Source organism: Polaromonas sp., assembly GCF_041689105.1.
GTDB lineage: Bacteria > Pseudomonadota > Gammaproteobacteria > Burkholderiales > Burkholderiaceae_C > Polaromonas.
Window position 1 is genome coordinate 1 of record NZ_JBDNGU010000112.1, and the last position, 48,975, is coordinate 48,975.

Sequence of the window (48,975 nt, forward strand, 5' to 3'; positions counted from 1 at the left end):
ACACCAACTCCTGCTCCCTCTCCCGCTTGCGGGGGTCGCACGCAGAGGACACCGACTCCTGCTCCCTCTCCCGCTTGCGGGGGTCGCACGCAGAGGACACCGACTCCTGCTCCCTCTCCCGCTTGCGGGGGTCGCACGCAGAGGACACCGACTCCTGCTCCCTCTCCCGCTTGCGGGGGTCGCACGCAGGGGACACCGACTCCTGCTCCCTCTCCCGCTTGCGGGAGAGGGTTGGGGTGAGGGTGTCGGCTGTCTTCATGACCAGGCTTACTTTCGCGGGCCGGACGGCACCCAGGCCCAGACAAATTCGCATTCGACCGGGTTCACGCCGGCCTCGTCGGTCACGGTAACCGGCACGGTCACCTCGCCCCTGTCACTGGCCTGCATGGCTGCACGTTGGTCGTCGCTCAGCGTCGCCACAGCCCTCAGCGATCCGGTGGCGCGTTTTTTGAACGCCATCTTCAGCTCCTTGGCCAGCGGTGTGCAGTCATCGCGCACATTCATGCCCACCAGCATGCCGGTGGCGGTTTCAGCCAGCAGATTCATCGCAGAGGCGTGAATGCCGCCAATGTGGTTTTGCACTTTTTTCTCGTTCCTGATGCCGATCTCCACCCTGCCGGTTGTCATCTGCAGGAAGTCCAGCCCCGCCGTGCCCGTGAAAGGCACAGCGCGGTGCATCACCACGCCGCGAAACCAGGTACGCGCAAAAGCCGGCAGGTCCGACAGGCGGTCCAACTGGCGTTCGAGGCGGTTGGGAGAATGAGGAGTGGTCATGAACTAATGAGTTATGCGAAGTGACGCGCGCGATTCCCAGCCAGCGGGCAGCGCAGAACCGGCTTTGCCGGGCTGCAGGTGCCGCCCCCTGCAAGGGGGGAAGGCACTACACGCAGTGAGTGTCCGACGGGGGTGTGCATTAATTCCGCACAGGTTTGCCGGTGCTCATCATTCCCATGATCCGCTCCTGCGTTTTGGGATGTTCGAGCAATGAGCAGAAGGCCTTGCGCTCCAGCGTCATCAGGTACTCTTCGTTGACCAGCGTGCCGGCATCGACGTCGCCGCCGCAAACCACGCTGGCAATCAGGCGGCCAATGTTGAAGTCGTGCGCGCTGATGAAACCGCCATCGCGCATGTTGACCAGCTGGCCGGTGATGGTGGCCAGGCCGTTGCGGCCCACCACCGGGAAGGGGCGCTTGTGCGGTGCGCGGTAGCCCGAGTTGAACAGTGCGCGTGCTTCATTGACCGCGACAAACAGCAACTCGTCCTTGTTCGGCACGATCACGTCGCTGTCCAGCAGGTAGCCGATCTTGCGGCTTTCAATCGCGCTGGTGCCGACCTTGGCCATGGCCGCAGCGGTGAAGCCTTCTGTCAGAAAAGGCAGGATGTCCTTGTTGGTCGAGGTGGCGGCATTTTCCGCAGCACGGCGGGCAATGTAGGTCAGCCCGCCTGCGCCGGGCACCAGGCCGACACCGACTTCGACCAGGCCGATGTAACTTTCCATGGCGGCCACGCGTTTGGCCGAATACACCGCCATCTCGCAGCCGCCGCCCAGCGCCAGACCGCGAACCGCCGACACCACGGGCACAGCCGAATAACGCAGCTTGAGCATGACACGCTGCATCTCGGCCTCTGCGCCTTCCACTGCGGACACACCGGCCATCATGAAGGCGGGCAACATGGCCTGCAGGTCGGCGCCGGCCGAAAACATCTCGTCGTTGGACCAGATCACCAGGCCCTTGTAGCTTGCTTCGGCCAGATCCACCGCCATGGCCAGGCCCTCCACCACGTCGGGGCTGATCGCGTGCATCTTGGTCTTGATGCTGGCGATCACCACGTCACCCGCCTCGCCATTCACGCCGTCCAGCGTCCAGAGGCGGATGGCGTCGTCTTCATGCAAGGTGGTGCCAGCTGTGGTGAACGAAGGCGCTTTCGAACCCAGCACGTCTTCAGGGAAAAACTGGCGCTGGTACACAGCCAGTTGCCGCTTCGGTACAAATTTTTTCGCCGACGCGCTCCAGGAGCCTTCGGGTGTATGCACACCGCCCGCATCGGCGACCGGGCCTTTGAACACCCAGTCGGGCAGCGGCGCCATGGACAGCGCCTTGCCCGCGTCAATGTCTTCCTTGATCCAGTTGGCCACCTGCAACCAGCCGGCTTGTTGCCACAGCTCGAACGGGCCTTGTTTGGCGCCAAAACCCCAACGCATCGCAAAGTCGATGTCGCGCGCAGTCTCGGCAATGCTTTCCAGATGCACCGCCGCATAGTGGAACTGGTCACGCAGGATGGCCCAGAGGAAACGCGGCTCGGCGCCTTCGGCTTCGCGCAGCAGCTTGAGCCGCTCACCGGCCGGCTTCTTGAGCATGCGGCCCACCACTTCATTGGCCTTGGCACCGCCGGGAACGTAGTCCATGCTTTCAGGATCAAGCCGAAGGATATCGCGGCCAACTTTCTTGTAGAACCCGGCACCGGTTTTCTGGCCCAGGCTTTTCGACTCCAGCAGTTTGGCCAGCACGGGCGGCGTGCCGTAGATGTCCGAGAACGGGTCTTCTGTTTTGCCGGGGCCGAGGTTGTCCTGCAGGGTCTTGATGACGTGCGCCATGGTGTCCAGACCCACGACGTCGGCGGTGCGGAAGGTGCCCGAGCTGGCGCGTCCCAGCTTCTTGCCGGTCAGGTCATCGACCACGTCGTAGCTCAGGCCAAAGGTCTCGGCCTCCTTGATGGTGGCCAGCATGCTGGCAATACCAACACGGTTGGCAATGAAATTGGGCGTGTCGTGCGCGCGTATCACCCCCTTGCCCAGGCCACTGGTCACAAAGGCTTCAAGGTCGTCGAGCACCCGCGGCTCGGTGGTCGGCGTGTTGATCAACTCGACCAGCGTCATGTAACGCGGCGGGTTGAAAAAGTGGATGCCGCAAAAACGCGGCTTGATCGCTTCAGGCAGTGCTTCGCTGAGCTTGGTGATGGACAGGCCCGAGGTGTTGCTGGCAACGATCGCGTTATCGGCAATGAAAGGCGCGATCTTGTGGTACAGGTCGGTCTTCCAGTCCATGCGCTCGGCAATCGCCTCGATGATCAGGTCGCACTCCTTGAGAACATCCATGTGTTCTTCATAGTTGGCCTGCTGGATCAGTGCCGCGTCTTCCGGCACGCCCAGCGGCGCGGGCTTGAGCTTTTTCAGGCCTTCGATGGCTTTGATCACAATGCCGTTCTTCGGGCCTTCTTTCGCCGGCAGGTCAAACAGCACCACCGGAATCTTGAGATTGACCAGGTGGGCGGCGATCTGCGCACCCATCACACCGGCGCCGAGGACAGCGACTTTTTTGACTTGAAATCTAGACATTTTTTTCTCCCGTTACCTCTCCCTATGGGAGAGGGTTAGGGTGAGGGGTTCTTTGCAGGCTACCCTCACCCCCGCCCTCTCCCAGAGGGAGAGGGAGTTAAATCATTGAATGCGGACCCAGGTCTGGGTCCGCCCGAACGGGCCGATCGAGCCGCGGACCTCAAGTTTTTTGCCGCCCTCTACGGGTGTCATGCGCAGCGTGTAGTCGCGGCCGTTTTCGGGGTCCAGGATTTTTCCGCCCTCCCACACATCCTTGCCTTCATTTTTTTTGGCCCCACGAATCAGCTCCAGACCGGTCAGGAGTTTGCCCTTGCGCTCATCGCTGCATTCCTCGCACACCGCGTCCGCCTTGACGTCCTTGCCCAGGCGCTTTTCAAGCTTGCCGCTGAACACGCCGCCGGTCTCGACAATCCGGATCTCGGCTTTCGCTTCGCCGGTCTTGTCGTCCACGTTGCGCCACAGGCCCACAGGGGTCATCTGTGCAAAACCGGAGACGCAAGATGCTCCCAAAATAATAGCTGTCAGCGCACGATACATAAGGACTCCAGGGCTAAAAAGCTTGAGATCTCTGAAACAACAGGCATCAGGCCAGCGCGGCGTCGGTGTCCATCAGCACCTTGCTGCCGCTGCGGGCGGTACGCATCAGCGTCGCGGTCTCGGGGAAGAGCTTGGCGAAGTAAAACCGCGCGGTCTGCAGCTTGGCCAGGTAGAAGGGGTCAGCATTGCCGGCGGCGATTTCGCGCAGTGCAACCTGCGCCATGCGGGCCCAGAAGTAACCAAACACCAGGTGGCCGGCCACACGCAGGTAATCGACAGCCGCCGCACCGACCTCGTCGGGATTCTGGAAGCCCTTGAAACCAAGCTCGGTGGTGAACTTGGTCATCTGCTCGGCCAGGACAGCCAGCGGGTTGATGAACTCGGCCATCTTCTCGTTGACGCCTTCCTCGGCAATCAGCGCGCCAATGATCTTGCCGAACTTCTTGAGCGTCGCGCCGTTGTTGCCCAATACCTTGCGGCCCAGCAGGTCCAGCGACTGGATGGTGTTGGTGCCCTCATAAATCATGTTGATGCGGTTGTCGCGCACAAACTGCTCCATGCCCCATTCCTTGATGAAGCCATGGCCGCCAAATACCTGCATGCAGGCATTGGTGGCAATGTGGCCGTTGTCGGTCAGGAAGGCCTTGACGATGGGGGTCAGCAGGGACAACACCTCACCGCTGTCCTTGCGCACTTTTTCATCAGGGTGATAGTGCTCCTTGTCCAGCAGCACCGCGCAGTAAATCGCCAACGCCCGGCCGCCCTCGGCGTAAGCCTTGGCCGTCAGCAGCATCTTGCGCACATCGGGGTGCACGATGATCGGGTCGGCCGGTTTGTCTTTGGCCTTGACCCCTGACAACGAACGCATCTGGATGCGATCCTTGGCATAAGCCAGCGCGTTCTGGTACGCCACTTCGGTCAGGCCCAAGGACTGGTTGCCCACGCCCAGGCGTGCGGCATTCATCATCACAAACATGCCTTGCATGCCCTTGTTGGGCTGGCCCACCAGCGTGCCTATCGCGCCGTCGATGACGATCTGCGCCGTGGCATTGCCGTGGATGCCCATCTTGTGCTCCAGACCGCCGCAATAAATGCCATTACGCTCGCCGGGTGTGCCGTCCGGTTTGACCATGAACTTGGGCACGATAAACAGGCTGACGCCCTTGATGCCGGGAGGCGCGTCGGTGATGCGGGCCAGCACGAGGTGGATGATGTTGTCAGCCATGTCGTGCTCACCGGCGCTGATGAAAATCTTGTTGCCGGTGATCTTGTAGGTGCCGTCGGGCTGCGGTTCAGCCTTGGTTCGCATCAGGCCCAGATCCGTGCCGCAATGGGGCTCGGTCAGGCACATGGTGCCGGTCCATTCGCCGGTGGTCATTTTTTGCAGGTAGGTTTTTTTCTGCTCATCGGTGCCATGGGCGTGCAACGCGGCATGGGCGCCGTGGGTCAGCCCGGGGTACATGGTCCAGGCCTGGTTGGCGCTGTTGAGCATCTCGTAGAAACACTGGTTGACCACCAGTGGCAAGCCCTGGCCACCAAAATCGGTGTCGCCGCTCAGGGCGGGCCAGCCGCCTTCGACGTACTTCTTGTAGGCTTCCTTGAAGCCTTTGGGCGTGGTCACGGCGTGGGTCACCGGGTCCAGCGTGCAGCCTTCTTCGTCACCGCTGATGTTCAGCGGAAGAACCACCTCGCTGGCGAACTTGCCCCCTTCTTCGAGGATGGCGTTCATGGTCTCTGCGTCGGCGTCAGCGTATTTGGCGATCGGCTTGAGTTCGTCGGTGACCTTGAGCACTTCGTGCATCACAAATTGCATGTCGCGCAGCGGTGGGGAGTATTGGGGCATGAGATCGTCCTTTTGAAGGGGATTAGATGGAAGATGAAGAAGAAGAAATGATCGATGGCACCGGCAAGGCGTCGCTGCCGTAACGCGCCAGAATGCTCTGGAAGGCCTGCAGCGTGCGCTCCATGGAGCCGGGTGTCTTGAGAAAGCGCGCTTCGTAATGCAGGGCCAGGATCAGGCCGTGGATTTCAAAGGCGATCTGGCGCTCGTCGGCGTCCTGGCGCAAATGGCCGGCCTCTTTGGCCAGCACCACGGCACGGTACATGGCGGCCAGCCAGGTTTGCACCGAGCTGGCCAGTGCGTCGCGCACCGGGCCGGGCCGGTCGTCAAACTCGACCGCGCCGCTGATGAAGATGCATCCGGACTGGAGTTCGACCGCGACACGTTTCATCCAGTTGCCAAACAGCGCCTGCACTCGCGGCAGGCCCTTGGCTTCCTTGAGGGCGGGGTAAAACACCTCCTCCTCGAAACGCGAAAAATATTCGCGGACTACGGAAATCTGCAGCTCTTCGCGCGAGCCGAAGTGGGCAAAAACGCCCGATTTGCTCATGTGCATGACTTCAGCGAGCGCGCCTATGCTCAGGCCTTCAAGGCCGATCTGCGTCGCCAGACCAAGGGCGGCATCCACAATGGCCGCCTTGGTCTGCTGGCCTTTTTGCATGCCCGACGGGCCCGCTCGTCCGCCATCCCGCTGTCCGGCGGGGCGGGCTGTCTTGGTGGGTAGTGTGGTTACAGACATGAAGTGGCGCTTAAAAAAGAACGACCGTTCTATTTTGCCGCAAAACCTCGTCTGCCCAACAAAACCGGGCAAAAAACCCGGTTTATAGAGCCCGGCGCCTAAGCCAATCGAGGGTAAACCTGAATACTGTTCAAGCGAGTTTTTGCCTGATCGCCGCTGAAAGCGCCAGCGGATCGAACGGTTTGGTGAGGTGCAGATCGAAGCCAGCGGCCAGTGCTTTTTGCCGATCGTCTTCCTGGCCCCAGCCAGTGGCTGCGATCAACAGCGGTCGGCTTCCCCAGGGCTGGGCGCGGACGTGGCGAGCCACCTCATACCCGTTGCGGCCTGGCATGCCGATATCGAGCACCAGCACGTCGGGCTGCAGCTGCCCGGCCAGCGCCATCGCCTGCAGTCCGTCGTTGGCTGTATATACAGTATGGCCGTCCAGGCGCAGCAACTCGGCTAGAACGTCCACCGCATCGCGGTTGTCGTCGGCCAGCAGCAGCGTGAGGGCATGGGTCGGCGGCGTTGCCAGGCCTGCCGCCTGCGCTGCGCCCAGCTCCGGCGCCTGCGCGCGCGCCGGCAGGGTCACCACAAAACGGCTGCCCCGGCCCGGGCCTTCGCTGCAGGCCGAGACCGTCCCGCCGTGGAGTTCCACCAAGCCCTTGACCAGGGCCAGGCCAATACCCAGCCCGCCCTCGGAGCGGTCCAGTGCCGACTGCTCCTGGGAAAACATGGTGAAAATCTTGCCGATGGTGGCCCCACTCAGGCCGATGCCGCTGTCCGTGACGCTGAACACCACGGCCTCCCCCTCAAGCTGAACGTCGAGCGCGATGCGTCCGCCCACGTCGGTGTATTTCGACGCATTGTTCAGCAGGTTGGAGAGGATTTGTGCCACCCGAACCGGGTCGGCCACCAGCTGCAGCCCGGCACTGGCAACGGTGGCGTCCAGGGCCTGTCGCTTGGCATCGGCCAGCGGCCTGGCGGTCTCCATGGCGGTTTCAACCAGATCATCGACCGATATGCGCTCTTTTTTGAGCACCAGCCGTCGCCGCGTGATGCGGGCAATGTCGATCAGATCGTCCAGCAAGTGCGCCATGTGTGCCACCTGGCGACCGATCACAGCGATGGCGCGCTCCCGCGCCTGAGTGGTCACGGCAGGCGAGGCCAGCAACTGAACCGCCGTGCGGATCGGCGCCAGAGGGTTGCGCAACTCATGCGCGAGCGTCGCGAGAAACTCGTCCTTCTGTCGGTCCGCCTCCTGCAGTATCTGGGCTGCGGCGCGGGACTCCTCGATGTCGGTGGTGGTGCCGAACCAGCGCAACACCCGGCCGCCGGCATCGAGTTGGGGTACGGCGCGGGCGTTGAACCAGCGGTAGCCCCCGTCCGCACCGCGCAAACGGTAGTCCACCTGCCAGGCCTCGTTGCCGCTGCGCACGCGTTCCCAGGTCTGCCGCGCCACCGTGCGGTCGTCCGGATGCAGAAATGCCGTCCAGCCATGACCCAACGCACTCTCGGCCGTCTGGCCGGTGTAGACCTGCCACTGCGAGTTGAAGCGCTCCAGAGAACCATCAGTCGCAGCTTCCCAGGCAATCGCGGGAATGCTGTTGGAAAAAGCCATCAAGGCCTGCTGGGTGCGCTGGAGCTCGGTCACGTCGTGGCCCTGCACAAAAACACCGGTGACAGCACCAGCCGCATCCCGCAGCGGCTGATACACGAAGTCCAGCCAGGCTTCACTGGGCGGGGCTTCACGCTCGCGGTTGATCATCACCCTGACGGCTCGCCCCACATAAGGCTCGCCCGTGGCATAGGCCTGGTCCAACAAGGTGACAAAGCCCTGGTCCACCGCTTCGGGCAAAGCCTCGGCCAGCGGTTTGCCGATCACCTCGCGAAAGCCAGTCAGCTGCAGATAGGCCTGGTTGGCTATTTCAAAAACATGGTCGGCTCCGCGCATGATCGCGATGAACCCCGGTGCCTGGCTGAACAGCGACTGCAGCCGCTCCTGTTCGGCGCTCTGGTGCCGCTCGGCCAGCACCATGGCGGTGGTTTCGGTACAGGCACAAAAAAACCCGGCCACGCTGCCATTGTCACCAAGCACGGGTGAGTAGGAAAAGGTGAACCACGTGTCTTCGTCATAACCATGGCGGCGCATCCACAGCGGCAGGTTTTCCATGAAGAAGGATTCGCCGGCCTCCACGCGCTGGACCAGCGGCACGAGATCTGCACGGATCTCGTGCCAGATATCCAGAAACGGTTGGCCCAACCCGTCCGGATGCTTGGCGCCCATGATCTGGGCATAGGCATCGTTGTACAAGGTGTACAGCGACGGACCCCAGGCCACGAACATTGGAAAGGCCGAGCCCAGCATCAGGCTCACCACCGAGCGCAGGGGTTGCGGCCAGTGTTGCGGCAGGCCCAGCGGCGAGCCGGACCAGTCCTTCTCGCGCATCAAATGCGCCACAGGCGTGTTGCCTGGAAAAATTGGCAGGTCCGGTGCGGCGCTCATCCGCCGCAGTTTACCTGCCCGGGGCCCTACAGCTTGAACGGCACCACCACCTGGCGCTGCTCGCCCAGGCCTTCGATGCCCAGGGTCATGACATCGCCCTTTTTCAGGTACAGCGGCGGCTTCATGCCCAGGCCCACACCGGGCGGCGTACCGGTGGTAATCACGTCGCCGGGCAGCAGCGTCATGAACTGGCTGCAATAGCTGACAATTTTGGCGATGCTGAAGATCATGGTCCGGGTGTGGCCGGTCTGCATGCGCTTGCCATTGAGGTCCAGCCACATCGACAGCTTTTGCGGGTTGGGCACCTCGTCGCGCGTGACCAGCCAGGGGCCCAGCGGGCCAAAAGTGTCGCAGCCCTTGCCCTTGTCCCAGGTGCCACCGCGCTCGATCTGGAACTCACGCTCGCTGACATCGTTGATGGTGCAATAACCCGCGACAAAATTGAGCGCGTCCTTTTGCGACACATACCGCGCACGGGTGCCGATCACCACGCCGAGTTCGACCTCCCAGTCGGACTTGACCGACCCCTTGGGCAGCATGACCGGATCGTTTGGGCCCTGGATGCAACTGGTGGCCTTCATGAAAACCACCGGCTCGGGCGGAATCGGCAAGCCCGATTCAGCGGCGTGGTCGGCATAGTTCAGGCCGATGGCGATGAACTTGCCGACACCGGCCACCGGGCTGCCCAAACGCGGCGAGCTCTTGACCATCGGCAGCGTGGCGGTTTTCAGTCGCCGCAATTTGGCCAGCGCGACATCACCGAGCTGGTCCGGGCCAATGTCTGCGATGACCTTGCTCAGGTCGCGCAGCTTGCCTTCTGCATCAATGAGGCCGGGCTTTTCCTTGCCGGGGTTGCCGTAACGAACGAGTTTCATGGTTTTCCTTCTGGTTAAACAAATAGATCAATACGTGGACCGACCACCGGACAGATCAAAGACCGCGCCAGTCGAAAACGAACATTCCTCGGTGCACAGCCAGCCCACCATGGCGGCCACCTCTTCGGGCGTGCCGAATCGCCCCATGGGGATTTTCGACAGCATGAAGGCAATGTGTTCGGGCGACATCTGATCGAAGATCGCGGTCTTGACGGCGGCTGGCGTCACGCAGTTGACCCGCACGCCGGTGTCGGCAAGTTCCTTGCCCAGTGACTTGGTCAGCGCAATCACCGCCGCTTTGCTGGCGCTGTAGGCGCTGGCGTTGGGATTGCCGTCCTTGCCGGCCACCGAGGCGATGTTGACAATGCGGCCGTAGTTGTTGGCGCGCAGATGCGGCGCCCATTCGCGGCAGCACAGATACAGACCGTTGAGATTGACATCGATCACCTGACGCCACTCGTCTACCGGGTAGTCCCAGAGCTTGACGTTGGGCCCGGTGACGCCGGCGCTGTTGACCAGCGCGTCCACCCGTGGCGCCATCAGCAGCGTCGCCTTGACAGCCGCCTGCACCGAGTCATGCTGCGACACGTCCACCGCCACAGCCGACGCCTTCGGTCCCAATGCAGTGGCCGCCTTTGTTGCAGCCACGTTGTCGCGGTCCCACAAGGTGACGCTGCCGCCAGACGCCATCAGGCGCTGCGCAATTGCATACCCGAGTCCTGTAGCGCCGCCGGTGACCACCGCATGCCGGCCTTTGAAGTCGAGCTGGTTCATATGGTCATGCCGCCGTCAATGTTGTAGGACTGGCCTGTGACAAAGGCCGATTCGTCGCTGGCCAGAAACACCACCAGCGGCGCAATTTCATGCGCCTTGGCGAGCCGGCCCATGGGCTGGCGCGCGACAAAGTTTTTGCGCGCTTCGACCGGGTCTTCAAACACGTTGATGCGGTCCTGCAGCGAGGGTGTGTCCACCGTGCCAGGGCAGATGCAATTGGAGCGCACGCCCTGCGTCACAAAGTCGGCCGCCACGCTTTTGGTCAGGCCGATGACAGCCGCTTTGGACGCGCCGTAGACAAACCGGTTGGGCAGCCCCTTGATGCTGACCACGCTGGCCATGCTGATGATGCTCCCGCCGCCCTTGCCGCCGTTGTTGGTCAACATGCGCGGCAGCGCCGCCTGGATGGTCCAGAACTGCGAGCGCACATTGAGGTCAAAGGCAAAGTCCCACTCGTCGTCGGTGGCCTGCAGGATCGAGCCGGCATGCACAAAACCGGCGCAATTAAACAGCACGTGAAGCGCCGGCATGCCGGCGATCAACGACTGGATGGCCGCCTTGTCGAGCACATCGAGCCGCACCGCGTGCACATTGGGCACCCCGTCATAAGCGTCCAGCAGCTTCTGGTTGACGTCGGTGGCCCAGACCTGGGCGCCTTCGGCCGCCATCGCCAATGCGCTGGCCCTGCCTATGCCCTGGCCGGCGGCGGTGACCAGCGCGGTTTTTCCTTGAAGTCTCATGGGTGTTTCCTTGTTGATGGGACAAGCCGGGCCGGCAGGACAACCCGCACAGGGTTTTGCCGGATATTGGCGCCGAGGGATTCATGGGATTATTAATTGGCCTTACCACTTGTCCAATTCTGGCTAACCCTTAATCCCTACTCCTTTCCGCCGTGCCCTTGCAAACCGTCGAACCCCAACGCCTGTATCGCCAGATTGCCGGGCAACTGCGTGCGCTGATCCTGTCGGGCGAATTTGTGGTGGGCACGCGCCTGCCCGCAGAACGGGACCTTGCACGGCAATTGGGGGTCAGCCGGCCCTCGGTACGTGAAGCCCTGATTGCGATGGAAGTCGAGGGTTGGGTCGAGGTGCGCACAGGGTCCGGGGTGTATGTGCTGGACCGCAGCAGCCAGGCGGCTGCGGCCGCTGCCAGCCAGCCGCAGATCGCCGCGGACGAATGGGGACCGTTGGAGCTGATACGCGCGCGCCGGGTGATTGAAGGCGAAATTGCCTCGATCGCGGCGCTGCAGGCCAAACGCAAACACATCAGCGCGATGTGCAAGGCGCTGGAAGTCATGAAAAAAGACGCCGGGCGCGGCGTGTTGCCGCTGGAAGGAGATAGAGCCTTCCACACCGCGATTGTCGAATCGTCGGACAACGTCGTGCTGATCGAAACCGTGCAGCGCTTCTGGGACTCGCGGCGCGGACCGCTGTTTGAGCGCCTCGGCGGCTACTTTGAAAACCTGGAGTCCTGGAGCGCCGCCATCAGTGAACACGAGGCGATCCTGCAAGCGGTGCGCAATCACGACGCCGCAGCCGCCCGTCTGGCCATGCATGCCCACATGGACAACTCGCACACCCGTTTCAGCGTGAGCTGGCGCCAGGCGCGGCAACTCAAAGAGCCCTTCGCCAGTCTGGCGAACGCCGGATGACCCATGAACTGCGGTGCACGGCTGGCATGTGCATCGTTTCCCTTTGAAAGCCAGTAAACCACCCCAAGAGGAGACACCATGAAAGCACTGACAAGAAAGCAATTTGCTCTTAAAACAATAGCTGCTTGCGCAATACTGGCGGGGGCTATAGCCCCTTTTGGCATTGCAAATGCGCAGACCAAACTGAAATGGGCACACGTCTATGAAACCTCCGAGCCCTACCACAAGTGGTCGGTCTGGGCCGGCGAGGAGTTCAAGAAACGCACCAACGGCAAATACGAAATCCAGGTTTTTCCAGCTTCCAGCCTGGGCAAGGAAAGCGACATCAACCAGGGCCTGCAGCTGGGCACGGTGGACATCATCCTGACCGGCGCCTCCTTTGCCTCCAACTCCTACCCCCGCCTGGCCGTCAGTTACTACCCCTTCACCTTCCGCGATGCCGACCATGTGATCGCCTACGGCAAGAGTGACGTCTTCAAGGAACTGACCGAAGGCTACAAAAAAGCCACGGGCAACACGGTGACTGCCCTGACCTATTACGGTGCGCGCCACGCCACCAGCAACAAGCTGTTCAAGAACTGCGACGAGATGAAGGGCATCAAGATGCGCGTGCCCGACTCGCCGGCCTACACCGCGCTACCACGCGCCTGCGGCGCCAACCCGACGCCGATTGCCTTTGCCGAGGTCTACCTGGCACTGCAGAACGGCACCGTGGACGCGCAGGAGAACCCGCTGCCGACCATTGAAGCCAAGAAGTTTTTTGAGGTGCAAAAACACATCATCCTGACCGGCCACATCGCCGATGCGCTGTTGACCGTGGTGGCTCCCAGCCTGATGGGCAAGCTGACGCCGGCCGAGCAGAAGATCCTGTCTGATGTGACGCAGGAAGCGGCCGTGAACGCCACCAACGACATCCGCAAGCGCGAAGGCGAGTTGGTGGAAGAGTTCAAGAAGAAAGGTATCAATGTGGTCACGGTGGACCGCAACGACTTCCAGCAACGCGTGCTCAAGGCCATCACCTTCGAGTCCATGAAGCTGGACAAGAAGGACTGGGACCGCGTCGTAAGTATCAAATAACCCCCCGAAGCGGCTCACTGGCGTGAGCCGACTCCCCCCAGGGGGCGACACCCGTGGCCCGGCAAAGCCGGTTCCACGGTGTCCCTGGGTTAACAGGCACTTGCAGGCACATCCTTATGACCCCATCCATTGACGACATGGCCCCGGTAATGGGCGACGACGGCGAGTTCCACGCGCAGGACGAAACGGTGGACCTTTCCGGCACGACGCTCGAAGGCTGGGTGGCGCTGGGCTTCTTCTGGATCCTGGGACTCACGGTTTTCTACCAGTTCTTCACGCGTTATGTCATGAACGACTCGGCCGCCTGGACCGAGGAGATCGCGCGTTACCTGCTGATCGCGGTGGTCTTCACGGGCGCCACCATCGGCGTGGTGAAAAACAACCACATCCAGGTCGATTTCTTCTACAAGTTCATGCCCAGGCGCCTGGGGCGCGCAATGGCCACCACGGTTGACCTGATGCGCATCGGCTTTTTTGCAGCCGCCACCGTGCTGACGGGCATGATGATGCTCAAACTGGGCAGCAACTCGCGCATGACCATGGTCGATCTGCCGATGAACTGGGTGTATGGCATCTGCATGCTGGGTTTTGCCGCCATGGCTTTCCGATCGGTCCAGGTCGCCCTGTTTCACCGCCGCCGCGGCTACTCCGTCCTGGAGCGTCCCGAGTCCTCGATGGACGACCAATAAGCAAGCCCACTTCATGCTCAAAATCATTTTTCTCCTGCTCATGAGCGGCGGCATCCCCGTCGCCATCGCCATGGCCGGCTCTTCGCTGATCTACATCTGGTGGACCGGCAACCTGCCCAGTTTTGTGGTGATCCACCGGATGGTCAGCGGCATCGACAGCTTTCCGCTGCTGGCGGTGCCCTTTTTCATCCTGGCTGGCAACCTGATGAACAACGCCGGCATCACCAACCGCATCTACAACTACGCACTGGCGCTGGTCGGATGGATGAAAGGAGGCCTGGGACACGTCAACGTGGTCGGCTCGGTGGTGTTTGCCGGCATGAGCGGCACGGCCATTGCCGACGCCGCCGGTCTGGGCACCATCGAGATCAAGGCCATGACGGACCATGGCTACAGCAAGGAATTTGCAGTCGGCGTGACGGCGGCCTCGGCCACGCTGGGGCCCATCATTCCCCCCAGCCTGCCGTTTGTGATCTACGGCATGATGGCCAACGTGAGCGTGGGCGCGCTGTTCCTGGCCGGTATCCTGCCCGGCGCGCTGCTGGCCCTCCTGATGATGCTGACGGTGGCTTACTTCGCCCACAAGAACGGCTGGGGCGGCGACATCCAGTTCGAGTGGCCACGCGTCATCAAGGCTTTGTCCGAGACCCTGGTCGTCGCCGGTTGGCCGCTGATGCTGTGGCTGCTGATCGTCAAGGCCGGGTTTCCAGCGCAGATCACGGTGTTCGCCGGGCTGATCGTCCTGTTCGCAGCAGACCGGTTCTTCAGGTTCCAGGCGGTGCTGCCCATCATGACACCCGTGCTGCTGATAGGCGGCATGACGACGGGTATCTTTACGCCCACCGAAGGCGCGATTGCCGCCTGCCTCTGGGCCATGGTGCTGGGTTTTGCCTGGTACCGCACGCTGAACTGGAAGATGTTCGTCAAGGTCTCGCTGGACACGGTCGAAACGACGGCCACCGTGCTGTTCATCGTTGCGGCCGCCAGCATCTTCGGCTGGATGCTGACTGCCACCGGTGTCACGGCCGCGATCTCGGAGTGGGTGCTGGGTTTCACCAAGGAACCCTGGGTGTTCCTGCTGCTGGCCAACCTGTTGATGCTGTTTGTCGGCTGCTTCCTGGAGCCGACGGCGGCCATCACGATCCTGGTGCCCATCCTGGTGCCGATCTGCCAGCAGCTGGGCATAGACCTCGTGCATTTCGGGCTGGTCATGGTGCTCAACTTGATGATAGGCCTGCTGCATCCACCCATGGGCATGGTGCTATTCGTGCTGGCGCGGGTGGCCAAGCTGTCCGTGGAGCGAACCACCATCGCCATCCTGCCCTGGCTGGTGCCGCTGCTGGGTTCGTTGGCGATCATCACTTACTTTCCCACGCTGGTTCTGTGGTTGCCGAAGATGTTTTACTGAGACATGGTGGACAAGAGCAACACACCTGTACCGAGGCGGAAGGCGTTGATTTGCTTTACGCCGATCAGACCTGGTGGGGCGCATGCCGCCGCAGCGCCCAACTGCGCGGCTGTCCTCCGGCCTGCGGCCTCCTCCTTGATGCCGCTGCGCCGAGCGCCGCACCGACATGATCCTGGCGGCTGGCCGTGTTTCCGGGCCACGCCAACCAACTCGATAGCCAGCCCGGGAGGCCGGAGCGGATAGCGCAGCGAAATCAAGGAGGAGCAGCGGCCTTGGTACTGCGAACCGGAAGTATCGAAACATGAAAGCGTGTCTTCACACCCAATGCCGCGTTGCAACCCTTGCGAAGGCGACCTGCCTTCGCTTCGGATTGCGCCTTGCCTTGAGCGCGAATCCACCACTTTCATTTTGTTCCGCTATTCCCAGTTCTCAGTACCGCCACGCGGGGGACATTCGCGGAGCTATCCGCTCCGGCTCCCAGGCCAGCACTGAATTAACCATCTCCCGGAATTAGAAAACTCACAACACAACTGACATCAACCCCATGACCCCTTTCATCAGACTCCACAAAGACGACGACGTTGTCATCGCACGAACCCAACTCATAGGCGGCACCTCGATTGAAAGCATCACCACCAGAGGCCTGATTCCGCCCGGACATAAAGTGGCGGCACGCGCTTTGAACACGGGCGATGCCGTCAGGCGCTACAACCAGATCATCGGTTTTGCCAGCAAGCCGATTGCGCCCGGCGAGCATGTACACACGCACAACCTGGACATGGGCCCGGACAAGGGGGACTTCGCGCGCGACTATGCCTTCGGCGCCGACGTCAAGCCCGCGCCGGCGCGGCGTGAAGCCAGCTTCATGGGCATCAAACGCGCCGACGGCCGCGTGGCGACACGCAACTACATCGGCGTATTGACCAGCGTGAACTGCTCCGCCACCGCAGCGCGGGCCATTGCCGACCACTTCTCGCGCCAGACCAACCCCTTGGCCCTGGCGGCCTTTCCGAATGTCGACGGCGTGGTCGCGCTCACGCACGGCACCGGCTGCGGCATGGACGACAAGGGCATGGGCATGCAGATCCTGGAGCGCACCCTCACCGGTTATGCCACCCACGCCAACTTCGCGGCGGTGCTGGTGGTCGGGCTGGGCTGCGAAGCCAACCAGATCAACGCCTGGCTGGCGACCGGCAACCTCAGCGAAGGCGACAACTTCCGCGTCTTCAACATCCAGGACACCGGCGGCACGCGCAAGACGGTGGACAAAGGCATCGGGCTGATTAACGAGATGCTGCCCCGCGCCAATGCAGTGCAGCGCGAGCCCTGCAGCGCGTCCCACATCACCATCGGCCTGCAATGCGGCGGCTCGGACGGCTACTCGGGCATCAGCGCCAACCCGGCCCTGGGCGCGGCGGTTGACCTGCTGGTGGCGCATGGCGGCACGGCCATCCTGTCGGAAACGCCCGAGGTGTATGGCGCCGAACATTTGCTGACGCGCCGCGCGGTGCGGCGCGAAGTCGGTGAAAAACTGGTCGAGCGCATCAAGTGGTGGGAGCACTACACCGAAATCAACGGCGGCGAAATGAACAACAATCCCTCGCCGGGCAACAAGGCCGGCGGCCTCACCACCATTCTTGAAAAATCGCTGGGCGCGGTAGCCAAGGGCGGCACCAGCAACCTTGAAGCAGTGTACGAATACGCCCAGCCGGTGGACACACATGGCTTTGTCTACATGGACACCCCGGGCTACGACCCGGTCAGCGCCACCGGGCAGGTGGCGGGCGGTGCCAACCTGATCTGCTTTACCACCGGCCGCGGCTCGGCCTATGGCTGCGCGCCCTCGCCTTCGCTGAAACTGGCCACCAACTCGGCGTTGTGGCGCAAGCAGGAAGAAGACATGGACATCAACTGCGGCGAGATCATCGACGGCGCCAGCACCGTGGCCGAGATGGGGCAACGCATCTTCGAGCTGGTGCTGGCGACGGCCTCCGGCGAAAAAAGCAAAAGCGAAGCGCACGGCTACGGGCAAAACGAATTTGTGCCCTGGCAGGTCGGCGCAGTGATGTAGGTACCTGTACGCTCCACATGTGCGTCATTGCAGGCTTGACCCGCAATCCATGCCACACGAACTCCCGCCGCGAGCGAATGCGCATGGATCCCGGATCGAGTCCGGGATGACCGCCAACGGTCGCGGCCTGTCATGAATGATGAAACACGCAATACCATGCAAAAAACACTTGAAGCCCACGCCCTGCAAGCGCAAGTAGCTACTGTTTTGATAGCGGCTGGCAGCGCCGTCGAAGAGGCGGCCAGCGTCGCTGCAAACCTGGTGATGGCCAACCTGAGCGGCCACGACTCGCACGGCGTCGGCATGTTGCCGCGTTACGTCGAGGCGGTGCTCGAAGGCGGGCTCAAACCCAACACCGGTATCAAGGTAGTGCTGGACACTGGCTCGCTGCTCACGCTGGACGGCCAGCGCGGCTACGGCCAGATCGTCGGCGAGCAGGCCATGGTCCTGGGCATGGCGCGCGCCAAAACCCACGGCAGCTGCATCATGACGCTGGCCAATGCCCACCACCTCGGGCGCATCGGGCATTTCGCCGAGATGGCGGTGGCCCAGGGCCTGGTCTCGCTGCATTTTGTCAACGTGTTGTCGCGCCCGGTGGTCGCGCCTTTTGGCGGCGCCGACGGGCGTTATGGCACCAACCCCTGCTGCATCGGTGTACCTCTCGCAGGACGCGACCCATTTGTGCTTGACTTTGCCACCAGCCGGGTGGCACAGGGAAAAATGCGCGTCGCCCACAACGAAGGCCGGCGCGTGGAGCCCGGCACGCTGATTGACGAGTTGGGCCGGCCCACGACCGACCCCGGGGTGGTGGTGGTGCCGCAAAGCAATGGCCTGTTTGGCGCGTTGCTGGCCTTTGGCGAACACAAGGGTTACGGCATGGCCGTGGCCTGTGAGCTGCTCGGAGGCGCGCTGACCGGCAGCGGCACCTGGCACAAACCGACCGACCCGGCCGTGCGCGCGGTGGTCAACGGCATGCTGACCATCCTGATCGATCCGGTCAGGCTGGGCACACAAGCGGCGTTTGAGCAGGAAGCGCTGGCGTTTGTGGACTGGCTCCGGGCCGGGCCGGTGGCACCGGGCTTTGAAGCGGTACAGATTGCCGGTGACCCGGAGCGCGCCTGCCGGATGCAGCGCGAACGGGAAGGCATCGCCGTTGATGCCCAGACCTGGAAAGAAATCGTGGCGGCAGGCGCCAGAGTAGGCGTGAGCTTGCCCGACCGGGACGGTTTAACCCAAAACTAGGCATCAAATCGGGCTCTGGCCCTTGTGGAGCGGTCTCTGACAGCGCCTGTTTTGATAGCGTCGAGGCTCAGCCCAGCAGCCTGCCCAGGCTGGCGTCGAGGTGTTCGGTTGGCAGGCGCTTGAAGCCCGAACGTGAAAAACGCTGCAGCCGGCCCATCATGAAAGCCACGACGACCGAGGCTTGGACCTGCGCCTGCACCGTGGGCATGGCCGCGCCGTCAGACACAGCGTCCTCGCGCAGGTTTTGCTTGAGGCTGGCTTCGAGCTTGTCGAAGAACTGATTCATGCGCTCCTGCAGGCGTTCGTTTTCAAACACCAGTGCGTCGCCAGCCATGACGCGGGTCATGCCGGGGTTTTTTTCAGCGAACTGCAGCAGCATGACGACCAGCTTGCGGGTGCGCACCGCCGGATCAGTCTCGCGCTCGGCAATCTGGTTGACCAGCGTGAACACGGTCTGCTCGATGAACTCGATCAGCCCCTCAAACATCTGCGCCTTGCTCGCGAAGTGGCGGTACAGCGCCGCTTCGCTGACATCCAGCCTTGACGCCAGCGCCGAGGTCGTGATGCGCTCTGAGCCGGGCTGCTCAAGCATGGTCGCCAGTGCCTGCAGGATCTGCACGCGGCGCTCACCCGGCTTGGGCCGCTTGCGCGGCGCGGAGGCTGCAGGGGACTCGGGACTTACTTCGGACTCGAACTCAGACATAGGTGGCTTTGTAAGAGATGTTTCAAAAAGACCAGGCAACTGCTGTGGATTCTCGCACAGCTTAAAACGCGTTCCGCTGGGCGTGCGTGGGGTTTGACCCGATGCCTGCGGCAGCGCGCCCTGCTCAGGCCGTCAGTTGCATCAGCAGCCGTACACGCAGACCGGCCCCCCGGCCCCCTTCGGCCTTGCCGCCGGACTGGAGCGTCAGTTGCGCGTGGTGCAGGCGCGCGATCTCGTCGGCAATGGCCAGGCCCAGGCCGTTGCCCTCGCCTGCGGTGCCGGGCGCACGGTAAAACCGCTCCAGCGCGCGGGAACGCTGGTCGGGTGGAATGCCTGGCCCGTCATCCTCGACCTCAAGAAACACCTGGGCCTGCCCCGACGCCGGGTGGTCCTGCCGGCCGCAGCGCAAGGTGACGGTGCCGCCGGGCGGGGTGTATTTCACCGCGTTGTCCACCAGATTGCCCAGCAGCTCACGCAGCATCCATTCGTGGCCCGCCACCTGGGCGAAACCGGTCTCCAGCCCGAGATCAATATTTTTGGCGGCCGCAGCGTCCAGTGCAGGCCCAGCACGGACTCGCACAGGTCTTTCAGGTTCACCCGCTGCGGCGGCTGGCTGGCCATGCTGGAGGCATCAGCGCGCGACAGGGCGAGCAGCTGGTTGGCCAGCTGCGAGGTGCGCCGGGTGGCGCTGCGCAGGCCGATGATTTTTTCCGCCGACAGCGTGAGTTGACCGCCTGCGGCGGGTGCACCGGCGGCCTGGGCCCAGGCCTCCACCTGGGCCTGCAGCCCGGCCAGTGGCGTGCGCAACTGGTGGGCGGCATCGGGCACAAAGCGGCGCTGGCCTTCGGCCTGGTCGTTGACCAGCGCAAACAGGCGGTTCAGCGAGGTCACCAGCGGCTGGACTTCGGCCGGCGTGGTTTGCGGATCAATCGCGCTGAGGTCGCGTGGAGAGCGGCGCTCAACCGCTTCCTTGAGGGCCAGCAGAGGCCTGAGCGCGCGGGTCACCGCCCAGTTGACAGTCAAACCGGCCGCTAGCACCAGCATCAGGTTGGGCAGCAAGACCTTGAGCAGCACCGAGCAGACCCATTGCTGGCGGGCGTCAGAGCCGTCGGCCAGCTGCAGGATCAGGTCGCCGGCGACGGTTTTGACACGCTGCGCGACGATGCGGTAAGTCACGCCTTTGTCTTCCCTGTCGTGGAATTCCGGCTCGCGCGTGGCGGGCAGCAACAGCAGCCGGCGCTGCAGGCCGGAGCGCATCGCCTGTGGCAGTCCAGGGGCGCTGCCTGGGGGCGGACTCAGCGGCACGCTCCCGCCCTATTTGCTGGCCGCACCGCCGGTGCCAATGGGCGGGGTGCCGACCAGCTCCAGCCGGTCGCCAAAACCACGGATGGAGCGCAGCCCGACACCGTGCGGCTCCAGCTTGCCGCGCAGGCGCGAGATATAAACCTCGATGGCATTCGGCGTGATCTCCTTGTCCCAGCCGGTGAGCGCGGCAAGCAGCTTTTCCTTGCTGGCCGGCTTGGGCGCGTGCACCAGCAAATACTCCATCACCGTCCATTCGCGCGGGCCCAGCTCGATCAGCTGGCCGTTGGCGCTGGCCTGGCGATTGGCGGAGTCCAGCTTCAGCGGCCCAAAACCCAGGACGGCGCTGGTGGTCGCCTGGGAGCGGCGCAGCAGCGCACGCAGGCGGGCCAGCAGTTCGGGCAACTCAAAGGGCTTGGCCATGTAGTCGTCGGCGCCCAGATCAAGCCCCTGCACGCGGTCTTCCAGGGCATCACGGGCTGTCAGGATCAGCATCGGCATCGCCAGGCCGCGACCACGCAAGCGCCGCGTCAGCTCCAGGCCATCGATGCCGGGCAGGCCGATGTCGAAGATGGCAGCGTCAAAACTCTCGCCGGCCAGTACCTCCTCGGCACGCTCGGCGCTGCCGACCCAGTCCACCGCGTAACCGGCGCCACAAAGCCCCAGCTTGATGCCGCTGGCCAGCATGACGTCGTCTTCAACCAGTAAGAGTCGCATGGGGTGCCTTTGAGAAGCTTGCCTTGCTCCCTCTCCCTTTGGGAGAGGGTCAGGGTGAGGGTCTCTTGGTGCGCGGCCCCTCACCCCTGCCCTCTCCCAGAGGGAGAGGGAGAAAATATCAATGACTGCGGATCATGGTGCCGTAGGCCTGATCGGTCAGGATTTCAAGCAGCATGGCGTGCGGCACACGCCCGTCAATGATGTGCACCGCGTTCACGCCGCTTTTGGCCGCATCCAGCGCGCCTTCTATCTTGGGCAACATGCCACCCGAGATGGTGCCGTCGGCAAACAGCTCGTCAATCTCGCGCGCGCTCAGGTCGGTCAGCAACTCACCAGCCTTGTTCAGCACACCAGGCGTGTTGGTCAGCAGCACCAGCTTTTCAGCCTTGAGCACAATGGCCAGCTTGCCCGCCACCACATCGGCGTTGATGTTGTAACTTTCGTTTTGCTCACCAAAACCGATCGGGCTGATCACGGGGATGAAGGCGTCGTCCTGCAGCGCCTTGACCACGCTGGGGTCGATGCCAACGATATCGCCGACATAACCAATGTCGTGCTCTCTCGCAGGGTCGTCCTTGTCCACCATCTTGAGCTTCTGCGCGCGGATCAGCCCACCATCCCGCCCGGTCAGACCCACCGCCTTGCCACCCGCCTGGTTGATCAGGCCGACAATGTCCTGCTGCACCTGGCCAGCGAGCACCCACTCGACCACTTCCATGGTCTCTTCGTCGGTCACCCGCATGCCCTGGATGAACTGCCCTTTTTTGCCAAGCCGGTTCAGCGCCGCCTCGATCTGCGGCCCGCCGCCGTGCACCACCACCGGGTTCATGCCCACCAGCTTGAGCAGCACCACATCCTCGGCAAAGTCCGCCTGCAAGGCAGGGTCCGTCATGGCATTGCCGCCGTACTTGATGACCAGGGTTTTGCCGTGGAACTTGCGGATATAAGGCAGCGCCTGCGCCAGGATCTCGGCCTTGTCGCGCGGGCCTACGTGGGACAGGTCGGGGTCGGTGGTAGAGGAGGAGGAGGAGGTCGTCATAGCGGCTCGCCTTGGATAAAGCTTGGATAAAAAACAAACAACCGTGAATTGTGCCGCATGCACGCCACAGAGGCCTGAATACGTCAACTCGGCTGGTATCCCTGCACATGACGCTTGAGCATGGCCTTGATGGCTTCGACATCATTGGCCTGCGCGGCGAGCCAGAAGGCTTGCAATTCGGGGGCCAGCTCCGACCATGGCAGGCAGGGCTCATGGGCTTTCATGATGCGCGGGTGCACGGTGGGTTCCGGGTTGTCACCGATCAGCAGTTCTTCGTAGAGTTTTTCACCCGGCCGCAAGCCGGTGATCCTGATCGGGATATCCCCGGTGATCGATCCTTCCTCGCGCACAGTCAGACCTGAGAGCTCGATCACGCGGCGGGCCAGATCCAGTATTTTTACGGGCGCACCCATGTCGAGCACAAAAACATCTCCGCCCAAGGCCATGGCACCCGCCTGCAACACCAGTTGAGCTGCCTCGGGAATGGTCATGAAATAGCGAGTTACCTCGGCGTGGGTCACCGTCAGCGGACCGCCCTCAGCCAGTTGCCTGCGAAACAGCGGCACCACGCTGCCGCTGGAGTCAAGCACATTGCCAAAGCGCACCATCGTGAAACAGGTCTGGTTGGCATGCAGGCCATCGGTCCACTGGTTGTTGTCAAAAAATGCCGGCGCGCCGTCGCCCGCAAGCGCTTGCAGCACCAGCTCGGCCATGCGTTTGCTGGCGCCCATGACATTGGTGGGCCGCACCGCCTTGTCCGTCGAAATCAGGACAAACCGTCGTACTGAGTTCTCCAGCGCCGCACGCGCCATGTTGAGCGTGCCAAACACGTTGTTCACAATCCCTTCACCGGCATTGCCCTCCACCATGGGCACATGTTTGTAGGCTGCAGCGTGATAGACAATGGCGGGCTGGTACAGCTTGCACAAGGCTGACATACGCGCATGGCTGACGACACTTCCGAGCAGCGGTACCAGTTCAATGGGCTCTTGTGCCGAAAGCCCGCCGGCCGAACACAGGGCCTGAAGCTCCTGGTGAATCGCGTAAAGGCCAAACTCGCTATGGTCCACCAGCAGCAACTGGCGCGGCCGCTGCAAAACAATCTGGCGGCACAACTCGCTGCCGATACTGCCGCCCGCACCCGTGACCAGCACCACCTGACCCATCAGGTCGCGCGCGAGCAGCTCGGTGTCGGGCGGCACGGGTGTTCGGCCCAACAGATCTTCGACATCCAGCTCACGAAAATCACGCACTGTCACGCGTCCGCTGGCCAGGTCTCCCCAGGCCGGCAAGGTACGTATGTGCACCGGCAGGCCGCGCAAACTTTCGATAATGCTGTTGCGCCGCTCCCTCGACGCGCTGGGCAAGGCCAGCAAGATGTCGGTGACCTGATACCGGGCTACGACTGCGGGCACCTCACCCGGCCCACACACCGGCGTGCCATTGATGCTGCGCCGCATTTTTGATGCGTCGTCGTCAATAAAACCCATCAACTTGTACTGGCCGGTGATGCCAATGGCCGCGGCGGTCTGCACGCCGGCGTTGCCCGCGCCATAAATCAGCAAACGCCCCTCCACTTGGCGCGCCATCCGACCGGGGTCCGACAACCAGAACCGTGCCGACGCGCGGCTGACGCCGACCAGCACCAGAAACATGAGCGGCTGCAACAAACCAACGGTTCGCGGTATGCCGGGCCACTGCTGCCACTGCAACAGGGCAAAAAGCGACACCCCATACACCGCTATCGCCTGTGCCGTCGCCACCAAAGCGGCCAGTCCGGTGTACCTGAAAATCGCGCGGTAAAGCCCGAATTTGATGAATACCGGGATGGCCAGCGCCGGCGCCAGGGCGTACGCTACCCATTGCATGCCCGAAGGCCAGTGCGGCGTATCCAGCCGCAGCGAAAACGCCATCCACATCGACACCACCGCCATGACCGTATCCAGCACCATGACCAGCAGCCATTTGGTCCAGCGCGACCAGCCGAGGACCTGGCTACGCATGGGCGTTTGCCAACGAGAGTGGGCAGCAAAGACACTTCCCGCCTTTCCAAACTTGGACGCTGTCCAGGGTTTGCTTCCCTGATTTCATACTTTGATCAACCCATCTTCCCATTCATTGACGCTTCACCACTCCCGTCGCCGCCCGGCCCGTGACGCTGCGGACTGTGAAAGCGGTCAAACCAACAAGACCCGCGCCGACCCACGGGAAACATCACCGAAGCAGGCATCGTACAGGGATGCGCTGAACACGCCAGACACGGTCAGCGCAAGCAGCGGCAACGGGCCCGCCTTCAATGGGAAACGCCGTCACGCCGCAGCACTTTCACAAAAGTGAGCCAGACAATACGCATGTCAAACCACAGCGACTGCCGCTGCAGGTACTCGACATCGAGCTTCACCTTGTCGGGTATGGGCAATTCATCCCGTCCGTTGATCTGCGCCCAACCCGTGAGCCCAGGCACCAATGCATGCACGCCAAACCGCGTGCGTCGTTCAATCAGGTCGTACTGGTTAAAGAGCGCTGGCCGGGGGCCCACAAAGCTCATGTCGCCGACCAGGATGCTCCAGAGCTGAGGCAACTCGTCCAGGCTGCTCTGACGCAGGAAACTGCCCACCGGCGTCAAGTGCACCTTGGGGTCGGCCAGCAAGTGCGTGGCCAGTGCCGGCGTACCCACCCGCATGCTGCGGAATTTGGGCATTTTGAAAATCCGGTTGTTGCGCCCGACTCGGTCGGACCAATACAAGGCCGGTCCGGGAGACGTCAAGCGCACAAGCGCCGCCAACAGCAACACCGGCACGCCAAAAACCAGCGCAGCAGTCAACGCCAGCAGCAGATCAACGACCCGCTTCACGCCCATAACCCTTCACGGCCTGCTTCAAGCCCTGGTTCAGCGTGAGTGGCGGGCGCCAGCCTAACAGCCGCTGTGTTTTTTCAATGTCCAGCTGCAAAGACCCCCACAGGCGCCCGGCCACATCCTGCCTGCCCACGATCGCCGCCGCCAGCCGGAGACAAGGCGTCGGCACAGAGAGCAAACGCGCCGGGTGGCCCATGGCTTGCCCCGTGCGGCGCAACAGCTCCGGGGTGGAAACATCCTCGCCATCAGAGACCAGAAAGGTCTGATTGGTTGCAGCGGGATGCGTGATACAGAGCACGATCAGATCGACCAGGTTGTCGAGCGCCACCAGACTGCGCCGGTTATGAATAGCGCCCAGGGGCAACGGTATTCCGCGCTGTAGCAGGCGCATCATGGAGGCAAAGTTGGCTTTCACGCCAGGGCCATAAACAAGCGGGGGGCGGATAACAACAAGTTCCATGCCTGTCTGCAAAGCGATTTGATGCAATCCCTGCTCTGCCTCAAACTTGGACAGTCCATAAGGGTCCTGCGGCGCAGGCGTGTCGTCGGCACGGTAGGGCACGCCCGGTTGGGTTGCCTCACCGTTCACCTTGATCGAGCTCAGAAACACGAATCTGCGAACACCTGCTGCCGCCGCCTGCCTCGCGAGGTTCAAGGTTCCTTCCACATTGACCTTTCTGAACTCCGCCAGTGGATGTGCCGCGACCTCCTGCATGACATGGACCCGTGCCGCCAGATGCACCACGACCTCACAACCCGTCAGCGCAGCCTGCCAGGGGGTAAGGCCGTCAATATCGCCCACTGCGCAGGGCTCAACCCCCGCAAGCCGGCCATGTGGCAAGCGGGTTGTGCCACGCACGCCCATTCCACGCACAACGGCTTGCGCACACAAAGCCTGACCCAGGAAACCATTCGCGCCGGTAATCATAATCTGGCATGGACTCATCGCCGACGATTCCCCACGAAACACAAGGCCACACATGACAGGGCGAATATCATTCTGTCTCTCGGCCGTCGCCTGCACTGTCCCGCATGAAGGGCAAGCCACAGCAATCCCATGACGCGTCCGTCAGACCACCGGTTTACAAACGGGTCTTCTGACAATCCGGTCAGACGCGCCGTCAACACAGACTGGCCCAAAGCCCACCCCCCCAGGACTTTTTCAACTCGGTGAATAGAAGCACGCCATCCGGCGTTCACCCCTACCTGGTTATGTCGGTGCTGCCGGTAAAGCATCCCGGCGCGTTCATCAATCACCCAGCGATAACCCTTTGCGCGGGCGAAAGCATACAAAAACCAATCGTGCAACCCCAGCCCCTGCACTTCTTCCGAACGCGCGTGCAGCAGCGCCTGCACGGCCTGCACAAGCCCCGTTCGGATCACATACGTGCAGCCCGGTCCAGCGGCCTCAAACAGGAAGTCCCAGCGCACCTGGGGTTGGGCCTTCCTGATCAGCACCCTCCGCCCCGAAGGCCAGAACGCCAACACGTTGCTCGAGTATGCGTCCGATTCCGAGCGCAAGATCTCTTGATGAGCCCGTATCAGTTTGTCGACAAACCAGATATCGTCCTGATCAGCGAGCGCCACATAGTCAAAGCCGGAGACGTCCACATCCCGCAACAGCCGGAAAAAGTTAGGCGCTGCGCCGCCAAAATGCGATCCGTGCGGGAGCACGGTGATACGTGGCTCCCGCATTGCAGCCTGGTCCATCCAGTCCTCTGTCCCATCGGAAGAGGCATCCACGCTGACGAAAACCCTGACGTCAACGTGCTGCTGCGCGAGGATGGAGTCCAATTGCTCGGGCAACCAGCGAACGCCATTAAACGCAGCAAGGCAAACGGCAAACGCAGGTGTCGGAGAGACATCCTGAATCATGCCGGTGCGGTACCAACAGTGCAAATCTGATTCATCAAATTGCGATCATCATGCCAATGGCCCTTCTGACCGATGGATGGCGTCATGCCAAAACACTTGTTTCAGGTTTCATTTTCACCATGCGTTGCGCGCTATAGCTTCCGGCTTCCGTACCGTCCCCGGAGAGCATCAAATATTCCTGCTGCCACGCTTTTAATGGATAAATAGGGTTTTTCGTCAACCATCGGCAATGTCAGCACCCGCAGCAGCAATCCAATCATCAACCTCACCTTGAACGCATTGGGGACGTACGACCGGGACACACAATACAAACAATTCCGGAAGTAATAATAGCGGCGAAGCGGGCTGTATTTCAGGATAGTGAAGCCAAACCACATGACAGGGCCTGCCTCTGAAAGCTCGTGTTTCATCTTCACGTCAAAGCAGCCGTAATGGGAATACCCGCTCTTTCTCGACCGGAGGCACCACTCGGTGTCCACGAAATCAATAAACAGCAACTCATTGAATTTCAGATCGTCGGCCCACATGGAGGTGGGTACCAGCATGCCGGAGGTAATCAACACATCAGCCCTGACCAGGGATTTCTCGGCAGCGAAGTATTCCTTAACCACCTTCCAGCCCTCTTCACGATAAAAAGGAAAGTCAAAATGCCCGTTACGGCCATCATAAAAAGAAGGTCCGATCGCGCCAGTCTTCTGGCCCAGGCCGGCTGCCGAAGACAGCGCGAACCACTGGTGCATCAACCCGGCCACATGGCCCGCCTCCGGGCTGCTGTCCTGATCGAAGGTCACTACAAAATCAGCCTGGTCGGCCACCGCCTGCCGAAACCCTTCATTCAGCGCTACAGCAACTCCGCTGTTTTTTTCAAAATCGAAAATGATGACGGTCTTTATGCTCAACAACTGGCTTCGCACGTCTTCGTTCAGGCCTCCATTGTTCAGCAACAGCACCCTCGTCACCTGTTCGGCAAGCCTGCGAACCAGGTCCAGCAACGGACCTGCGGTGGGTTGAAAGCAAACAACAAGCCCCCAAACAATCGGTTCAACGCGCTCTTGTGGAGCGACTGATGTCGCGGGCTCAGGCAGCGGAGAGTCCTTCCCGCTGGTAAAGCCGGATGAAGCACGGGTTTTGGCCAGCCCTGTGAGTCGGAACAGCTTGCGCAGCCCGACAAGGAATAATCGGCGGCTGAACTTGACCCAGGAATAGTCAGTTAAAAAGACCGCGCCCAAATAAGGGATACGCCGCTCGCGGTACAAAATCGCGTAGTTGACCAACTCGCTGCGCTGCATGGCCCAGAGATCGGCACTCAAGCCGGAATCCCCGAACATATTTTTGTAAATATAAGCCAATGGCAGCGAAGTCTTGGCTATGACCAAACCTGAGGTGGCCACTTGCATCAGGAATAAATGGTCCTCCATGTGGCGTTTGCCCGAAAAAAAGCGATGCGGCAAATCCCGGCGGAACATGAAGGACGGCGTAACGAAAGGGTTCTTCAACAGCACGGGCAATACCCGCAATTGCTGGAACACTGCGTCATCCAGCACTGCGGGCGCAGGCACAACATCGACCTGTTCGTACCCGTGGCCCGACACGGCAATATCCGGCCGCGACGCCATGAACCTGTATTGCAATTCAATCTTGCGCGGATGCCATGAATCATCTGCATCAAGCAGCGCAATATAGTGTCCCGAGGCCTGCTCCCAGCCCGCATTGCGCGCACTCGCCGCACCCTGGTTTTTATCCAGTAAAACGAGTTGGATCCAGCCTGGCGCATAGCGGCCGCGCAATTCGTTGAGTACCGCACGGGTTCCGTCCGCACTGCCGTCGTCCACAAGAATCAACTCCATGGGCTGCACGGTTTGCGCCGCAACAGACGCCACAGCCCGCTCCACCGTCTGCGCGCAGCCGTAGCAAGGGATCACCACAGAAACCGGTACGACTTCAGTCATGCAGCCAGAAACCCCCTGAGCACAGCCCGGACGCGTCTCATGTCACCAATGAGCACACGCTTTGCCAACATTCTGCAAAGCATCAGTGAAACAGGAATAAATGGTACGGGGGCATAACGCCGCAGAAAACGAACCCCTGATTGGGTGAAGTACTCATCAAGCTTGGGGCTCCCCTTGCCCAAACTCGCCGATTGCTTGTGCCACACCGAAGACTTGCCAGCGACCCCGGATGCCCAACCAGCCCTGCGCAGGCGAAACGCCAGGTCCGCGTCCTCCCAGTACATGAAAAAAGCGGCCTCATCGAACAAACCAACCTCCTCAAGGGCAGCGCAGCGCAGCAACAAGGAAGCGCCCGAGATGAAGTCCAGCGGGCCTGGGGACAACTGGTGTCGTGACTGCCCCAGCCAGAGGTTGATGCGGCCGCCGCCCCACAGCTGAATTTGCGCCGTCTTGTCGGCCTCATACAAAACCGATCCCACTGAACCCAGCGACGGGTCCTGGTCCAGCACACGCACGAGATCGGAAAGCGCAGCTGGAGCGACAGTGGCATCACTATTGAGCAGCCACACGTAGTCCGCGCGCCGTGCGAGCGCGAGCCGAATACCCACGTTGCACCCTCCCCCATAACCCAAATTGGCGCCTGTCTGCAACAGCTCAATCAAGGGCATGGCCCTTTTAATCTCATCAACCGAGGCGTCCGACGACGCATTGTCAACGACAAGCAGCTGGAAATTGGGATAGTCCAGATGCAGCAGGGACGACAGACAGGCAAGGGTTTCCTGCCAGCCATTCCAGTTCAACACCACCACAGCGACGCGTTTCATCGTCGCACCTTCGCCCCGGACTGACAGCTCAATGCAAGCGCTGGCGTCATTGGCCACAGCCCCTGATAAAACATGTTGAACAACGTTTTCATGGTCATGCCCGCGTGCAAACGATTTGAACGGTATCGTGTTTGTGCAGCGAAGGCTTTCCGTACAGGCGAACCGCTCTTTTTCCAGCCTTTACATCTGTCGGCCTCGTCGTGAGATCCCGGCGCCTGATCCGTTCGGACTCAATAGCGCTTACCCCATCCCAGCAAGGCACCTGCGTGCACTGAAAACCCTGTGCGCACAGCCAGTTCATCAACCAGGCTGCGTCGGCGATGGCCAGATGCCGTGGCGCCTCCAGACCGCGCCAGTTTTCGCCATAGAAGTCCCGCAAATAACTGGAGGCATTCGGCGTGGACAGCAACAACACACCCCGCGGCTTGAGCGCTGCCAGCAACAAACGCAACATCTCCAGGGGCTCCTGAACATGCTCAAGCACATGAGAGCACATCAGACAATCGGCTTGCCCTGCGAGAGATCTGAGCTCGTCGTATCCACCCTGAATGACAAGCAAACCCTGCGCACGGGCAGCTTTCACGGCATGGGCATCCAGTTCAATGCCCAGCGTGCGCCAACCCAGCTGCTGCGCTGTTTTGAGCGTGTTGCCGTTCCCGCAACCCACATCAATCAAATAACCTTTCGGCATCTGGGCCAGCTGCCGCAATCCAAACGGCTCAGCAATCCACGGCTTGAGCCGTTTGAAAAATACCGCCGCCCATGAAGGTGTGCCCAGCCTGGGGCCGATCGTCGTTTGAAGCGTATGCGACCAGTACTCATTTCTCACACGCTGCTTGATGACACTCAGAAGGCCTTTTTCTGCTGCAGCGTCATGCGTGTAGTAGCGACCATACGCCTTGCCCATGGAGCGCGATGTCGGTCTGGGGTTGAGGTAGAGCGCGCGGCACTGGCTGCAGCCCCAATAATTCCACTTGCCAGGCGCACATCCGAACGACCAATCCTGCACGCCTTCATGCGCCAGCGTGTGGTCCGGGCTGCCGCAATACGGACAGGCAGAAATTGTCTCCAGCGCATCGACAGGCCAGGGCAGCTCCAGCGGATTAGCAGTGAACGTGTTCATGGCGTCAATTCAAACAGCGTACAGAACGCGCACCGCCAGCCGCAGCAAGATCAGGTCCAATGTCACCCGCGCCACCCATGCCAAGGCAGCTCCCAACAGGCCAAACTGCGAGGAAAGAATCCACAGTGCCAGAAGATAAAGCAACAATTCAGCCAGGTGAAACAAGGCTGTTAACCTGGGATTTCCCTTTGCATGCAACAGTGTGTAGGGCAACATGGCCATGGAATTGATCCATATCCCTGCGCACATCACCCACACAATCGGGAGCGCAGCGCGCGCAAATTCAGCCGAGAGCCACAGCGCCAGTACCGGGTAAGCCAACGCTGCAGCGAGCGAGCAAATGACAAACATCGAGACCTGCACCTGGCGGTTACTCTGGCGATAGGCCAGCAGCGTTTCCTCCTTTCCTATGGCGGCCAGGCGCGGTAACAACGCGCCCGTCAACGCCATCGGAATCAACAGCAGCCGCAACAAGCCCTCCTGGGGAATGGCATACAAAGGCAACTGCTCGGCACCCACGGCAGCACTGACAAAAAACCGGTCCCCATAGACCATCAAAGGCCCCACAACGCCGGTCACCGTGACCCAAAAGCCATAGTTCCACAAGCCTTTCAGGTGCCGTTTTTCCAGACTGACCCAACCTGAGCAAACATAGCCGCTGAGTTGCCAACCCAAACCGAGCAGGACCAGGCATCGGCCCAAGACCAGATACAGCGTGATCACCCACAACGCCGGGCCGTGCATATAAACCGACCAGGCCGGGAGGGCAAACATCCACAGTCCCAACCCCATTCGGCTCATGTTGGACGCGGCAAAACGATCAAGGCCTTCAAGTCCACCTCGCAGGCCGCTGACCAGCGTCGTCGGCACAACCCCAATCGCCGCGATCGTGAAGGCCAGCAGTGCATCGTGTTGCAAAGCGGGACTGATCTTCAGCCAGTGCTTCGCCAGACCGGGGGCCAGGAGCCAGACCAGACCCGCTCCGACCAGCCCTGCCCCACAGGTCAGAAGCATGCCCGCCCTCAACGTGGGGCCGATCTCAGCGATCCGCCCGATGGCCATGAGCCGGCTCAACTGATAAGTGAGGGCGCGCCCGACACCCATGTCAAACAAGCTGAAGTAGCCAATCACGCCCCAAATCAGGGTCAACACCCCGAACGCTTCATAGCCCAGACGTTCCAGAGTGAAAGGAATGAAAGCGACGGCCGCGGCCAGCGGCACCACACTGCCCCCGAGGTTCCACAGGGTATTGCGTTTGAGAGACATGAATGGCGCAGCGATGGCACGCACGTTATGGAGAACAGCGGTAATTTTCTCCGCGTTTCCCCACGCTGCACAGGCTGTGTATCACTGGTCGCAGTGGGGGGTCCGAACGGAGCCGTCTGCCACCCAACGCGATAACGCGACGGCTCACGGCAGCCAACAGCCCAGCTTCATGAAAACACTTCTGCATCGGCAAGCAGTTGTCCCGCCGCGTCCTTGACCGACAGCAGCGGCGTCTTGCCGTTCAGCGGCCACTCGATGCCGATGGCCGGATCGTTCCAGGCCACACTGCGTTCATATTGCGGCGCATAGTAGTCCGTCGTCTTGTAGAGAAACTCCGCCGATTCACTGGTCACCAGGAAGCCGTGCGCAAAGCCTGCAGGCACCCACAGTTGACGGTGGTTTTCTTCCGAGAGTTCCACGCCCACCCAACGCCCGAAGGTCGAGGAAGCGCGGCGCAGATCAACTGCCACATCAAACACCGATCCGCGGACCACCCGCACCAGCTTGCCCTGCGGCTGATTGATCTGGTAATGCAGGCCCCGCAGCACGCCCTGGGCTGATCGGCTGTGGTTGTCCTGCACAAACCGAACCTCCTGCCCCACTGCTTCTGAAAAAACCCGCTCATTAAAGCTTTCAAAGAAAAATCCGCGGCTGTCTCCGAAGACTTTGGGTTCAACAATAAATACGTCGGCAATCGCGGTGGGCAGGGTGTTCATGGGTCGGAAAAGCTTCAGGAAATGGGTTGCTCTTGCAGAACTCGAAGCAGATAGCGTCCGTAGCCATTTTTAGCCAGGGGTCGTGCCAGTTTTTCAAGTTGCTCGCTGCTGATGTAGCCGCTGCGCCAGGCAATTTCTTCCGGACAGGCGATTTTCAGTCCCTGACGGTGCTCCAGGGTGGCAATGAACTGACTGGCCTCCAGCAAACTTTCGTGCGTGCCGGTGTCCAGCCAGGCATAACCGCGCTGCATGATCTGCACGTTCAGCTTGCCACGGTCAAGGTAGACCTGGTTCACGGCAGTGATCTCCAGCTCGCCCCGCGCGCTTGGCTTCACCGCTTTGGCGATGTCCACCACCTGGTTGTCGTAAAAATAAAGCCCGGTGACGGCATAACTGCTTTTGGGTTGGGTCGGTTTTTCTTCGATGCTGGTGGCTTCACCTTGGGCATTGAAAGCCACCACCCCATACCGCTCAGGGTCCTGCACATGGTAGGCAAACACGGTCGCGCCAGGGCCCCGGGTGTCGGCGCCCGAAAGCAGCCCGTTAAAGTCATGCCCGTAAAAAATGTTGTCGCCCAGCACCAGCGCGCTGGGATGGTTACCGACAAATTTTTCACCAATGATGAAAGCCTGAGCCAAGCCATCCGGGGTGGGCTGCACCGCGTACTGCAAGTTCAGGCCCCATTGACTGCCATCGCCCAGCAACTGCTCAAACCGCGGCGTGTCTTGCGGCGTGCTGATAATCAGGACATCCCGAATGCCCGCGAGCATCAGCGTGCACAGCGGGTAATAAATCATGGGCTTGTCGTACACCGGCAGCAATTGCTTGCTCATGGCCAGGGTGGCCGGGTGTAACCGGCTGCCAGAGCCGCCCGCGAGAATAATACCTTTGCGTTGCGTCATGGGTTTTTTCAGGTGGTTGGATTCAAATGATTTCGGCCAGCATGCGATCCACCCCCTGCTCCCAAGGCGGCAGAGTCAGTCCAAATACAGATTGCAGCCGGGTCGTGTCCAGACGCGAGTTATGCGGCCGTCGGGCCGGCGTGGGAAAAGCGCTGGTGGGCACCGGGGCCATCTCTTTTGCTATTATTTTGCTGGCTAACGGCGTCCGCATGGCCTGCGCAAGCACGTGTTTTGCGTAGCCGTGCCAGGTGGTTTCGCCGCCCGCCACCAGGTGATAAAGGCCCGCGTCTTGTGGTCGCTGCAACAGCTGGCGAATCGCATGCGCGCTGACGTCGGCCAGCAACTCGGCCCCGGTGGGCGCGCCAAACTGGTCGTCGATGACCGTCAGGCGCTCGCGCTCCTGGGCCAGGCGCAACATGGTCCTGGCAAAATTGCCGCCGCGCGCAGCATAAACCCAACTGGTTCTAAAAATAAGATGCTGGCAGCCGCTGGCCTGAATCAGCGTTTCACCCTCCAGCTTGGTCTGGCCATAAACACTCAGCGGTGCAGGCACGTCGGTCTCTAGCCACGGCTGCTGTCCGCTGCCATCAAAAACATAGTCGGTTGAATAGTGCACCAGCAAGGCACCGGCAAGTTGTGCCTCCCGCGCCAGCACTTCAGGCGCCAGCGCATTCAAGGTACGCACCAGCTCCGGCTCGCTTTCTGCCTTGTCCACCGCAGTGTGGGCGGCGGCATTCACAATGACGTCTGGACGCAAGCGGCGCAGCGTGTCGGCCAGGCCTTGCAGGTTCGAGAAGTCGCCGCAAAAATCCGTGCTGTCGAAGTCCAGCGCCACCACAGTTCCCAGCAAGGCCAGGCTGCGCTGCAGCTCCCAGCCAACTTGACCGCCCTTGCCAAACAACACGATTTTCATGGGCGGGACGTGTAGTTGGTTTGTACCCACTTGCTGTAAGCGCCCGACTGAACGTTGGCCACCCAGCCCGGGTTGTCCAGATACCACTGCACGGTTTTGCGGATGCCGGTGGCAAAGGTTTCTGCGGGCTTCCAGCCGAGTTCGCGCTCCATCTTGCTGGCGTCAATCGCATAACGCTGGTCGTGCCCCGGGCGATCTGCCACAAACTTTACTTGCTCGCGGTAGCTCTTGCCGTCGCTGCGTGGGCGCAGTTCGTCAAGAAGGGCGCACACCGTGTGCACGATGTCGATGTTGGGCTTTTCGTTCCAGCCCCCCACGTTGTAAACCTCCCCCAACCTGCCGCCGTCGAGCACCCGGCGAATCGCGCTGCAATGGTCACGGACGTACAACCAGTCGCGCACCTGCATGCCATTGCCATACACCGGCAGCGGTTTGCCCGCCAGCGCGTTCACAATCATCAGCGGAATCAACTTTTCGGGAAAGTGGTGAGGCCCATAGTTGTTCGAGCAGTTGGTCGTCAGCACCGGCAAGCCGTACGTGTGGTGATAAGCGCGCACCAGGTGGTCGCTGGCGGCCTTGCTGGCTGAATAAGGGCTGTTCGGCTCGTAACGGTGGTTTTCGGTAAACGCCGGATCGCTGGCCGAGAGAGAGCCATACACCTCATCGGTGGACACATGCAGGAAGCGAAAAGCAGCCTGCTCGTTGGTGGACAGCCCGCCCCAATACTTGCGAGCCGCGTCCAGCAGCCGGAACGTGCCGACGATGTTGGTCTGGATAAAGTCCTCAGGGCCCAAAATGGAGCGATCAACATGCGACTCGGCGGCAAAATTGACAATCGCGCGGGGCTTGTGCTGATCGAGCAACTGCATCACCAAAGGGGTATCGGCGATGTCTCCCTGAACAAAAACATAACGCTCGTCAGCCTGCACCGACGCCAGGTTTTCAAGGTTGCCCGCGTAGGTCAGCTTGTCCAGGTTGAGCACAGGCTCATCACGTGTCGCCAGCCAGTCCAGAACAAAATTGGCGCCGATAAAGCCAGCACCGCCAGTCACCAAGATCATGTCCCCTCCACCATCTGACACCCCCGCAGACTGCCTGCCGAAACTGCTTCGATGAACCTTTTTCAAATTATCCCATGAACCGCAGGGTTACCCAGGCTGCGCAAGCCTTGCGTGTCTGCCACCGGCCCAGGCGCCATGGCCCTTGCCGCGCGCTTTGCTGCCCACCACCGCTTTCGGGGGCGATTTCGGGGAAGAATCAGCCCCTCGGGTGATAGTCCAGCCCCAGCGCGGCCAGGCCCACCAGATTGATGTTGGCCGCGTTTTCGCCGGTTTCTGCAGCCATCAACGCGAGCGTGGCCTGGGTGTAGACACCCGAGTCAATGAGGCCGGTGTACCGGGCCAGCTCTGTCGCGCCGGGGGCCACACCCACCACGTTGGTATAAAGCAGGTTGACCACCGCAGCGTTGGACGCGCCCGCGCCCAGGTTGGCGTCCAGTGCGAACTTCAGCACGTCGGTGTACACGGTCCCTTGATCGAAGAGGCGCAACCCGATCCCCACGTAGTCCCGGTCACCCACAGCGGCGGCGCCGAAAATTGCCCCAATCACCCTGGCAGTGGCACCAGCGCCTGCATTCAGGTCCAGTGCCACCGAAACGTCGGAAAACCGCAGACGCTCCACAGCCGTCAGCGTATCGGTGCCATCGCGCCCAGGCACCCCGTCACGGACCGTGCTTGTGCCCCCTGAAACGCTGATGGTGTAGCTGTTGCGCGCTCCCGTAAAAACGGCGGTGTCCAGCCCCGCGCCACCATTGAGCGTGTCGTCGCCACCGCCGCCCGTCAGTATGTCATTGCCCGCGCCGCCCAGTAGCGTGTTCGCCGCCGCATTGCCGGTCAGCGCATCGTTGCCCGTCGCGCCGTTGAAAACAAGCTGCAACTGGCCCGCCACCAGGTCGTCGTTGGCCGCCATGGCCGCGTTCAGCCACTCCCAGGTGCCGAGGCCGTAAAGACCAGCGTAGACCGAGCTGTTGCTGGTGCCGGCAGACAGCGCGCCCACCACATAAGACTGCCCGTCCAGCGTGCGCAGCAGCGGCCCGCCCGAGGCGCCAGCCCCCAGCGTGGAGGCAATGTCAAACACACCGTAGCGCGTGGATGCGTCGGCAAACACCGCTTCGGCCATCAGGCCGGTGCCGCGTCCGGGATAACCGAGCATGGTGCCGTAAAAGTCGCTCGACTCTGGCGAGGTGCCCAACCAGCCCGTGACCTCGCCAATGCGGGTGCGCATGCCAATCACCGCCAGGTCGTATTGCGACTCAGCCGACGACAACAGACCATCGCCGTCGGTGTCCCAGTTGCTGGTGCGTCCGCTGAAACGGCCCCAATTGGTAAACGAGCCATAGGGCGCATCAAAAGGCCGGGTGTCGGCCCCGGGCGTGACCGTGACGCTGGTGGCCCAGCCGCCGCGGTTGGCGTCATACAACACATGCAGCGCAGTCAGAATGTCGTTGGGACCGACCACCGACCCCGAGCCGCGCGTGGCCGGACCAACAGCCCATGTGCTCACCACATAGGTGATGGCACTGTAAGGAAAAAGGGTGCGGTTGGTGATCTCGTACATCGGGCTTTTGAGACTATCTGGATACCGGACGGGGTCCGGGTGGCACGCGCCCACTGCAACATTTTTGACAACGCACATTATCCCCGCGCCCAGTCACCCTGCAGCCGTCCCGCAAATGCCCTTGCAAATGCCCTTGCAAATGCCCTTGAGAAGATAACCTCCACAAAAAAACCCGCCGCAGCGGGTTTTCAGGGTCATGCGCAAAGTGCCCGGGGGAAGCTGCCTCGCGGCGCGCCGGTATCAGGCAAACAGCAAGTCGCCCACCACAATCTTGGCGTCCACCGTGGCTATCAGCGTCAGCTCGGTCAGGCTGATGCCGGTTGTACCCGCTTCCACATACTGGTAGACCGCCGAGCTGTTGTCATCGTTGACCACAAAGAAAGCCACCGTGCCGTTGGTCCCGTTGGTCCAGGTCGCCGCGGCTTGCAGCACCGCTGCGGCGGCTGCCACACTGTCTGCATTGCCGGCCACACTGCTGGCCAGAAAATAAACATTGCCAGCCGTTACTGTCAGCGCACCCGTCACCGCCGTGGTGGCGGTTTGTGCCGTCATCGCGTCAAGGTTGAGCTTGTCGATGCCAGACGTGAAGTTGCTGATGACGTCGCTGCCATTGGTCGCCGCGGTCGAGCCAAAGATAACCGTGTCCAGAACGCTGTCCACACCCAAGGCAATGCTGTCATTGCCGGCACCGCTGGTAATGATGTCCGTGCCCGCGCCGGAGTTGATGATGTCGTTACCCGTGCCACTGACAATCACGTCATTGCCGGCACCAGTGGTGATGGTGTCGTTGCCCGTCCCCGTGGTGACAGTATTGGTCCCACCACCCGCATTGACCGTGTTGTTGCCATCGCCAGCATTGATGGTGTCGTTGCCGTCGCCCGTGGTGATGGTGTCGTTGCCAGCGGGCGTGTTGATGGTGTTGTTGCCGTGGCCCGTGGTGATGGTGTCGTCGCCGCCCAGGCCATTGATGGTGAAGTTACCCGCGCCTATGGTGTAGGTGTCGTTGGCCAGCGTCAGGTCGATCACCGAGTTCGACGATGCATTCGCCGTGTTCGATGACGTGACCGTGGCGGGGTCCTGGGTCACATTGGCCACCGCCTGCTGCAGCGCTGAAATAGACGTCGATGTATTGCCTTGCGTGACCGAATAAGTCTCGGCCGTCGAGGTCTTGTTGTTCAGGATGGCTTTCGCGTCGGCAAACACCGGCGCGCTCGAATCGTTCAGCGCAACTGCGGCTTCATAGGCAATCTGGCCCTTGCTCATGCCGGCATTGAAACGGGTACTGATGAAATTAAGCGCTTCAGCGCTGGCCTGCAAGCCAAACGGTGTCAAAAACGCGGAAGCAAAAGCGCCGCCGGTCTGTGTCGAGGGGTTCAGCGTGGCGTAGATGCTGGTGTTGGCCATACCAGCGGCCAGCGTGGACAAGCTGCGTCCACCGGCTTCATAAAAAGAACTGAATTGCGCCAGGTAAGTTGCACCGGGGGCGGCATTAAACATGGCAACCGTCAGTTTGATGACGTTGCTGCGTTCTTGAGTGGTGATGGCCATGGGGATCTCCAGGAGTTTATTGAATTAACCAAGTACCTGACGCACCCGGTGTGTGTCTAATTTAAAACGCAGCCACGCTCGTGGCTGCAGGACACCACAAGGTCAGGCCGTAGGATGAAACACCGTGTAGAACCACGTTACCGGCGGAAACAGAGGCTTTCAGAGAGAGGGGGGTGCCGCCAGGGATGGTGCGGCCCGCCGGATTCGGTCAGGTAAAGCGCAAGGTGTCGCTCTCCATGAACGACAGGTCCAGGTCGCCCCCCGGGGTGACCGGCAAGGGCCGGGCAGCGGTTTGGGCCTGTTCGGCCTGCGCATGGGCGCGCAGCAGCGCACCCAGCGCCTGCAGATGCTGCATGGACATCAGCTGCGCATAAGCCACCACCAACGCACTGCTGTGGCGCAGGGCCAAAAAAGCCTCATCAGGCAGCGTGTTCAGCGCCGCCTCATCCACCCGAAACAGCCCCTCCAGCTTGCGCGGCCCTGCAGCGTCCTCCAGTGAAATCTCCCACGGCTGCAACAGGCCGTGGGCCTGCAAAGCAGCGCAGGCTTTGCCCACCGCGGCACGGCTGGCCGTCACCTGCCCCAGATAGTCCAGAATGCCCTTCAGCGTCGGCGACAGCGCCCCGCCCTCTTCAAAAAACCGCTCGTCCTGCGGTTGCTGCGACAGCAGGCCACTGGCCTCGTCCACACACAGCGCATGCTGGTCGTTGTCCAGTGGCGTCAGCGCAAAAGGGTAACAACGCAGCGAGGCTGGCAGGTAGCTGCCCAGCCAGCGCCCGTCGGGCGCCACATACAGGCACTGCCCCGCGCGCACACCCACCACCGCCACGCAGGCAAAGCCGCCGTCCACCGGGGCAAAAGCCAGCGGCATGGCCAAGGCTGCCTGCGTCAGCTCTGTACCCGCCAGCGGCAGCAGTGGCTGCTGCGCGGCAAACGCGTAAGAAGTAAGCCGCCGCCAGCGCTGCTTACCGTGGCGTTCAAGGCTCAGGAGATGGTGTTCGGGTGTCGTCGTCATGCTCATGCTCATCGTGAGTGAAATGTCAGGGCTGCGTTAATTACGCGATGCCCAGTGATTTTAAAATCGGCAAATGCCGCTCGTGAAACTCCGTCGCCTGGCGGTTCAGTTCGGCCAGGTTGTCGTCGGCCGACTCCAGGGTTTTCCCCTCCATCACGATGCGCTGGCCCTGCGCCGACAAAATCTGCCACACCGTCTGCGCCCAGTCGGCAGGCTGCTTTTTGCCCAGACCCAAGGCCAGCAAAAAAAGCTGCGGAAAGCGGCCTACCGTCACGCCCCCGCCCGTAACCGGGCTGGCCAGGTAAGCAATATCTGCACTGCCGCGGGCCTTGGCCATCAGGTGCGCATTGAGCTTGTCGGTGTGCTTTTTCGCCCGCGCCATCAAGGCATCCTCTTGCACGGCGGCCACATGTCCGGCGCCCGTCAGCACCAGGGCCGCCTGCACAAGCTGATCAAAGCTGACGTTTTTACCCTGCAGCGCCTGCTCAAGCTGGCCCAGTGTTTTGGGTTTGTGGTCGGCCAGCGCATCAAGAATGGGCGCATACACCGCCTCGGTCATGTCAGCCTCGCCCAGTGCGCCTGCCACCTTCAGCGACACGTCGGCCCGGGGCGCCACCAGCACCACGCGCAGGGCGCGCAGGGCTTCGGCCCGCTCCAGCGGCGACAAACGGCGCGCACCCTTGACCCAGTAGTCACGCCGGAACTGCTGGTTGACCATGAAGTCGCGCACACTCTCGCGAAACATCACGTCGGGGATGTCTTTGAGAAACTGCTGCTGCTCGGCCGTCAGGTTGACCGCGTCGATATGGTCCAGGTAATGCGCCGAGCAGGCAAACCCCACCTTGGCCGGAGCCAGCCAGTCGGCCATGGTGGCAAAGTGCATCGGCTCCCAGTCGCGGTTGAAATATTCATGCGCCAGGTAGTGGGGGTTTTGCGCTTTGACCGTCTTGATACGGTCGGCGATCTGCGGGTTGGCGCGCGCGTAAGCGGGGTTGGTGGCGAGCAGCTTTTCGGTGAAGTCCAGCGCCCCGCCGATGCGGCTGACCAGCCCATGGCCGAGGGCACCGATGATCTCGGCATGTTCGGTCATCAGGTGGCGCATGGGCGCAAACGCCGCCCAGCCCGGCTGCGTGTTGTAGCTGATGTAAAGCACCCCGCCCACCTTGAGCTTGCGGCCGATAAAGTCGGTGATCACCGCCCGGTTGGCGTCCGAGATCCAGCTCCAGATACCGTGCAAGCCGATGTAGTCAAAGTCCGGAAGGTCGGTGCGGGCGCAAAAATCAGCAAAAGCGTCGTCGTGCAATCTGGCGCCCACGCCCGCCACAGCTGCCAACTCCTGGGCAAAACCCGCCTGCGCCGGATTGAAGTCTGTCCCGTGCCACTGCGTCAGCGTCGCCGCCGCGTGCATGTTGGCACTGAGCCCCTGGCCAAACCCCAGCTCGCAGGCCGTGCCCACCTCCGGAGCCACCAGGCCCGCGTTCAGAAAAGCCAGCTTGACCCGCAGCGGGTTGAGCTCGGTGTAGTAGCCAAAGGTGTAGCCAATGTCGGCCACGTAGCCCGAAGTCCAGTCCGTCATGCCAATAACCCCCAGAAAAAACCCCTGGCAAAACTGCAGGGGTGTGGTGCCGCTTGTCGGATTCGAACTGACGACCTACCGCTTACAAGGCGGTTGCTCTACCAACTGAGCTAAAGCGGCACAGTCTTATTCTAGTGGGGCTTTCATGATGGGCCGGCACGCAGGCCAGTCCGGGCCGCAAGAGCCAGGTATTTCAGTGGCGTACCCGCCGCAGCCAGGCGCTCAGCGCCCGCAACGGCGCGGTGATGCGCCAGGAGGTGGACGCCCGCATCAGCGCCACGGTGTCGTTCAGCCAGGCCATCTGCGACTGGCCCGCGGCCACCGTGTCGGCAAGCGCCAGCCGGGCCACCTCTGCTGCCTGCGCCTCCTGCAGGCGCTGCGCCTGCAACAGCGCCTCGCGCGCGTGGGCGTCATTCACCTGCGCCTGCGCAACCCCCACCTGCGCCTGCGCCTGCTGCAACTGTGCCTGTAGCGCCTGGATCTCGCGCACACGCGCCTCGCGCAGCTCGCGCGCCTGCGCATCGAGCTGCGCTTCGATGGTTTGCTGCAACCGCTTCCAGCTTATAGCGGCCTCCGCCGCATCGGCGCACAACTGCAGCGTGACGAAAAACTCGTTCGTGTTGTGCTCTGTCGGAAAGTAACCAGCGCACTTGAAGGGCTGGTAAGCGGCACTGGCCAGGTCGTGCATCAGCACGGCAAAAGACAGCGGCGTGAACACCCAGCAGTGCACGTCGTGGTAAGTGCCGTTGTCGGCAGAGTCACGCGCCACGGCCATGCCGCTTTCAATCGAACTTTGCCGGGTGAGCGACGCCGTATCCTGGGTGCCGTCCCAGATTTTCCAGGTATCGACACCCACCAGGTGTGTCATGTAGTCCAGGATTTCACGCGCCTGCGGCCGCCGCGCGCCCGCCAGATGGCTGGCCAGCACGTCGGGGGCGCGCGTCTCGGCCCGCAGCACGTCCAGGGTATAGCGCCGGTCAGGGACGGCCAGCCGGACTTGGCCGCGCGGTTTGAGCACCGAGGCCAGCTCCTGCAGCCATGCGATCAGGTCGGGGACGTGCTCCACCACATGCGACGCGATGACAAAATCCACCGGCGCCACCCGCGCGGCAGCTTGCGCCAGCGACGCCTCACCCCAGACCCCATGGACCTGCACCAGCGCGTCCACATTGACGTAGGGGTCGCCCTGGTACTTGGACCGCAGCACCGCCGTCTCCGCGTGGTCAACATAAAACACATGCGGTGTCGAGGGCGGAATGATGGGTTTGTCCAGGGCGCCAATTTCGATGCCCACCGCCGTCTGGAGGTTCAGCCCGGTCAGCAGTTTTTCATTTCTGGTCAACTGGGCGGTCATCTGGGCAGTCATGGTTGGGGTCGCATTGTCGTTATTCCTTGGACGGGATGACGGGTCGCGCCCCTGGCAGGTTGGCGCGCTTTTCAGGCGTGTTGAACCGACGGCTATGAGGTCGCCCGCTCGCGCAAGCGGCCCCCGACCTGACCCACCCTCCCGGTTGATCAGGCCCTGGCACCCACCCGACCTATTGTGTCTGCAAGTTTGGGGCCTGGCGCGCCAGAGCCGGTATAAATGTAAGCAGATGAAGAGATTGCAGGCCCGGGCCAGCCGATGATGCACGAAGCCGTAGGTCGGGGTAGCCGAAGGCGTAACCCGACGGACAGCGCCGCGCACGTTGATGGCGGTGTCGGCAGATTTCGGGCATTGTCGGGTTACGCTGCGCTAACCCGACCTACCTGAAACCCGGGCGACCTGCTTGCCGGGGCAAGCGCCACGCAGCAAAAAAGCTTGCCAAGTGCTCTCAACTTCATGGCTGACAGCGCTTTTCCGACGAGGTCCAGGGCGCAATTTCCACCTCACTCCGGCAACACCTGGCCGGCCAGCCGCCGCAGCTCGGCCTCGGCCATGACTTGGCGGCTTGCGACCACCCACAGGTCTAACCCGCGCGCCCGGCGCTTGCCGGCGATCGTCGGAAAACCAGCCCGCTGCAAGGCGGCGGTCAGCGACTTCAGCGTAAAACCGCCCTTGTGCGCCATGTAGTGATGGCCCGCCGCCAGCGCCGCGCCGTGGCCATAGAGAATGTCCAGCGGCGTGATCGGGCCAACCGAAGGCGTAACCCGACGGACAGCGCTCGAACCCTGGGCCGTAGGTCGGGTTAGCCGAAGGCGTAACCCGACGGACAGCGCCGCAAGCGTTGATGGCGGTGTCGGCAGATTTCGGGCATTGTCGGGTTACGCTGCGCTAACCCGACCTACCTGGAACCCGGGCGACCTGGGGCCAGACCTGCCTGCTGGTAAACAGACTGGTACACCCCGCTCAAGCTGTCTTCCAGCTGGCGCGTGAAGCCGGACACATCCATCAGTGGCGAGGCCAACATGCGCGCTCGCAGGCTGCCGCGCAGGCGCACCAGCCGGTCGCTGTCCCCGGCCAGTTCGACGGCGATGCGCAGGTAGTCATCGGCATCACCCGCCACCAGCTTCGGCAGGCCGATGGCGCTGAGAAAGGCGAAGGTCTGGCGGCTGACCGCCCGGCTCTGCGGCCAGGTGATCACCGGCACGCCCATCCACAAGGCTTCGCAACTGGTCAGCCCCCCCGTGAACGGAAAAGGGTCCAGCGCAATATCGATGTCGGCGTACTCTTTGAGCAGGTCGGCATGGAAGGACGGGGGGCGCAGCTCAATCCGCTGCGGGTCCATGCCGCGTCCGGCAAAGGCCTGGAGGACCGACGCGCAAAATTCCGGGTCGTTGAAACTGCGCCATTTGAGCAGCAGGCGCGCGTCCGGCACGGCGTCCAGCACCCGCGCCCACAGATCGAACACGCCGGCGTTGTATTTGGCGCTGTTGTTAAAGCTGCCGAAAGTGATGTAGCCGCGCGCCAGGCACGGCGGCGGCGCCACGTTGGCCGGCGCAAACGATTCGCTCTGGTAGCAAAATTTGCCGCCCGGCAGCCGCAGCACCGGCTCGGCAAACAGCGCCTCGGCCCCGGCCGGCGCGTGCCAGTTGTCGAGCAATACCGCATCCATGCAGTCCAGCCCGGTGCTGGCAAAGTAGCCCAGCCAGCTCACCAGCACCGGGGCCGGCCGCTGCGCAAACAGCGTCAGGCGCGAACCGGCAGTGTGGCCCGACAAATCCACCAGCACGTCAATCTGGTCCTGCACAATCAGCGCCGCCACGGCCGTGTCGTCCAGCGCGGCCACGTCACGAAACTGGCAGGCAGCGCGAATCGCGGCCGTCACCCCGTCGTGCACCGACCCGGCGCTGTAGACAAACGGCAGCACCCGGGCCGCGTCATGCGCCTGCGCCACGGCCCTGAAAAACAGGCCCACCGTGTGCTGGCAAAAGTCGGCCGACACATACCCCACGCGCAGCGCCCGCCCCGGCAGCGGGCGCAGCGCGGGGCGCGCGCGCGGGCCACCGGCCCGGCCCATCGCCCACGCGCCCCAGGCCCTGGCCTGGGCCAGACGCTCGGCATCAGAAGCCTGCGGGTCATATTCAAGGCTGACCAGCGCGTTGCGGCGCAGCACCGGGTGGTCCGGCCACTGCTGCTGCAGGGCTGCATACAGGCGGCGGCACTCGGCCGCGTCACCCGTATCACGCGCCAGATTGGCCAGGTTGACGCGCGCTCGCAGATCGTCAGGAGCCAGCGTTAGCGCCCGCTCATAACATTCGCGGGCGCGGCCCATGAACCCGAAGTTGGACAGCAGCACGCCGACATCCAGCAGCGCCGGGACACTGCCCGCGTGGGCGTCTGCCAGCTGCCGGCAAATGGCCAGCATCTCGGCAAACCGGGCGGCCTGCGCGTGGCGGCTGGCTAACTGAAGGTCATGGGCAAGCGAGGTCAAAGTCAACGATCCGGTTTTATACTATCAATTTCATAGCTGATAACCCTTGTCTGACAAGGGCCAGAGGCTGATTTCTCTTGAATCCGTGTATTTCGGGCGTAGCCACGATGAAAAGTGATGAAAGGGGACAGTCCCCTTTTCCACTTTTCCACTTTTCCACTTTACCCCTTTACGTATTGCCAACTCTGCACCTTCGCCGATAATATGCGCATTCCATACGCATGAAAGGTGGCTGTTGTGCAAACCAACGCCTCAACATCACGCAGACGTCCCGTCAACCTGACCCTCACGGAGGGATTGGTGACACAGGCGAAATCGTATACGAACAATTTGTCAGCCACGGTGGAGATACTGCTGGCCGAGTACGTCGCTGCCCAGCAGAAGTCACAACAGAGCCGCCGTCAGCTGGCAGACGCATGCGCCGAGGAATGGAACGACTTCCTGACGGATCACGGCTCTTTTGCAGAAGAGTACAACCGTCTCTGATGGCACAGTTTGACGTTCATCGCAACCAGGGTCAAATGCGGACCTCGATTCCGTTCGTCGTGGTGGTTCAGTCATCGCTCTTTGATCGTTACAGGCGGCGAGTGGTTGCGCCTCTGGTGCTGCGACAGGAGATTCGTGGTCAAGAGGCTGGCGCCGGGTCTCGGGCGAACCCTGTCTTCCACATTGAGGGTGTCGAACTTGTATTGAATCCTCTGGAAATTGTTTCCGTCTCACTCGATCAATTAGGGCCGCATGTGGGATCTCTGGCGGATCAAGGGCAAGCTGTTTCCGACGCTTTGGATGAACTTCTCACTCGGTCCTGGGGTTGAGCCGAGCTTGTCGTGGCCGTCCTTGCGATCGGTGAATTAACGTGGGTGTCCTTTAGATTCTTTCCGCGCATGTCGATGCCGGCTCATCAAGATGTCGGGCATTGTCGGGTTACGCTGCGCTAACCCGACCTACGTGAAACCCTACCTGAAACCCGACCTATGAATGGATAGACCGTAGGTCGGGTTAGCCGAAGGCGTAACCCGACGGGCTGGCGCCGCGGATGTTGATGGCGGTGTCGGCAGATGACGGGCAAATGTTGGGCAATGTCGGGTTACGCTTCGCCCGCCGGAGTGTGCCGACTTGCGAATACGTCAATGTGTTATTACAATATGACCTATGCACCTGGAATTTGACGCGGCGAAGAACGAAGCCAACATCCGTCATCGCGGCTTGTCGTTCGAGTTGGTCGAAGGCTTCGATTTCGAGGCGGCCATCATTTGGCAGGATGTCCGAAAAGCTTACCCCGAGGCTCGCTTTTCGGCTCTTGGCCTGTTGGACAGTCGGGTGCATTCGCTGGTGTTCACCGATGCCAAAAAGGGAATTCGGGTCATCAGCTTTCGTAAGGCCAACAAACGCGAGGTGAAACGGTATGAACAAGAAACCCAATCCTGAACTAATTGACAGCGACAATCCCGGATGGACAGATGAGATGTTCAAGGCGTCCGTGCGCTTCAATGACTTGCCACAGGGTCTGCGTGACAAATTGGCGCGGCCTCCGCGTGGCCGGCAAAAGTCTCCCGTCAAGGTGTCCACCACCATCCGCTTGTCGCCCGATGTGGTGCAAGCCTTCAGGGCAGCAGGTGACGGCTGGCAGACACGCATTGATGCAGCTCTGAAAGACTGGCTGCGCACACACACGCCGGTAAATTGACACATCTACGAGAGCGCATTCCCCGACCTACCTGCTTGACGCGATTTGCTGTTCGTTTTGCAACGCCTGCCTATCGCTACCGGGGCCTCAGCCCACCCTCGCATTGACCTTCGCGCACTTATCCTTGTGCCATGAGGGCCTGACCCCATTGACCTGCGGACCACACTAGAGAATGCGTCTTGAGCCAGTCTTTGAGTGCCGCATTCATGCGCGTTTGCCAGCCAGCGGCAGTGGTTCATGCAACTATTGTCATTGCGGGCTTGACCCGCAATCCATGCTGCGCCAGCCCGCGCCGGTGGTTCATGTGGCATGGATCCCGGATCAAGTCCGGGATGACAGCATCATAAGTCCGGGATGACAGCATCATTGAAATGGAAATGGAAATGGAATCAGTGAAGCCGCAGCGGTGCGCCATGTAGAGGTTGCCCGCCGCCATCGGGGGGCGGTGGCCGTAAAGAATATCCAGCGGGGTGATTGGCCCGGCGGGGGATGTGTAGTCCCCGTAGGTCGGGTTAGCCCCCGGGCGTAACCCGACAGGCCAGCGCGATGAACGCCTCGAATTTTTGCCCGGTGGCACGGTCTTCACCGCACAAAAAAGCCCGGCGCACGCAGCGATGGACGACGTGGTGCCAGGGCGTGTCGGACAGGGAAACCACAGATGAGCGGGGGCGGGTCATGGTGGAGACTTTGAAAAAAGATTACACAGGCGAATGCGTCTTCAACCAGTCGCGCAGGGCTGCATTCATCCGTGTCTGCCAGCCTTTGCCGGTTGCCTTGAAGGCCTCAACGACTTCAGCGTCGTAGCGGACCGTCAGGGACAGTTTGGTGATGTCAGCCTTGGGACGGCCAATGGACAGCGCCTTACTCAGCGCGGCACTGCCTTCTTGTGCCGATACCGGCTGTTCACCGATTTTCCAATCACCCTGCTCGAAGAAGTCGTCCGTCAATTCCGGCGCGTCCTCCGGATCAACCCAGGGCTTGGGCGAATTTTGTGATTTCGCGTTCATTGGCTTTCCTCATGCTGATGATGCGGCGAACCTCGCCGCGCGGCGTCCAGACCAAGACCACCATCCTGCCTTCCAGCACGCCGACGGTGGTAAATCGTGGCTCGCCATAATCAAACCGGGCATCTTCCGCTGTCACGTTCACCCCGGCGAACACCCCGCCAGCATTGGCAAAGTCCAAACCCCGCTCCGTGAGTGTCTCATCGCGCTTATCGGAGTCGAACTCGATCTGCATAGAACTTATTGTAGTTACATTATCTGATGAGGTCAATACCAGCAAAGCCAGCAATGCCAGCGACGGCAGCTTAATCAATCAACGTGGGTGTCCTTTATATTATTTCTCAGATCGTAGGTCGGGTTAGCCGAAGGCGTAACCCGACAGCAAGTGCCACGCACGCCATTGGCAGCAGCGCCGCGTACGCTGATGTTGGTCGATGACGGCAAATGTCGGGTTACGCTGCGCTAACCCGACCTACCTGAAACCCGACCTACAACCCGCCCTGCCTACAACCCGACCTGCCCGCTGACAACGCTTGTCTGACAAGGGCCAGGGGCCGATTTCCCTTGGGTCCCCGTAGGTCGGGTTAGCCGAAGGCGTAACCCGACGGGCTGGCGCCGCGCAGGTGGGTGTTGGTTGACGTCGGAAGAGGTAGTGCAACATTCGTTCTGTAATTTCCCCGACCATGGAAACTGAACCTGTTTGGAAGTTTCTGGTTTTGGGATTTTTTAATCAGGCCCCTGCCAGGCCGCCGGAGGCCCCCCCC

General features: G+C 61.7%; 46 protein-coding genes, 1 tRNA gene and 2 pseudogenes. 10 read left to right on the top strand and 39 right to left on the bottom strand.

All coding sequences use genetic code 11. The annotated features are described in order from the left end of the window. The 10 genes from ACESMT_RS12290 to ACESMT_RS12335 form a co-directional block, all read right to left on the bottom strand. On the bottom strand, window positions 1-259 hold a 259-nt coding region (locus ACESMT_RS12290; protein ID WP_372826885.1), incomplete at its 3' end, for a hypothetical protein. Window positions 260-267: 8 nt separating this feature from the next. Beyond that, entirely contained in the window at window positions 268-774 is a 507-nt protein-coding gene (locus ACESMT_RS12295; protein WP_372826886.1) for a DUF4442 domain-containing protein, read from the bottom strand. 139 nt (window positions 775-913) lie between these two features. Then, complete coding sequence (locus tag ACESMT_RS12300) at window positions 914-3,337, bottom strand: 3-hydroxyacyl-CoA dehydrogenase/enoyl-CoA hydratase family protein (protein ID WP_372826887.1); 2,424 nt, start codon at window positions 3,335-3,337, stop codon at window positions 914-916. Between the two features lie 102 nt (window positions 3,338-3,439). Beyond that, window positions 3,440-3,874 (bottom strand): DUF2147 domain-containing protein, encoded by a 435-nt coding sequence (locus ACESMT_RS12305; protein ID WP_372826888.1) that lies wholly within the window; start codon window positions 3,872-3,874, stop codon window positions 3,440-3,442. 46 nt (window positions 3,875-3,920) lie between these two features. After that, window positions 3,921-5,717, bottom strand: a complete 1,797-nt coding sequence (locus tag ACESMT_RS12310; protein WP_372826889.1) for an acyl-CoA dehydrogenase C-terminal domain-containing protein — start codon at window positions 5,715-5,717, stop codon at window positions 3,921-3,923. 22 nt (window positions 5,718-5,739) lie between these two features. Further along, on the bottom strand, window positions 5,740-6,453 hold the full coding sequence (locus tag ACESMT_RS12315; RefSeq protein ID WP_372826890.1) for a TetR/AcrR family transcriptional regulator: 714 nt from the start codon (window positions 6,451-6,453) through the stop codon (window positions 5,740-5,742). Window positions 6,454-6,583: 130 nt separating this feature from the next. Then, window positions 6,584-8,938, bottom strand: a complete 2,355-nt coding sequence (locus ACESMT_RS12320) for a PAS domain-containing protein (protein WP_372826891.1) — start codon at window positions 8,936-8,938, stop codon at window positions 6,584-6,586. 26 nt (window positions 8,939-8,964) lie between these two features. After that, a complete protein-coding gene (locus ACESMT_RS12325) occupies window positions 8,965-9,813 on the bottom strand; it encodes a fumarylacetoacetate hydrolase family protein (RefSeq protein WP_372826892.1) in 849 nt (282 codons plus the stop codon). A 27-nt stretch (window positions 9,814-9,840) separates the two neighbouring features. Further along, a complete protein-coding gene (locus ACESMT_RS12330; RefSeq protein WP_372826893.1) occupies window positions 9,841-10,587 on the bottom strand; it encodes an SDR family NAD(P)-dependent oxidoreductase in 747 nt (248 codons plus the stop codon). After that, complete coding sequence (locus tag ACESMT_RS12335) at window positions 10,584-11,327, bottom strand: SDR family oxidoreductase (protein ID WP_372826894.1); 744 nt, start codon at window positions 11,325-11,327, stop codon at window positions 10,584-10,586. The genes ACESMT_RS12330 and ACESMT_RS12335 overlap by 4 nt, the downstream gene beginning before the upstream one ends. A gap of 152 nt (window positions 11,328-11,479) precedes the next feature. On the opposite strand from ACESMT_RS12335, the gene ACESMT_RS12340 reads away from it, so the two are divergent. From ACESMT_RS12340 to ACESMT_RS12365, 6 genes are all read left to right on the top strand, one after another. Beyond that, window positions 11,480-12,238 (top strand): FadR/GntR family transcriptional regulator, encoded by a 759-nt coding sequence (locus ACESMT_RS12340; RefSeq protein WP_372826895.1) that lies wholly within the window; start codon window positions 11,480-11,482, stop codon window positions 12,236-12,238. A gap of 78 nt (window positions 12,239-12,316) precedes the next feature. Beyond that, window positions 12,317-13,315 carry a sialic acid TRAP transporter substrate-binding protein SiaP gene (locus ACESMT_RS12345; protein ID WP_372826896.1) on the top strand — a complete coding sequence of 333 codons (999 nt, stop codon included), beginning with the start codon at window positions 12,317-12,319 and terminating at the stop codon, window positions 13,313-13,315. A gap of 116 nt (window positions 13,316-13,431) precedes the next feature. Then, on the top strand, window positions 13,432-14,004 hold the full coding sequence (locus tag ACESMT_RS12350) for a TRAP transporter small permease (RefSeq protein ID WP_372826897.1): 573 nt from the start codon (window positions 13,432-13,434) through the stop codon (window positions 14,002-14,004). A gap of 13 nt (window positions 14,005-14,017) precedes the next feature. Further along, window positions 14,018-15,412, top strand: coding sequence for a TRAP transporter large permease (locus ACESMT_RS12355; RefSeq protein ID WP_372826898.1), 1,395 nt, complete (start codon window positions 14,018-14,020; stop codon window positions 15,410-15,412). A 544-nt stretch (window positions 15,413-15,956) separates the two neighbouring features. Next, window positions 15,957-17,483, top strand: coding sequence for a UxaA family hydrolase (locus ACESMT_RS12360; RefSeq protein ID WP_372826899.1), 1,527 nt, complete (start codon window positions 15,957-15,959; stop codon window positions 17,481-17,483). 156 nt (window positions 17,484-17,639) lie between these two features. Continuing rightward, window positions 17,640-18,725 (top strand): malate/lactate/ureidoglycolate dehydrogenase, encoded by a 1,086-nt coding sequence (locus ACESMT_RS12365; RefSeq protein ID WP_372826900.1) that lies wholly within the window; start codon window positions 17,640-17,642, stop codon window positions 18,723-18,725. A gap of 67 nt (window positions 18,726-18,792) precedes the next feature. On the opposite strand, the gene slmA is transcribed toward ACESMT_RS12365, so the two are convergent. The 24 genes and pseudogenes from slmA to ACESMT_RS12485 all read right to left on the bottom strand — a co-directional run bounded on the left by slmA (window position 18,793) and on the right by ACESMT_RS12485 (window position 45,520). Further along, entirely contained in the window at window positions 18,793-19,428 is a 636-nt protein-coding gene (gene slmA, locus ACESMT_RS12370; RefSeq protein ID WP_372826901.1) for a nucleoid occlusion factor SlmA, read from the bottom strand. 124 nt (window positions 19,429-19,552) lie between these two features. Beyond that, window positions 19,553-20,652 (bottom strand): annotated as a pseudogene (locus tag ACESMT_RS12375) (sensor histidine kinase); the annotation flags it as partial. A 90-nt stretch (window positions 20,653-20,742) separates the two neighbouring features. Next, window positions 20,743-21,447, bottom strand: a complete 705-nt coding sequence (locus ACESMT_RS12380; protein WP_372826902.1) for a response regulator transcription factor — start codon at window positions 21,445-21,447, stop codon at window positions 20,743-20,745. 118 nt (window positions 21,448-21,565) lie between these two features. Beyond that, complete coding sequence (argB, locus tag ACESMT_RS12385) at window positions 21,566-22,486, bottom strand: acetylglutamate kinase (RefSeq protein WP_372826903.1); 921 nt, start codon at window positions 22,484-22,486, stop codon at window positions 21,566-21,568. 83 nt (window positions 22,487-22,569) lie between these two features. Next, window positions 22,570-24,489, bottom strand: coding sequence for a polysaccharide biosynthesis protein (locus ACESMT_RS12390; protein WP_372826904.1), 1,920 nt, complete (start codon window positions 24,487-24,489; stop codon window positions 22,570-22,572). A 290-nt stretch (window positions 24,490-24,779) separates the two neighbouring features. After that, entirely contained in the window at window positions 24,780-25,340 is a 561-nt protein-coding gene (locus tag ACESMT_RS12395; RefSeq protein WP_372826905.1) for a sugar transferase, read from the bottom strand. Continuing rightward, a complete protein-coding gene (locus tag ACESMT_RS12400; protein ID WP_372826930.1) occupies window positions 25,324-26,271 on the bottom strand; it encodes a UDP-glucose 4-epimerase family protein in 948 nt (315 codons plus the stop codon). The genes ACESMT_RS12395 and ACESMT_RS12400 overlap by 17 nt, the downstream gene beginning before the upstream one ends. Window positions 26,272-26,285: 14 nt before the next feature. Next, entirely contained in the window at window positions 26,286-27,218 is a 933-nt protein-coding gene (locus ACESMT_RS12405) for a glycosyltransferase (RefSeq protein ID WP_372826906.1), read from the bottom strand. A gap of 131 nt (window positions 27,219-27,349) precedes the next feature. Next, window positions 27,350-29,167, bottom strand: coding sequence for a glycosyltransferase (locus tag ACESMT_RS12410; protein WP_372826907.1), 1,818 nt, complete (start codon window positions 29,165-29,167; stop codon window positions 27,350-27,352). Then, window positions 29,164-30,048, bottom strand: a complete 885-nt coding sequence (locus tag ACESMT_RS12415; RefSeq protein WP_372826908.1) for a glycosyltransferase family 2 protein — start codon at window positions 30,046-30,048, stop codon at window positions 29,164-29,166. The genes ACESMT_RS12410 and ACESMT_RS12415 overlap by 4 nt, the downstream gene beginning before the upstream one ends. 37 nt (window positions 30,049-30,085) lie before the next feature. After that, on the bottom strand, window positions 30,086-30,898 hold the full coding sequence (locus tag ACESMT_RS12420; protein WP_372826909.1) for a class I SAM-dependent methyltransferase: 813 nt from the start codon (window positions 30,896-30,898) through the stop codon (window positions 30,086-30,088). Between the two features lie 225 nt (window positions 30,899-31,123). Next, on the bottom strand, window positions 31,124-32,404 hold the full coding sequence (locus ACESMT_RS12425; RefSeq protein WP_372826910.1) for an oligosaccharide flippase family protein: 1,281 nt from the start codon (window positions 32,402-32,404) through the stop codon (window positions 31,124-31,126). 143 nt (window positions 32,405-32,547) lie between these two features. Beyond that, window positions 32,548-33,096, bottom strand: a complete 549-nt coding sequence (gene rfbC / locus ACESMT_RS12430) for a dTDP-4-dehydrorhamnose 3,5-epimerase (RefSeq protein ID WP_372826911.1) — start codon at window positions 33,094-33,096, stop codon at window positions 32,548-32,550. Between the two features lie 14 nt (window positions 33,097-33,110). After that, entirely contained in the window at window positions 33,111-33,998 is an 888-nt protein-coding gene (rfbA, locus tag ACESMT_RS12435) for a glucose-1-phosphate thymidylyltransferase RfbA (RefSeq protein WP_372826912.1), read from the bottom strand. Between the two features lie 22 nt (window positions 33,999-34,020). Further along, window positions 34,021-34,911 carry a dTDP-4-dehydrorhamnose reductase gene (gene rfbD / locus ACESMT_RS12440; protein WP_372826913.1) on the bottom strand — a complete coding sequence of 297 codons (891 nt, stop codon included), beginning with the start codon at window positions 34,909-34,911 and terminating at the stop codon, window positions 34,021-34,023. Beyond that, window positions 34,908-35,972 (bottom strand): dTDP-glucose 4,6-dehydratase, encoded by a 1,065-nt coding sequence (rfbB, locus tag ACESMT_RS12445; RefSeq protein ID WP_372826914.1) that lies wholly within the window; start codon window positions 35,970-35,972, stop codon window positions 34,908-34,910. Before rfbB ends, rfbD begins: the two co-directional genes overlap by 4 nt. 196 nt (window positions 35,973-36,168) lie before the next feature. Continuing rightward, a complete protein-coding gene (locus tag ACESMT_RS12450; RefSeq protein WP_372826915.1) occupies window positions 36,169-37,527 on the bottom strand; it encodes a hypothetical protein in 1,359 nt (452 codons plus the stop codon). Window positions 37,528-37,767: 240 nt separating this feature from the next. Further along, window positions 37,768-39,075 (bottom strand): calcium-binding protein, encoded by a 1,308-nt coding sequence (locus tag ACESMT_RS12455; protein WP_372826916.1) that lies wholly within the window; start codon window positions 39,073-39,075, stop codon window positions 37,768-37,770. A gap of 208 nt (window positions 39,076-39,283) precedes the next feature. Further along, complete coding sequence (locus tag ACESMT_RS12460) at window positions 39,284-40,090, bottom strand: SapC family protein (protein ID WP_372826917.1); 807 nt, start codon at window positions 40,088-40,090, stop codon at window positions 39,284-39,286. Between the two features lie 40 nt (window positions 40,091-40,130). Next, window positions 40,131-41,666 (bottom strand): methyltransferase regulatory domain-containing protein, encoded by a 1,536-nt coding sequence (locus ACESMT_RS12465; RefSeq protein WP_372826918.1) that lies wholly within the window; start codon window positions 41,664-41,666, stop codon window positions 40,131-40,133. Between the two features lie 44 nt (window positions 41,667-41,710). Next, window positions 41,711-41,786: transfer RNA gene (locus tag ACESMT_RS12470), tRNA-Thr, on the bottom strand. 73 nt (window positions 41,787-41,859) lie between these two features. Further along, window positions 41,860-43,032 carry a methyltransferase domain-containing protein gene (locus ACESMT_RS12475; RefSeq protein ID WP_372826919.1) on the bottom strand — a complete coding sequence of 391 codons (1,173 nt, stop codon included), beginning with the start codon at window positions 43,030-43,032 and terminating at the stop codon, window positions 41,860-41,862. Between the two features lie 503 nt (window positions 43,033-43,535). After that, a complete protein-coding gene (locus tag ACESMT_RS12480; RefSeq protein WP_372826920.1) occupies window positions 43,536-43,715 on the bottom strand; it encodes a hypothetical protein in 180 nt (59 codons plus the stop codon). 215 nt (window positions 43,716-43,930) lie between these two features. Continuing rightward, a complete protein-coding gene (locus tag ACESMT_RS12485; protein ID WP_372826921.1) occupies window positions 43,931-45,520 on the bottom strand; it encodes a glycosyltransferase in 1,590 nt (529 codons plus the stop codon). Between the two features lie 237 nt (window positions 45,521-45,757). Here ACESMT_RS12485 and ACESMT_RS12490 point away from each other — a divergent pair, with 237 nt between their 5' ends. Continuing rightward, window positions 45,758-46,006 carry a type II toxin-antitoxin system CcdA family antitoxin gene (locus tag ACESMT_RS12490; RefSeq protein ID WP_372826922.1) on the top strand — a complete coding sequence of 83 codons (249 nt, stop codon included), beginning with the start codon at window positions 45,758-45,760 and terminating at the stop codon, window positions 46,004-46,006. Continuing rightward, a complete protein-coding gene (locus tag ACESMT_RS12495) occupies window positions 46,006-46,335 on the top strand; it encodes a CcdB family protein (protein ID WP_372826923.1) in 330 nt (109 codons plus the stop codon). The genes ACESMT_RS12490 and ACESMT_RS12495 overlap by 1 nt, the downstream gene beginning before the upstream one ends. A 184-nt stretch (window positions 46,336-46,519) precedes the next feature. Here the strand turns inward: ACESMT_RS12495 and ACESMT_RS12500 are convergent, their stop codons facing one another. Beyond that, a complete protein-coding gene (locus ACESMT_RS12500; protein ID WP_372826924.1) occupies window positions 46,520-46,651 on the bottom strand; it encodes a hypothetical protein in 132 nt (43 codons plus the stop codon). A 21-nt stretch (window positions 46,652-46,672) separates the two neighbouring features. Here ACESMT_RS12500 and ACESMT_RS12505 point away from each other — a divergent pair, with 21 nt between their 5' ends. Both ACESMT_RS12505 and ACESMT_RS12510 read left to right on the top strand, forming a co-directional pair. Beyond that, on the top strand, window positions 46,673-46,948 hold the full coding sequence (locus ACESMT_RS12505; RefSeq protein WP_372826925.1) for a BrnT family toxin: 276 nt from the start codon (window positions 46,673-46,675) through the stop codon (window positions 46,946-46,948). Then, window positions 46,926-47,207: a BrnA antitoxin family protein gene (locus ACESMT_RS12510; RefSeq protein ID WP_372826926.1), complete on the top strand. Its 282-nt coding sequence runs from the start codon at window positions 46,926-46,928 to the stop codon at window positions 47,205-47,207. Before ACESMT_RS12505 ends, ACESMT_RS12510 begins: the two co-directional genes overlap by 23 nt. A 118-nt stretch (window positions 47,208-47,325) precedes the next feature. Here the strand turns inward: ACESMT_RS12510 and ACESMT_RS12515 are convergent. The 4 genes and pseudogenes from ACESMT_RS12515 to ACESMT_RS12530 all read right to left on the bottom strand — a co-directional run. Beyond that, window positions 47,326-47,439: pseudogene (locus ACESMT_RS12515) on the bottom strand (hypothetical protein); the annotation flags it as partial. A 280-nt stretch (window positions 47,440-47,719) separates the two neighbouring features. Then, window positions 47,720-47,884: a hypothetical protein gene (locus tag ACESMT_RS12520; RefSeq protein WP_372826927.1), complete on the bottom strand. Its 165-nt coding sequence runs from the start codon at window positions 47,882-47,884 to the stop codon at window positions 47,720-47,722. Window positions 47,885-47,905: 21 nt separating this feature from the next. Next, window positions 47,906-48,214 (bottom strand): BrnA antitoxin family protein, encoded by a 309-nt coding sequence (locus tag ACESMT_RS12525; RefSeq protein ID WP_372826928.1) that lies wholly within the window; start codon window positions 48,212-48,214, stop codon window positions 47,906-47,908. Further along, the gene (locus ACESMT_RS12530) at window positions 48,174-48,446 is read right to left on the bottom strand and encodes a BrnT family toxin (RefSeq protein WP_372826929.1); all 273 of its coding nucleotides are present in this window, start codon (window positions 48,444-48,446) and stop codon (window positions 48,174-48,176) included. The genes ACESMT_RS12525 and ACESMT_RS12530 overlap by 41 nt, the downstream gene beginning before the upstream one ends. Between the last annotated feature and the right edge of the window lie 529 nt (window positions 48,447-48,975).

Bases quoted from the DNA above. Each gene is read 5' to 3' on its own strand.
- ACESMT_RS12305 (WP_372826888.1), bottom strand. From the start codon at position 3,874: ATGTATCGTGCGCTGACAGCTATTATTTTGGGAGCATCTTGCGTCTCC.
- ACESMT_RS12420 (WP_372826909.1), bottom strand. From the start codon at position 30,898: ATGGGCAAGGCGTATGGTCGCTACTACACGCATGACGCTGCAGCAGAA.
- ACESMT_RS12330 (WP_372826893.1), bottom strand. From the start codon at position 10,587: ATGAACCAGCTCGACTTCAAAGGCCGGCATGCGGTGGTCACCGGCGGC.
- ACESMT_RS12510 (WP_372826926.1), top strand. From the start codon at position 46,926: ATGAACAAGAAACCCAATCCTGAACTAATTGACAGCGACAATCCCGGA.
- argB (WP_372826903.1), bottom strand. From the start codon at position 22,486: ATGACGACCTCCTCCTCCTCCTCTACCACCGACCCCGACCTGTCCCAC.
- ACESMT_RS12380 (WP_372826902.1), bottom strand. From the start codon at position 21,447: ATGCGACTCTTACTGGTTGAAGACGACGTCATGCTGGCCAGCGGCATC.
- rfbB (WP_372826914.1), bottom strand. From the start codon at position 35,972: ATGATCTTGGTGACTGGCGGTGCTGGCTTTATCGGCGCCAATTTTGTT.
- ACESMT_RS12360 (WP_372826899.1), top strand. From the start codon at position 15,957: ATGACCCCTTTCATCAGACTCCACAAAGACGACGACGTTGTCATCGCA.
- ACESMT_RS12450 (WP_372826915.1), bottom strand. From the start codon at position 37,527: ATGTACGAGATCACCAACCGCACCCTTTTTCCTTACAGTGCCATCACC.
- ACESMT_RS12520 (WP_372826927.1), bottom strand. From the start codon at position 47,884: ATGACCCGCCCCCGCTCATCTGTGGTTTCCCTGTCCGACACGCCCTGG.
- ACESMT_RS12335 (WP_372826894.1), bottom strand. From the start codon at position 11,327: ATGAGACTTCAAGGAAAAACCGCGCTGGTCACCGCCGCCGGCCAGGGC.
- ACESMT_RS12300 (WP_372826887.1), bottom strand. From the start codon at position 3,337: ATGTCTAGATTTCAAGTCAAAAAAGTCGCTGTCCTCGGCGCCGGTGTG.
- ACESMT_RS12320 (WP_372826891.1), bottom strand. From the start codon at position 8,938: ATGAGCGCCGCACCGGACCTGCCAATTTTTCCAGGCAACACGCCTGTG.
- ACESMT_RS12410 (WP_372826907.1), bottom strand. From the start codon at position 29,167: ATGACTGAAGTCGTACCGGTTTCTGTGGTGATCCCTTGCTACGGCTGC.
- ACESMT_RS12465 (WP_372826918.1), bottom strand. From the start codon at position 41,666: ATGACGGACTGGACTTCGGGCTACGTGGCCGACATTGGCTACACCTTT.
- ACESMT_RS12460 (WP_372826917.1), bottom strand. From the start codon at position 40,090: ATGACGACGACACCCGAACACCATCTCCTGAGCCTTGAACGCCACGGT.
- ACESMT_RS12400 (WP_372826930.1), bottom strand. From the start codon at position 26,271: ATGATTACCGGCGCGAATGGTTTCCTGGGTCAGGCTTTGTGTGCGCAA.
- rfbC (WP_372826911.1), bottom strand. From the start codon at position 33,096: ATGAACACCCTGCCCACCGCGATTGCCGACGTATTTATTGTTGAACCC.
- ACESMT_RS12455 (WP_372826916.1), bottom strand. From the start codon at position 39,075: ATGGCCATCACCACTCAAGAACGCAGCAACGTCATCAAACTGACGGTT.
- ACESMT_RS12310 (WP_372826889.1), bottom strand. From the start codon at position 5,717: ATGCCCCAATACTCCCCACCGCTGCGCGACATGCAATTTGTGATGCAC.
- slmA (WP_372826901.1), bottom strand. From the start codon at position 19,428: ATGTCTGAGTTCGAGTCCGAAGTAAGTCCCGAGTCCCCTGCAGCCTCC.
- ACESMT_RS12350 (WP_372826897.1), top strand. From the start codon at position 13,432: ATGACCCCATCCATTGACGACATGGCCCCGGTAATGGGCGACGACGGC.
- ACESMT_RS12525 (WP_372826928.1), bottom strand. From the start codon at position 48,214: ATGAACGCGAAATCACAAAATTCGCCCAAGCCCTGGGTTGATCCGGAG.
- ACESMT_RS12325 (WP_372826892.1), bottom strand. From the start codon at position 9,813: ATGAAACTCGTTCGTTACGGCAACCCCGGCAAGGAAAAGCCCGGCCTC.
- ACESMT_RS12315 (WP_372826890.1), bottom strand. From the start codon at position 6,453: ATGTCTGTAACCACACTACCCACCAAGACAGCCCGCCCCGCCGGACAG.
- rfbD (WP_372826913.1), bottom strand. From the start codon at position 34,911: ATGAAAATCGTGTTGTTTGGCAAGGGCGGTCAAGTTGGCTGGGAGCTG.
- rfbA (WP_372826912.1), bottom strand. From the start codon at position 33,998: ATGACGCAACGCAAAGGTATTATTCTCGCGGGCGGCTCTGGCAGCCGG.
- ACESMT_RS12480 (WP_372826920.1), bottom strand. From the start codon at position 43,715: ATGGCGCACAAGGGCGGTTTTACGCTGAAGTCGCTGACCGCCGCCTTG.
- ACESMT_RS12475 (WP_372826919.1), bottom strand. From the start codon at position 43,032: ATGACTGCCCAGATGACCGCCCAGTTGACCAGAAATGAAAAACTGCTG.
- ACESMT_RS12505 (WP_372826925.1), top strand. From the start codon at position 46,673: ATGCACCTGGAATTTGACGCGGCGAAGAACGAAGCCAACATCCGTCAT.
- ACESMT_RS12530 (WP_372826929.1), bottom strand. From the start codon at position 48,446: ATGCAGATCGAGTTCGACTCCGATAAGCGCGATGAGACACTCACGGAG.
- ACESMT_RS12405 (WP_372826906.1), bottom strand. From the start codon at position 27,218: ATGATTCAGGATGTCTCTCCGACACCTGCGTTTGCCGTTTGCCTTGCT.
- ACESMT_RS12495 (WP_372826923.1), top strand. From the start codon at position 46,006: ATGGCACAGTTTGACGTTCATCGCAACCAGGGTCAAATGCGGACCTCG.
- ACESMT_RS12355 (WP_372826898.1), top strand. From the start codon at position 14,018: ATGCTCAAAATCATTTTTCTCCTGCTCATGAGCGGCGGCATCCCCGTC.
- ACESMT_RS12365 (WP_372826900.1), top strand. From the start codon at position 17,640: ATGCAAAAAACACTTGAAGCCCACGCCCTGCAAGCGCAAGTAGCTACT.
- ACESMT_RS12345 (WP_372826896.1), top strand. From the start codon at position 12,317: ATGAAAGCACTGACAAGAAAGCAATTTGCTCTTAAAACAATAGCTGCT.
- ACESMT_RS12390 (WP_372826904.1), bottom strand. From the start codon at position 24,489: ATGCGTAGCCAGGTCCTCGGCTGGTCGCGCTGGACCAAATGGCTGCTG.
- ACESMT_RS12295 (WP_372826886.1), bottom strand. From the start codon at position 774: ATGACCACTCCTCATTCTCCCAACCGCCTCGAACGCCAGTTGGACCGC.